53 protein-coding genes and 1 rRNA gene (1 of these 54 only partly in view) are annotated in these 56553 nt (G+C 67.8%); 34 read left to right on the forward strand and 20 right to left on the reverse strand.

The features are described 5' to 3' along the window. Together AC5P78_RS06545 and tyrS are read right to left on the reverse strand one after the other, a co-directional pair. Positions 1-94: ribosomal RNA gene (locus AC5P78_RS06545) — 16S ribosomal RNA — on the reverse strand; the annotation flags it as partial. A 519-nt stretch (positions 95-613) separates the two neighbouring features. Next, positions 614-1825 carry a tyrosine--tRNA ligase gene (tyrS, locus tag AC5P78_RS06550; protein ID WP_005407778.1) on the reverse strand — a complete coding sequence of 404 codons (1212 nt, stop codon included), beginning with the start codon at positions 1823-1825 and terminating at the stop codon, positions 614-616. Between the two features lie 167 nt (positions 1826-1992). Between tyrS and AC5P78_RS06555 the strand changes: the two genes are divergently transcribed. Both AC5P78_RS06555 and AC5P78_RS06560 read left to right on the forward strand, forming a co-directional pair. Beyond that, positions 1993-3465: a M23 family metallopeptidase gene (locus tag AC5P78_RS06555; RefSeq protein WP_005407777.1), complete on the forward strand. Its 1473-nt coding sequence runs from the start codon at positions 1993-1995 to the stop codon at positions 3463-3465. A gap of 65 nt (positions 3466-3530) precedes the next feature. Further along, positions 3531-4658, forward strand: a complete 1128-nt coding sequence (locus AC5P78_RS06560; RefSeq protein ID WP_081284566.1) for an anhydro-N-acetylmuramic acid kinase — start codon at positions 3531-3533, stop codon at positions 4656-4658. A 79-nt stretch (positions 4659-4737) separates the two neighbouring features. Here AC5P78_RS06560 and AC5P78_RS06565 read toward each other — a convergent pair whose 3' ends face one another. From AC5P78_RS06565 to AC5P78_RS06575, 3 genes are all read right to left on the reverse strand, one after another. After that, entirely contained in the window at positions 4738-4968 is a 231-nt protein-coding gene (locus AC5P78_RS06565; RefSeq protein WP_005407775.1) for a hypothetical protein, read from the reverse strand. Positions 4969-5045: 77 nt separating this feature from the next. Beyond that, positions 5046-6419 (reverse strand): AmpG family muropeptide MFS transporter, encoded by a 1374-nt coding sequence (locus tag AC5P78_RS06570; RefSeq protein WP_005412009.1) that lies wholly within the window; start codon positions 6417-6419, stop codon positions 5046-5048. Beyond that, a complete protein-coding gene (locus tag AC5P78_RS06575) occupies positions 6416-7216 on the reverse strand; it encodes an exodeoxyribonuclease III (protein WP_005407773.1) in 801 nt (266 codons plus the stop codon). The genes AC5P78_RS06570 and AC5P78_RS06575 overlap by 4 nt, the downstream gene beginning before the upstream one ends. A 162-nt stretch (positions 7217-7378) precedes the next feature. Between AC5P78_RS06575 and pyrE the strand changes: the two genes are divergently transcribed. The 8 genes from pyrE (at position 7379) to AC5P78_RS06615 (ending at position 16818) form a co-directional block, all read left to right on the forward strand. Continuing rightward, complete coding sequence (pyrE, locus tag AC5P78_RS06580) at positions 7379-8038, forward strand: orotate phosphoribosyltransferase (RefSeq protein WP_005407772.1); 660 nt, start codon at positions 7379-7381, stop codon at positions 8036-8038. Positions 8039-8057: 19 nt separating this feature from the next. Next, entirely contained in the window at positions 8058-8723 is a 666-nt protein-coding gene (locus AC5P78_RS06585; RefSeq protein ID WP_005407771.1) for a hypothetical protein, read from the forward strand. Positions 8724-8897: 174 nt separating this feature from the next. Next, positions 8898-8990 carry a potassium-transporting ATPase subunit F gene (locus AC5P78_RS06590; protein ID WP_005407770.1) on the forward strand — a complete coding sequence of 31 codons (93 nt, stop codon included), beginning with the start codon at positions 8898-8900 and terminating at the stop codon, positions 8988-8990. A 12-nt stretch (positions 8991-9002) separates the two neighbouring features. Beyond that, positions 9003-10712: a potassium-transporting ATPase subunit KdpA gene (gene kdpA, locus AC5P78_RS06595; protein WP_183153727.1), complete on the forward strand. Its 1710-nt coding sequence runs from the start codon at positions 9003-9005 to the stop codon at positions 10710-10712. A gap of 10 nt (positions 10713-10722) precedes the next feature. Next, entirely contained in the window at positions 10723-12780 is a 2058-nt protein-coding gene (gene kdpB, locus AC5P78_RS06600) for a potassium-transporting ATPase subunit KdpB (RefSeq protein ID WP_111151151.1), read from the forward strand. Then, on the forward strand, positions 12777-13427 hold the full coding sequence (gene kdpC, locus AC5P78_RS06605; RefSeq protein ID WP_495217174.1) for a potassium-transporting ATPase subunit KdpC: 651 nt from the start codon (positions 12777-12779) through the stop codon (positions 13425-13427). The genes kdpB and kdpC overlap by 4 nt, the downstream gene beginning before the upstream one ends. A gap of 36 nt (positions 13428-13463) precedes the next feature. Further along, entirely contained in the window at positions 13464-16124 is a 2661-nt protein-coding gene (locus AC5P78_RS06610; protein ID WP_012478919.1) for an ATP-binding protein, read from the forward strand. Beyond that, on the forward strand, positions 16105-16818 hold the full coding sequence (locus AC5P78_RS06615; protein WP_005412001.1) for a response regulator transcription factor: 714 nt from the start codon (positions 16105-16107) through the stop codon (positions 16816-16818). The genes AC5P78_RS06610 and AC5P78_RS06615 overlap by 20 nt, the downstream gene beginning before the upstream one ends. A gap of 316 nt (positions 16819-17134) precedes the next feature. On the opposite strand, the gene AC5P78_RS06620 is transcribed toward AC5P78_RS06615, so the two are convergent. The 3 genes from AC5P78_RS06620 to coaBC are packed head-to-tail and all read right to left on the reverse strand — an operon-like array spanning position 17135 to position 21222. Beyond that, entirely contained in the window at positions 17135-19477 is a 2343-nt protein-coding gene (locus AC5P78_RS06620; RefSeq protein WP_049459890.1) for a phosphomannomutase/phosphoglucomutase, read from the reverse strand. A gap of 12 nt (positions 19478-19489) precedes the next feature. Beyond that, on the reverse strand, positions 19490-19963 hold the full coding sequence (gene dut / locus AC5P78_RS06625; protein ID WP_005407763.1) for a dUTP diphosphatase: 474 nt from the start codon (positions 19961-19963) through the stop codon (positions 19490-19492). After that, positions 19960-21222 carry a bifunctional phosphopantothenoylcysteine decarboxylase/phosphopantothenate--cysteine ligase CoaBC gene (gene coaBC / locus AC5P78_RS06630; RefSeq protein ID WP_043035173.1) on the reverse strand — a complete coding sequence of 421 codons (1263 nt, stop codon included), beginning with the start codon at positions 21220-21222 and terminating at the stop codon, positions 19960-19962. The genes dut and coaBC overlap by 4 nt, the downstream gene beginning before the upstream one ends. Positions 21223-21450: 228 nt before the next feature. Here coaBC and AC5P78_RS06635 point away from each other — a divergent pair, with 228 nt between their 5' ends. The 4 genes from AC5P78_RS06635 (at position 21451) to AC5P78_RS06650 (ending at position 25574) form a co-directional block, all read left to right on the forward strand. Next, positions 21451-22077, forward strand: a complete 627-nt coding sequence (locus tag AC5P78_RS06635; RefSeq protein WP_033834997.1) for a response regulator — start codon at positions 21451-21453, stop codon at positions 22075-22077. A 69-nt stretch (positions 22078-22146) separates the two neighbouring features. Then, positions 22147-22851 (forward strand): RadC family protein, encoded by a 705-nt coding sequence (gene radC / locus AC5P78_RS06640; RefSeq protein WP_005407759.1) that lies wholly within the window; start codon positions 22147-22149, stop codon positions 22849-22851. 113 nt (positions 22852-22964) lie between these two features. Then, positions 22965-24653 carry an arginine--tRNA ligase gene (gene argS, locus AC5P78_RS06645; protein WP_012478915.1) on the forward strand — a complete coding sequence of 563 codons (1689 nt, stop codon included), beginning with the start codon at positions 22965-22967 and terminating at the stop codon, positions 24651-24653. Between the two features lie 21 nt (positions 24654-24674). Next, on the forward strand, positions 24675-25574 hold the full coding sequence (locus AC5P78_RS06650) for an SPOR domain-containing protein (RefSeq protein ID WP_005407757.1): 900 nt from the start codon (positions 24675-24677) through the stop codon (positions 25572-25574). An 89-nt stretch (positions 25575-25663) separates the two neighbouring features. Here the strand turns inward: AC5P78_RS06650 and AC5P78_RS06655 are convergent, their stop codons facing one another. Both AC5P78_RS06655 and AC5P78_RS06660 read right to left on the reverse strand, forming a co-directional pair. Further along, positions 25664-26416: an SDR family NAD(P)-dependent oxidoreductase gene (locus tag AC5P78_RS06655; RefSeq protein WP_414498301.1), complete on the reverse strand. Its 753-nt coding sequence runs from the start codon at positions 26414-26416 to the stop codon at positions 25664-25666. 87 nt (positions 26417-26503) lie between these two features. Continuing rightward, entirely contained in the window at positions 26504-26992 is a 489-nt protein-coding gene (locus AC5P78_RS06660) for a hypothetical protein (RefSeq protein WP_099527562.1), read from the reverse strand. A gap of 83 nt (positions 26993-27075) precedes the next feature. Here AC5P78_RS06660 and AC5P78_RS06665 point away from each other — a divergent pair, with 83 nt between their 5' ends. Next, positions 27076-27543: a YehS family protein gene (locus tag AC5P78_RS06665; protein ID WP_005411992.1), complete on the forward strand. Its 468-nt coding sequence runs from the start codon at positions 27076-27078 to the stop codon at positions 27541-27543. Here AC5P78_RS06665 and AC5P78_RS06670 read toward each other — a convergent pair. After that, positions 27512-28399, reverse strand: a complete 888-nt coding sequence (locus AC5P78_RS06670) for a LysR family transcriptional regulator (RefSeq protein ID WP_005407753.1) — start codon at positions 28397-28399, stop codon at positions 27512-27514. The genes AC5P78_RS06665 and AC5P78_RS06670 overlap by 32 nt on opposite strands. Positions 28400-28541: 142 nt before the next feature. Between AC5P78_RS06670 and AC5P78_RS06675 the strand changes: the two genes are divergently transcribed. After that, positions 28542-29690, forward strand: coding sequence for an MFS transporter (locus AC5P78_RS06675; protein ID WP_329762175.1), 1149 nt, complete (start codon positions 28542-28544; stop codon positions 29688-29690). On the opposite strand, the gene AC5P78_RS06680 is transcribed toward AC5P78_RS06675, so the two are convergent. Beyond that, entirely contained in the window at positions 29687-30385 is a 699-nt protein-coding gene (locus AC5P78_RS06680) for a TorF family putative porin (RefSeq protein ID WP_099473519.1), read from the reverse strand. The genes AC5P78_RS06675 and AC5P78_RS06680 overlap by 4 nt on opposite strands. Positions 30386-30514: 129 nt before the next feature. Between AC5P78_RS06680 and AC5P78_RS06685 the strand changes: the two genes are divergently transcribed. Continuing rightward, on the forward strand, positions 30515-30952 hold the full coding sequence (locus AC5P78_RS06685; protein WP_043035177.1) for a DUF6165 family protein: 438 nt from the start codon (positions 30515-30517) through the stop codon (positions 30950-30952). A 7-nt stretch (positions 30953-30959) separates the two neighbouring features. On the opposite strand, the gene AC5P78_RS06690 is transcribed toward AC5P78_RS06685, so the two are convergent. Both AC5P78_RS06690 and AC5P78_RS06695 read right to left on the reverse strand, forming a co-directional pair. Next, on the reverse strand, positions 30960-31631 hold the full coding sequence (locus tag AC5P78_RS06690) for a response regulator transcription factor (protein WP_024956372.1): 672 nt from the start codon (positions 31629-31631) through the stop codon (positions 30960-30962). A gap of 190 nt (positions 31632-31821) precedes the next feature. Further along, positions 31822-32394 (reverse strand): OmpO family porin, encoded by a 573-nt coding sequence (locus AC5P78_RS06695; RefSeq protein WP_005407747.1) that lies wholly within the window; start codon positions 32392-32394, stop codon positions 31822-31824. 210 nt (positions 32395-32604) lie between these two features. On the opposite strand from AC5P78_RS06695, the gene AC5P78_RS06700 reads away from it, so the two are divergent. Further along, positions 32605-35007 (forward strand): S9 family peptidase, encoded by a 2403-nt coding sequence (locus AC5P78_RS06700; RefSeq protein WP_414498300.1) that lies wholly within the window; start codon positions 32605-32607, stop codon positions 35005-35007. 91 nt (positions 35008-35098) lie between these two features. Then, positions 35099-35458 carry a DUF1428 domain-containing protein gene (locus AC5P78_RS06705; protein WP_005407745.1) on the forward strand — a complete coding sequence of 120 codons (360 nt, stop codon included), beginning with the start codon at positions 35099-35101 and terminating at the stop codon, positions 35456-35458. A gap of 15 nt (positions 35459-35473) precedes the next feature. On the opposite strand, the gene AC5P78_RS06710 is transcribed toward AC5P78_RS06705, so the two are convergent. Together AC5P78_RS06710 and AC5P78_RS06715 are read right to left on the reverse strand one after the other, a co-directional pair. After that, positions 35474-36166 (reverse strand): hypothetical protein, encoded by a 693-nt coding sequence (locus AC5P78_RS06710; RefSeq protein WP_099475415.1) that lies wholly within the window; start codon positions 36164-36166, stop codon positions 35474-35476. A 107-nt stretch (positions 36167-36273) separates the two neighbouring features. Beyond that, complete coding sequence (locus tag AC5P78_RS06715; RefSeq protein WP_109337734.1) at positions 36274-37182, reverse strand: histone; 909 nt, start codon at positions 37180-37182, stop codon at positions 36274-36276. Between the two features lie 491 nt (positions 37183-37673). Here AC5P78_RS06715 and AC5P78_RS06720 point away from each other — a divergent pair, with 491 nt between their 5' ends. The 10 genes from AC5P78_RS06720 (at position 37674) to AC5P78_RS06765 (ending at position 46182) form a co-directional block, all read left to right on the forward strand. Further along, positions 37674-39107 (forward strand): Do family serine endopeptidase, encoded by a 1434-nt coding sequence (locus AC5P78_RS06720; protein WP_012478904.1) that lies wholly within the window; start codon positions 37674-37676, stop codon positions 39105-39107. A gap of 101 nt (positions 39108-39208) precedes the next feature. Beyond that, complete coding sequence (locus AC5P78_RS06725) at positions 39209-39574, forward strand: hypothetical protein (RefSeq protein WP_004153835.1); 366 nt, start codon at positions 39209-39211, stop codon at positions 39572-39574. An 8-nt stretch (positions 39575-39582) separates the two neighbouring features. Beyond that, positions 39583-40053 carry a phage holin family protein gene (locus AC5P78_RS06730; protein ID WP_005407741.1) on the forward strand — a complete coding sequence of 157 codons (471 nt, stop codon included), beginning with the start codon at positions 39583-39585 and terminating at the stop codon, positions 40051-40053. Next, positions 40050-40511 carry a hypothetical protein gene (locus AC5P78_RS06735; protein ID WP_005411983.1) on the forward strand — a complete coding sequence of 154 codons (462 nt, stop codon included), beginning with the start codon at positions 40050-40052 and terminating at the stop codon, positions 40509-40511. Before AC5P78_RS06730 ends, AC5P78_RS06735 begins: the two co-directional genes overlap by 4 nt. A 67-nt stretch (positions 40512-40578) precedes the next feature. Further along, complete coding sequence (locus AC5P78_RS06740) at positions 40579-41688, forward strand: AI-2E family transporter (RefSeq protein WP_005411982.1); 1110 nt, start codon at positions 40579-40581, stop codon at positions 41686-41688. Between the two features lie 241 nt (positions 41689-41929). Next, the gene (locus tag AC5P78_RS06745) at positions 41930-42247 is read left to right on the forward strand and encodes a hypothetical protein (protein WP_223846454.1); all 318 of its coding nucleotides are present in this window, start codon (positions 41930-41932) and stop codon (positions 42245-42247) included. Positions 42248-42321: 74 nt separating this feature from the next. Then, a complete protein-coding gene (locus AC5P78_RS06750; RefSeq protein ID WP_049441851.1) occupies positions 42322-43041 on the forward strand; it encodes an HAD family hydrolase in 720 nt (239 codons plus the stop codon). Between the two features lie 3 nt (positions 43042-43044). Further along, complete coding sequence (locus AC5P78_RS06755; protein ID WP_012478900.1) at positions 43045-44412, forward strand: leucyl aminopeptidase family protein; 1368 nt, start codon at positions 43045-43047, stop codon at positions 44410-44412. Between the two features lie 136 nt (positions 44413-44548). Beyond that, on the forward strand, positions 44549-45652 hold the full coding sequence (locus AC5P78_RS06760) for a catalase family peroxidase (protein WP_060380191.1): 1104 nt from the start codon (positions 44549-44551) through the stop codon (positions 45650-45652). Further along, the gene (locus tag AC5P78_RS06765; protein ID WP_099497938.1) at positions 45649-46182 is read left to right on the forward strand and encodes a cytochrome b; all 534 of its coding nucleotides are present in this window, start codon (positions 45649-45651) and stop codon (positions 46180-46182) included. Before AC5P78_RS06760 ends, AC5P78_RS06765 begins: the two co-directional genes overlap by 4 nt. Before the next feature lie 576 nt (positions 46183-46758). On the opposite strand, the gene AC5P78_RS06770 is transcribed toward AC5P78_RS06765, so the two are convergent. Genes AC5P78_RS06770 through AC5P78_RS06785 form a run of 4 tightly spaced genes read right to left on the reverse strand, consistent with a single transcriptional unit; the run spans position 46759 to position 50254 of the window. Next, positions 46759-47361: a response regulator transcription factor gene (locus tag AC5P78_RS06770; protein WP_005407733.1), complete on the reverse strand. Its 603-nt coding sequence runs from the start codon at positions 47359-47361 to the stop codon at positions 46759-46761. After that, on the reverse strand, positions 47358-48572 hold the full coding sequence (locus AC5P78_RS06775) for a sensor histidine kinase (protein WP_134945478.1): 1215 nt from the start codon (positions 48570-48572) through the stop codon (positions 47358-47360). Before AC5P78_RS06775 ends, AC5P78_RS06770 begins: the two co-directional genes overlap by 4 nt. Before the next feature lie 6 nt (positions 48573-48578). Beyond that, complete coding sequence (locus tag AC5P78_RS06780; RefSeq protein ID WP_060380313.1) at positions 48579-49361, reverse strand: ABC transporter permease; 783 nt, start codon at positions 49359-49361, stop codon at positions 48579-48581. Beyond that, complete coding sequence (locus tag AC5P78_RS06785; RefSeq protein ID WP_060380312.1) at positions 49358-50254, reverse strand: ABC transporter ATP-binding protein; 897 nt, start codon at positions 50252-50254, stop codon at positions 49358-49360. Before AC5P78_RS06785 ends, AC5P78_RS06780 begins: the two co-directional genes overlap by 4 nt. A 202-nt stretch (positions 50255-50456) precedes the next feature. On the opposite strand from AC5P78_RS06785, the gene AC5P78_RS06790 reads away from it, so the two are divergent. The 5 genes from AC5P78_RS06790 to AC5P78_RS06810 all read left to right on the forward strand — a co-directional run. Next, a complete protein-coding gene (locus AC5P78_RS06790; protein ID WP_164173016.1) occupies positions 50457-51710 on the forward strand; it encodes an efflux RND transporter periplasmic adaptor subunit in 1254 nt (417 codons plus the stop codon). Between the two features lie 102 nt (positions 51711-51812). Next, positions 51813-52502: an ABC transporter ATP-binding protein gene (locus AC5P78_RS06795; protein ID WP_004137569.1), complete on the forward strand. Its 690-nt coding sequence runs from the start codon at positions 51813-51815 to the stop codon at positions 52500-52502. Positions 52503-52516: 14 nt separating this feature from the next. Beyond that, positions 52517-53674, forward strand: a complete 1158-nt coding sequence (locus AC5P78_RS06800; RefSeq protein ID WP_005407727.1) for an ABC transporter permease — start codon at positions 52517-52519, stop codon at positions 53672-53674. Positions 53675-53687: 13 nt separating this feature from the next. After that, complete coding sequence (locus AC5P78_RS06805; protein WP_005407726.1) at positions 53688-55010, forward strand: ABC transporter permease; 1323 nt, start codon at positions 53688-53690, stop codon at positions 55008-55010. A 392-nt stretch (positions 55011-55402) separates the two neighbouring features. Next, positions 55403-56553, forward strand: partial view of a TonB-dependent receptor plug domain-containing protein gene (locus AC5P78_RS06810; RefSeq protein WP_005407725.1) — the start only. Its footprint extends 1708 nt past the window's final position; only the first 1151 of its 2859 coding nucleotides appear in the window; it begins with the start codon at positions 55403-55405; the stop codon falls past the right edge of the window.

A 56553-nucleotide genomic window follows, 5' to 3' on the forward strand; every position in this document is an offset into this window, starting at 1 on the left:
CCAGAGAGCAAGCTCTCCTGTGCTGCCGTTCGACTTGCATGTGTTAGGCCTACCGCCAGCGTTCACTCTGAGCCAGGATCAAACTCTTCACTTAAAACTGCATGATCCGAAGATCAAAATTTAAAGCTGCAGATGATTGATGCTGGCAACGTATCGCTTGCTTTAAAACAATTAATAGTTGCTTGATCAAACGTCTGCAAGATGGACAATCATCCTTCCTGCAGGCGCCTTCACAAGATACCTGCGCATACTTTCAAAGATCTTGGGAAGTGGCCTCAGCGCCGTTCCCGTGTGCTGCGAAGTTTCCTTCGTAGCGAGCCGCCCATTATAGCCGGCTTTTCCGCCTCGTCAACACCTTCGTTCGATCATCTCGTTCGGCGGTGGTGGGCGCCCTGTTGTCGCTGAAGCCCCTTGGTGGCGACCCCTGCGACGGGGGAGGAGAAGTATGTCCCTATTCCCATCGTTTGTGAAGGGGGTGTGGCGATTTTTTTCACCGGATGTTGCATCCGTTCATCCGTCGCGCTGCGGGAGGACCGCCCGAAGAGCAGCCAAGCGTGGGCTTGGCTCTACAAGAGCATAAGGAAGGGCCGGCTGCGCCGGCCCTTCCTTTGTCTCAGGCAGCGACCAGGCGTACGCGGGCGAAGGTGCGCTTGCCGACCTGCAGCAGGCCTTCGAAGCCCGGCTGCAGCACCTGCTGGCCGTCCTCGACCACCTCACCGTCCACCTTGACCGCGCGCTCCTTGAGCTTGCGGTTGGCTTCGGAGTTGCTCGGGGTCAGGCCGGCCGCGGTCAGCAGCGCAGCGATACGCAGGCCTTCGACCGGGATCGCCACGTCCTGCAGCGGCAGCTGGGTGATGTCGCCCTGCCCGGTCACCGCCGCTTCCCAGCCGGCGATCGCCTGCTCGGCCGCTGCGGCGTCGTGGAAGCGGGTCGCCAGTTCACGCGCCAGGCGCAGCTTGACCACGCGCGGGTTCAGGCCGCCATTGGCCACCTGCTCGCGCAGCTGCACGGCTTCGGCCTGGCTGATGTCGAAGGACAGCAGCTCGATCCAGCGCCACATCAGGGTGTCGTCCACCTTCATGGTCTTGGTGACGATGTCGATGGCCGGTTCGCTGATGCCAATGTAGTTGCCCAGCGACTTGGACATCTTGTTGACGCCGTCCAGGCCCTCCAGCAGCGGCATGGTCAGCACCACCTGCGGCTTCTGGCCGTGGTGCTCCTGCAGGCCACGGCCCATCAGCAGGTTGAACTTCTGGTCGGTACCGCCCAGCTCCACGTCGGCCTCCAGGGCCACGGAGTCGTAGCCCTGCACCAGCGGGTACAGGAACTCATGGATGGCGATGGACTGCTGGGCGGCGTAGCGCTTGGCGAAGTCGTCGCGCTCGAGCATGCGTGCCACGGTGTGCTGGCCGGCCAGGCGGATCATGTCGGCCGCGCCCATCTTGCCGAACCACTCCGAGTTGAAGCGGACTTCGGTACGGCTGCGGTCCAGCACCTTGAACACCTGCTCCTCATAGGTACGGGCGTTGGCCAGCACGTCCTCGCGGCTGAGCGGCTTGCGGGTGAGGCTCTTGCCGGACGGGTCGCCGATCATGCCGGTGAAGTCGCCGATCAGGAAAATGACCTGGTGGCCGAGGTCCTGGAACTGGCGCATCTTGTTCAGCAGCACCGTGTGGCCCAGGTGCAGGTCGGGCGCGGTGGGGTCGAAGCCGGCCTTGATCCGCAGCGGGCGGCCCTCCTGCAGGCGCGCACGCAGATCCTCGAGCTTGAGGATCTCGTCGGCACCACGGCCGATCTGGGCAAGGGCTTCTTCAATCGAGGACACGTGACTACTCCCGGCAACGCCGATTCTTGTGTGGGGTGTTAAAGCAAAGTTAACCCGATTGGCTTCACAAAAGCCAATGGGCACAAGGGTTTGACGCGGTTTTCTCAGGTGTCTATGGTAACCGGCGATCAGGCCCCCGCTCCCGGGCCACCAGGAAAAAACCGCCGATGCACAATTCCGAACAAGGGCGCGCACGCAAGCAGCGCTTCCAGGAACGCCTCCACGTCCTGCACGACAACGCCCTGCATCGGAAGCTCAGGCAACATCTTCCCGCCGCCTTCAACGAGCGCTGGACCCGGCGCCACTGGATGCATGCCAGCCTGTTCGCGACCATCGGCGCCCTGGTGGCGACGATCGTGCCGGGCTTCTCGCACACCATCGACGCCCCCTTTGCCGACAGCCATACCAGCCTGGCACTGCCGTTGCCGCCGCTGGCCATGGCCCGCCAGCAGCAGGTGCCCGGTGACAGCTGGCAGGTGCTGCGCGTGGAACGCGGCCAGACCCTGAGCGATCTGTTCGACAAGGCCGGTATCCCGGCGACCACCCTGCACCGGGTACTGGACCACCCGGGGGCGCGCGAGGCGCTGACCAAGCTTCGCCCGGGCGCCGAGATCGCCTTCGACATGCCCCTGTCCGGCGACCTGCGCAGCATCCGCTTCGACCGCGATGCCGACAACCGGGTGGAGCTGAGCCTGGCCGGTGACGACATCAAGGAGAAGGTGACCAAGCGCGAGACCTCCACGCGCACGGTGGTCACCAGTGGCGAGATCACCAGCTCGCTGTATGCCGCGGCCCGCCGCGCCGGGCTGTCGCCGTCGGCGATCGCGACGATGACCGACGACATCTTCAAGTACGACATCGACTTCTCGAAGGACCTGCAGCCGGGCGACCGCTTCAGCGTGGTGATGGATGAAACCTGGCGCGAAGGCGAGAAGGTGGACACCAGCAAGATTCTGGCGGCGACTTTCACCACCGGTGGCAAGACCTATTCCGGCTTCCGCTTCGACCGCAACGGCAAGTCCGAGTACTACGACATCAACGGCCGTTCGCTGAAGAAGAGCTTCATCCGCATGCCGATCCCGTTCGCGCGGCTGAGCTCGACCTTCGGTGCGCGCAAGCACCCCGTGCTGGGCAAGATGCGCATGCACAAGGGCGTGGACTACGCCGCGCGCACCGGCACCCCGATCATGGCCGCCGGCGACGCCCGCGTGCAGTTCGCCGGCGTGCAGCGCGGTTACGGCAACGTGGTGATCCTCGACCACGGCCGTGGCCACACCACCCTGTATGGGCACATGTCGCGCTTTGCGAACATCAAGACCGGCCAGCGGGTGGCCCAGGGCACGGTGATCGGTTATGTCGGCTCGACCGGCCTGGCCACCGGCCCGCACCTGCACTACGAATTCCGCGTCAACGGCGAGCACCGCAACCCGCTGACCGTGACCATGCCGCCGCCGGAGCCGCTGAAGGGCGCCGAGCTGGTCGCCTTCCGCGCGCAGACCGCGCCGGCGATGGCCCGCATCCAGGGCATGGAGAAGCTGATCTACGCCGATGCCAGCCCGGCACCGACCAGCCGCGACGAGGCCGCCCCCGAGGTGGCCAGCGCCAAGGACAAGAGCAGCACCGGCCGCAAGCGCGGCTGAGCCCCTGCGTTGACGAAGAAGGACGCGGCAGCACAAGCTTGCCGCGTCCTTTTTTTATGCCCGCCATGAACACGACTGCCGACACTGACGCCCCCCTGTACCTTGGCCTGATGTCGGGCACCAGTGCCGACGGCATCGATGCCGCGCTGGTGCAGTTTCCTGCCGGCGGAGGCTGCCGCTTCGTGCACGGCCTGACCGCCCGCTGGGAGCCGGTGCTGCGTGCACGGCTGGTGGCGCTGGGCGAAGGTGGTCCACTGGATTCGCTGGAGGAGCTGGGCGAGCTGGACGCCCGGATCGCGATCAGCTTCGCCGGGGCCGCCAACCAGCTGCTGGCCGAGGCTGGCGTGGACCGCAGCCAGGTGCTCGCGATCGGCTCGCATGGGCAGACCGTGCGTCACCGGCCGCTGGCCGACCCCGCCTTCACCGTGCAGCTGGGCGACGGCAACCGCATCGCCGAGTTGACCGGGATCACCACGGTCTCCGACTTCCGCCGACGCGACGTGGCGGCCGGGGGCCATGGTGCGCCACTGATGCCGGCCTTCCACCTGGCCATGCTGGGCACGACCGACGAAGACCGCGCCGTGCTCAATCTGGGCGGTATCGCCAACCTGACCCTGATTCCGCGCGAAGGTGCGGTACGTGGCTTCGATACCGGCCCGGCCAATGCGCTGATGGATGCCTGGTGCCAGCGCCACACCGGCCGCACCTTTGATGCCGACGGCGCGTACGCCGCCAGCGGCGCGGTGGACGAGGGCCTGCTGGCGGGCTGGCGCTCGGACCCGTGGTTCGCGCTGCCGCCGCCGAAGAGCACCGGCCGTGAGCAGTTCCACCTGGCCTGGGCCGAGGCGCACATGGCCGAGGGCCAGTACGCGGCGGCCGACGTGCAGGCGACCCTGCTGGAGCTGACCGTGGCAACGGTGGCCGACGCGCTGCTGGCGCAGCAGCCGCAGACCCGCCGCCTGCTGGTCTGTGGCGGCGGGGTACGCAACCGGCAGCTGATGAAGCGCCTCGCGGCCCGGCTGCCGGACGTGCAGGTGGAATCCAGCGCCGTGCACGGGCTGGACCCGGAGTACGTGGAGGCAATGGGCTTCGCATGGCTGGCGCAGCGGATGATGGACGGGCTGGCCGGCAACCTGCCAAGCGTGACCGGAGCTAAGGGCCCGCGGATCCTGGGGGCGATCCACCTGGCGTGAGGTGGCGCCATCCACGCGTGGCGTGGATCTACCGGGCAGCCGGACGTGGGCTCGTCTCTACAGCATTGCGGCGCGGCCGCTAATCGAAGCCCTGCCCTGCGGGCAAGGCCTGCAGGGCGGCAATGGCATCGGACAGGGCATCCACTTCCGGATCGCCGAAGCCGGAGCGGACTTCCAGTTCACTGCTGAACAGACCCTGCTCCAGCAAGGCGGCACAGGTCTGTTCGTGGGTCCAGCCGCGGGCGACCGCGACGCGTTTGATACGTTCCAGCAGCAGCGGGTCCAGGTCCCGCAGCACAACGTCGGCCATGCTCACTTCCCCGTTCGCAAGGCACCGCCCCCTCGGCGCGTCGGGGCGATGATCCCGCAGACCGGGCGGGCAGGCAATCAGGTCGAGCCGGCGGCCTGGCGACGGCGCTGCTGCAGGATCAGCAGGGCGCAGAGGATCACCACCGGGATCGCCACCAGCGCGGTACCGACGAAGAACAGCGCGTAGCCTTCCAGCAGCGTCCGGCCCTGTGCGAGCGTCTGTACCGACCACCCCGAGAGCCCCTTGAGCGCCTTGCCGGGCATCGCGTAGAACGAGCTCAGCAGTGCGTACTGGGTAGCGGTGTATCCAATGCTGGTCAGGCTCGACATGTAGGCGATCAGCGCCGTACCGGCGAAGCCGCTGGCGAAGTTGTCGATTGCCATGGCCACGGCGAAATGGGTTGTGTCCGGGCCGGAATAGGCCAGCCAGGCAAACGCCAGGTTGGAGGCCGGCCCCAGCACAGCGCCTACCATCAGCGCCGCCAGCACCCCCCAGCGGACCGAGACCAGGCCCGCTGCGGCAATACCGACGAAGGTCGCGACCAGCCCGACCGAACCACGCACCGCGCCCACGGTGTCCTCGTCCAGGCCGAGATCGACGTAGAAGGGGTTGGCCATCGGCCCCATGACGAAGTCGGCCATGCGATAGACGCTGATGGCCACCAGGATCAGGATCGCGCCGCTGCGGTGCTCGCGGACGAAGGCGATGAACGGTCCTGCTACGGCGTCGAACAATCCGCGCGGTGTCCACAGCGAGGTCGCCTGCGCCTGCACGGCAGCCACCTCCCTGGCGGGTTCCCTGGCCATGACCACGGCCACCACGCCAAGCGCCATCAGCACGGCCATGATCTCGTACGAGACCTGCCAGCCGACACGGGCCGCGATGATCAGGATCAGCGCATCGGTGACCAGCAATGCAGTGCGGTAGCCCAGTGCCGAGGATGAGGTCAGCAGTCCAAGCTGCTCGCTGTTGTCAGCACTTTCAATGCGCCAGGCATCGATGACGATGTCCTGGGTGGCCGAAGCAAACGCCACGATCACGGCCATCACGCCGAACACGACGATGTGCTGCCAGGCGATACCCAGGAACTGGATCTGGCCCCCCTTGGGCTGGACCAGCGCCATGCCGACCAGGCCCACCACCACAACCAGCTGCGACAGCAGCATCCAGCCACGGCGGCGGCCAAAGCGGCCGAACAGAGGCACGTCGGTCTTGTCGACGATCGGTGCCCACAGGAACTTCATGGTGTAGGCCAGCCCGACCCATGACAGGAAGCCGATCGTACTCAGCTCGATGCCTTCCTTGCGCATCCAGAAGCCGAGCGTGTTGCCCACCAGATAGATCGGCAGGCCGGAACTGAAGCCGAGCAGCAGCATCGCCAGCACCTTGCGCTGGCTCAGGTTGGACAACACCTGCTGCCACGGTCGGCGCGGCTTGGCAGCCTCGGTCACAGGTCGTAGTCCACGGTGAACGGGGCGTGGTCGGAGAAGCGCTCGTCGCGGTAGATCGAGCAGCTTCGCAGGCGGTCACGCAGGCCCGGGGTGATGAACTGGTAGTCGATGCGCCAACCGACGTTGTTGGCACGGGCGGCGCCGCGGTTGCTCCACCAGGTGTAGTCCTCGCCGGTGGGGTTGAGCAGGCGGTAGGCATCGGCCCAGCCGCGGCCGGCGGTGACATCGGTGGCCTGGCCGTGGTCGGCGCAGAGGGCGTTGAGCCAGTCGCGTTCCTCCGGCAGGCAGCCGGAATTCTTCTGGTTGGACTTCCAGTTCTTGATGTCCAGCGCCGAACGCACGATGTTCCAGTCGCCGCACAGCACGTAGTCGCGGCCGCTGCGCGCCCACTCCTCCAGGATCGGCCGCAGCCATTCCATCACTTCGAACTTGAAGCCCTGGCGCAGGTCGCCCGAGCTGCCGGACGGGATATAGAAGGAGACCACGCTGAGGTTGCCGTAGCGTGCCTCGATGTAGCGGCCTTCGTCGTCGAACGGGGCCCAGCCCAGCGACGTGATGACCTGGTCCGGCTCGCGCTTGCTGTAGATCGCCACACCGCTGTAACCCTTCTTGGTAATGGCGTCGCGGTAGAAGCAGTGGTGGCCGTCCGGGCGGAACATCGGGTCGCTCAGCTGGTCTTCCTGGGCCTTGGTTTCCTGGATGCACAGGACATCGGCATCCTGGGCACGGAACCAGTCGAGGAAGCCCTTGGTCGCGGCGGAACGGATGCCATTGGCGTTGAAACTGATGATGCGCATGCGGAAGACCTACGGCGGGAAACCGGGCAAGCATACCGGTTGACTGCAGGGCTGCGCAGTCCGCCGGGTGGGCCCGCCAGCGCCTTCACACGGGGCCGGACGAGCGCGAAACGCCCAGCTGGATTAGGATTTGTGCTCCAAATGAAGATGAATCGAGTTTTGATGAGCGACCACCGCCACCGTTTCCTGCAGTTGGCCCTGACCGCCGACGCCCTTCGCTTCGGCCAGTTCACCCTCAAGTCCGGCCGGCTGAGCCCCTATTTCTTCAACGCCGGGCGCTTCGACTCCGGCTCGCTGCTGTCCCAGCTCGGCGCGTGCTATGCCGATGCCATTGATGCCAGCGGGATCAAGTACGACGTGGTGTTCGGCCCAGCCTACAAGGGCATCCCGCTGGCCACCGCGATGGCCTGCGAGCTGGCCCAGCGCGGCCGCGACCTGCCGCTGTCGTTCAACCGCAAGGAAGCCAAGGACCATGGCGAGGGTGGCCAGCTGATCGGCGCCGACATGCAGGGCAAGCGCGTGCTGATCGTCGACGACGTGATCACCGCGGGTACCGCGATCCGCGAAGCGCTGGGCATCATCCGCGCCGCCGGTGGCACCCCGGCCGGCATCGTGGTGGCGCTGGACCGCCAGGAGATCGCTTCGGAGACCGACCGCCGTTCTGCCGCGCAGTCGGTGGCCGAAGAAGCCGGTATCCCGGTGATCGCCGTGGCATCGCTGGCCGATCTGCTTGATTTCGCCTCCGGCAACCCGGAACTTGTGGGTTACCGGCAGCCGCTGGAAGCCTACCGGGCCCAGTACGGCGTTCGTTCGATCCGCTGACCGACCCAGGGGAAAGGTCATGTCCCGAGTTCCTGCTGTCCTCTTCGCCGGCCTGCTGCTGGTCGTGCCGTTCACCGTACCGGCGCAGTCGCGCGACAGCGGCAAGGCGGAAAAGAAGCTGTACTGCTGGAACGAGGGCAAGGAGCGGATCTGCAGTGATTCGCTGCCGGCCGACGCGGTCAACCATGCCCGCGAGGAATTCAATGCGAGCACGGGCCTGCGCAATGCGCAGGTCCAGCGCGCGTTGACCGACGAGGAGCGTGCCGCTGCCAGCACCGCTGCGCAGCAGCAACAGCTGGACCTGATGGCCGAGCAGACCCGCCAGCGCACCGAGCAGGCCATGTTGTCCACCTACGGCAGCGAGGCCGACCTGCGCCGGGTGTTTGCCGAGCGCCAGGAAGTGCTGGACAACAACCTGAAGACAGCCGAGTACAACGTCACCAGCCTGCGTGAGTCGCTGGTGGCGCTGCTGTCGGCGGCGGGAGACCGCGAGCTGGCCGGCGCCAAGGTGGCCGACAAGCAGGCCGAGGCGATCCGCAAGCGGCATGCGCAGCTGCAGGCGCAGCAGCGCCTGCAGGCCGGGCTGGTGCAGCAGCAGCAGGCGTTGAAGGCCGAGATCGACAGCACCCTGCAGCGCTATCGCGAGCTGAAGGGGCTGGTGCCAGCGGACGCTCCGGCGGGCTGACGGCGCTGCCTCCGCCGGGCATGGCCCGGCGCTACCCCGGGCCTGGTTACGGGTTGGCCCACGGAATTTATGCACTCTTTACGCGTCGGCCCGGTCCAGCGCGTAGTGCGTTTATGGGGGGTAGGACGACGATGGCGGCCTGAGGTGGAGGGGTTCCACCAGGACGCTATTGCAATGTCCCCCTGGCTGTCGTTGTTGTGTGGCGTGCTGGTGCTGGTTGCCGCCGCCTATCTCCTTTATGTCGTGCTGCGGCCCGAGTCGTTCTGAGCGGAGCCGGCCATGACTGAGATGCTTGTGATTATTGCCGCCAGCCTGCTGCTGGCGTGGCCGCTGGGCCTGTACCTGGCGCGCGTGATGCGCGGCACGCCGATGAAGGTCGACGTGCTGTTCCACTGGATCGAGAAGCCGCTGTACAAGGTGCTTGGCGTCGATCCATCGCGCGCCATGTCCTGGCGCGGCTATGTGCTGGCCTTCGTGCTGAGCAACGTGGTGGTCGCGGTGCTGACCCAGGCGGTGTTCATGACCCAGGCCTGGTTGCCGTTGAACCCGGACCAGATCCCGAACATGCGCTGGGACACCGCGCTGCACACGATGATCTCGTTCCTGACCAACACCAACCAGCAGCACTATTCGGGCCAGGCGCAGCTGTCCTACTTCTCGCAGATGACCGGCATCACCGGCCTGCAGGTGGTGACGCCGATGATGGGCCTGGCGCTGGCGGTGGCGACGCTGCGCGCGTTGTTCTCGCGTGCGCCGCAGGCTGCGGCGACCACCAGGGCCGGCGATGACCGCCAGGTGGCGGTGGGCAACTACTACGTGGACGTGGTGCGCCTGTGCGTGCGCTTCCTGCTGCCGCTGTGCCTGGTGTGGACGCTGGTGCTGACCAGTCAGGGCGTGCCGTCGACGATGGCCGGTGGGCCACAGGCCACGCCGATCGATGCCAGCGCTGGCATGGCCGAACAGAAACTGCCGTTGGGACCGGTGGCGGCGATGGTCGCGGCCAAGCAGCTGGGCGCCAACGGCGGCGGCTGGTATGGCCCGAACAGCAGCTTCCCGCTGGAGAACCCGACCCCGCTGTCGAACGCGCTGGAGATCGTCGGCATCCTGCTGGTGCCGATGGCGGTGATCTTCATGATCGGCGCGTTCACCGGCCGGCGCCGCTTCGGCGCCCTGGTGTTCAGCTGCATGCTGGGCATGTCGCTGCTGTCCACCGGCGCGATGATGTGGAGCGAAGGGCATAGCGCCAGCGCCGCCACCCCGCTGCTGATGGAAGGCAAGGAAGTGCGCTTCGGCGCCGATGGCACTGCGCTGTGGGCGGCGGTGACCACCCAGGTCTCCAACGGCTCGGTCAACGGCATGCACGATTCGCTGGCGCCGCTCAGTGGCGGCATCGCGATGGTCAACATGCTGGTCAGCGCGATCTGGGGCGGCATCGGTTGTGGCCTGCAGCAGTTCATCGTGTACCTGCTGCTGGGTGTGTTCCTGGCCGGGTTGATGACCGGGCGCACGCCGGAACTGTTCGGCCGCAAGCTGGAGACGCCACAGGTGCGCCTGCTGGCCCTGCTCGTGCTGCTGCAGCCGATCACCCTGCTGGTGTTCACCGCGATCACCCTGGCCGTGCCCGGCCTGGCGGGCACCTCCAATCCCGGCTTCCATGGCATCAGCCAAGTGTTCTACGAGTATGTCTCGGCCTATGCCAACAACGGTTCGGGCTTCGAAGGGCTGGGAGACGCCACGCTGTGGTGGAACCTGAGCTGCTCGCTGGTGCTGCTGCTGGGCCGCTTCCCGCTGCTGATCATCCCGCTGGTGGTGGCCGCACAGCTGGCTGCCAAGCGCCAGGCGCCGGAGTCTGCCGGCAGCCTGCAGATCGAAACGCCGACCTTCGCCCTGACCCTGGTCTCGGTGATCGTCATCCTGACCGTGCTGCAGTTCATGCCGGCGCTGGTACTCGGCCCGATCGCCGACCACCTGAGCCTGGGACTGCACTGAGGACACCGCAATGAGTACCCATGCAAGTTCAACCCGTAGTTCCCTCGCACCGCGCCCTGCCCTGCTGGATGGCGCAGGCCTGCGCCGCGCACTGGTCGAGGCAGTGCGCAAGCTGTCGCCGATGCATCTGGTGCGCAGCCCGGTGATGGCGGTGGTGATGGCCGGCACGATCGTGGCCGCGATCGTCACCCTGACCGGCAATGCGCCGCTGGGCTTTGGCCTGGCGGTGACCGCGATCCTGCTGGTGACCGTGCTGTTCGGCAATTTCGCCGAAGCCGTGGCCGAAGCACGTGGCCGTGGCCAGGCCGCATCGCTGCGCCGCGCCCGCCAGGACCTGGTGGCGCGCCGCCTGGCCGCACCGCAACCGGGTGCCGCGGAAACCCAGCTGCCAGCCGCCGAGCTGCGCCCGGGCGACCATGTGATCGTCAGTGCCGGTGAGCTGGTACCGGCCGATGGCGAGATCGTGCAGGGCCTGGCTACCATCAACGAAGCAGCGGTGACCGGCGAATCGGCACCGGTGCTGCGCGAGGCCGGTACCGACCGTTCCGGTGTGATCGGCGGAACCAAGGTGCTGTCCGACCAGATCATCGTGCGGGTGACCGCCGAGCCGGGCCACAGCTTCCTGGACCGGATGATCGCGCTGGTGGAAGGCGCCAACCGGCAGAAGACGCCGAACGAGATCGCACTGACCCTGCTGCTGGCGGCGATGACGCTGACCTTCCTGGTGGTGGTGGCGACGCTGCCGGCCATTGGCGCGGCGGTAGGCGTGCAGGTTGACCCGCTGCTGCTGATCGCGCTTCTGGTCTGCCTGATCCCGACCACCATCGGCGGCCTGCTGCCGGCCATCGGCATCGCCGGCATGAACCGCGCGTTGGCCGCCAACGTGCTGGCCAAGTCGGGCAAGGCGGTGGAAGTCGCGGGCGACGTGGACGTGCTGCTGCTGGACAAGACCGGCACCATCACCTACGGCGATCGCCAGGCCAGCCACTTCCATCCGTTGGCCGGTATCGATGCCAGCCAGCTGCGTGAAGCGGCGCTGTTGTCCTCGCTGGCCGACCCGACCCCGGAAGGCAAGTCGATCGTGCGCCTGGCGCGCGAACAGGGCTGCGCCACCGCTGAACCGGACCACGCCGAGTACCTGGCGTTCAGTGCGCAGACCCGCATGTCCGGCGTGGACCTGGAACATGGCCGGCAGATCCGCAAGGGCGCGGCCGATGCGATCCGTGCCCACGTGCAGGCACTGGGTGGGAGTGTGCCGGCTGAACTGGCCGGCCGCGTCGAGCAGGTCGCACGCAACGGTGCCACCCCGCTGGTGGTGGCCGAGGGCCGCCACGTGCTGGGCGTGATCGAACTGTCGGACGTGGTCAAGCACGGCATGCGCGAGAAGTTCGCGCAGCTGCGGGCGATGGGCATCCGCACGGTGATGATCACCGGCGACAACCCGCTGACCGCCGCCGCGATCGCTGCCGAAGCCGGTGTCGACGACTACATCGCCGAGGCGCGACCGGAAGACAAGCTGGCGCGCATCCGCCAGGAGCAGGCCGGTGGCCGCCTGGTGGCGATGGTCGGTGACGGTACCAACGACGCCCCGGCACTGGCCCAGGCCGACATCGGCCTGGCGATGAACTCCGGTACGCAGGCGGCGAAGGAGGCCGGCAACATGGTCGACCTCGATTCGGACCCGGCCAAGCTGCTGGCAGTGGTGGAAGTAGGCAAGCAGCAGCTGATCACCCGCGGCGCGCTGACCACCTTCTCGCTGGCCAACGACGTCTCCAAGTACTTCGCGATCCTGCCGGCGCTGTTCGCCGCGGCCGTTCCGACCATGGCCGCCTTGAACGTGATGCAGCTGTCGAGCCCGCGCAATGCGGTGCTGGCGGCGCTGATCTTCAACGCCCTGGTGATTCCCGCCCTGATCCCGCTCGCCCTGCGTGGCGTGCGCTTCCGCCCGGCCACCGCAACGGCGCTGCTGCGCCGGAACATGCTGGTGTACGGCCTCGGCGGCGTGCTGCTGCCGTTCGCAGCGATCAAGGCGATCGACCTCCTTCTTGTCCTGGTATTCGGCGCATGAACCGTTCTGCTTCCACCTCCACTTCCCTGTCCCGCGAACCGAAGGCCGAGGCCCGGGTGGCCAGCCTGCAGGACGGCGCCAGCTGGCGCCCGGCGATCGGCCTGGGCCTGGCCACCCTGCTGCTGGCGGGTGCGGTCTACGCCGGTATCGCCACCGGTTTCGCCAGCCTGGCCTACCCGACCCAGGCCGAGGGCAGCCTGCTGCGCGATGGCAATGGCCAGGTGCGCGGCTCGGCGTGGCTGTCGCAGCCGTTCACCGGTGATGGCTACTTCCAGGCACGGCCATCGGCGGCCAACTACGACCCGATGGCGGCAGCCGGTTCCAACATGGCGCGCAGCAACCCGGCGCTGGCCGAGCGCGTCGCCGCCAGCACCGCGGCGGTGGCCGCACGCGAAGGCGTTGCCCCGGCGCAGGTTCCTGCGGACCTGGTCACCCAGTCCGCCGGCGGCCTGGATCCTCAGCTGTCACCGGCTGCAGCGCAGCTGCAGGTGGCACGCGTGGCGCGTGCCCGTGGCCTGCCGGTGGAACGCGTGCAGGCACTGGTGCAGGCGCACACCGAAGGTCGCCAGTGGGGCCTGTTCGGCCAGCCGCGGGTGAACGTGGTGACGCTGAACTTCGCGCTGGACCACGCGGCCAAGGCGCCGTGATGCCGGCCTGCACCGGCTGCGCGCACAATGGCACCCATGACTGATGCGCGTACCCGCCAGGCCGATGCCCTGGTCGAAGGCCTGCAACGCGAAGCCGGCGGCAAGCTGACCGTGTTCCTCGGCGCGGCGCCGGGCGTGGGCAAGACCTACGCCATGCTGACCCGCGCGCAGGAACAGCTGCGCCGCGGCGTCGACCTGGTGGTCGGGTTGGTGGAAACCCATGGCCGTGCCGATACCCAGGCGCTGCTGGAGGGGCTGCCACAGCTGCCGCTGAAGGATGTGGCCTACCACGGCCATGCCCTGCAGGAGATGGACCTGGATGCCGTGCTCGCACGGCATCCGGCGTTGGTGCTGGTGGACGAACTGGCCCATCGCAATGCACCCGGCAGCCGCCACGAGCGGCGCTGGCAGGATGTGATGGAGCTGCTGGACGCCGGCATCGACGTCTGGACCACGGTCAACATCCAGCATCTGGAAAGCCTCAATGACGTGGTGATGCGCATCACCGGCGTACGCGTGAGCGAGACCGTGCCGGATGGGGTGCTCGACCGCTTGCACGACATCGTGCTGGTCGACCTGCCGCCGCGCGAGCTGATCGCGCGCCTGCAGCAGGGCAAGGTCTATGTGCCCGAACAGGCCGCGCAGGCGCTGCAGGCGTTCTTCTCGCCGGCCAACCTCACCGCACTGCGCGAGCTGGCCATGCAGGAGGCCGCCGACCGCGTCGACAGCAGCCTGCGTGAAGCGCGCGCCGCGCGCGGCGAGAGCAACCTGCCACTGCGTCGTGGCGTGCTGGTGGCCATTGATGGCGGCGGTCAGAGCGAATACCTGGTGCGGGTGGCGCGGCGCATCGCCGAACGCCGCGATGCGCCGTGGACGGTGGTGACCGTGCAGGGCCGACGCCAGGACGAGGCGACCCGGCGCGAGATCGATGCGGCCTTCGCATTGGCACGGCGCCTCGGCGGCGACGCCGAACTGCTGCATGGATCGAGCATCGCCGATGCCCTGCTCGACCATGCCGCGCACAACGGCGTGTCGACCCTGGTGCTCGGCCGGACCCGCGAACGTCCACTGGCGCGGATGTTCAACCGCACCCTGACCCAGCAGCTGATCCAGCGCGGCGCGCATTACGAGATCACCATCATCAGCACCCCGCAGGCACGTGCGCGTTCGCGCCGCGAGGGCCTGCTGCCGCCGATGCGCGGCATCAGCTACGAACCGGTGCAGGCGCTGATCGCCACCGCGCTGGCCTGTGCGGTGGCATGGCTGGCCGAACGCTGGGTCGGCATGGCCGACCTGTCGATGGTGTTCATCGTGGCGGTGGTGCTGGTGGCCGCACGCACGCGCGCCAGCGTGGCGGTGATGGCGGCGATCCTGTGCTTCCTCGCCTACAACTTCCTGTTCATCGCGCCGCGCTTCACCTTCGCCATCGGCGCGCGCCAGGGCGTGATCACCGTGTTCCTGTTCCTGGCCGCCGCGCTGGTGGCCGGACGCCTGGCCTCGCGCCTGCGCATGCAGGTGATCGCGCTGCGTGCGGCGAATCGACATGCGCGTGCGCGCCAGCAGCTGGGACGGCAGCTGGCCAGCGCGGCCGGCAACGGCGAGGTGGCGCAGGCGGGTCGGCATGCACTGGAACAGGCCATGGACGTTCCAGCGTGGCTACGGATCGGCGCCGATACCGCAACCGGTGGCCGCAGCCAGCCGGGCGATACCGACTTGGCCGCCGCCGATTGGGCACTGCGCCACGGCCAGCCGAGCGGGCGCTTCACCGACACCCTGGCCGGTGCGCAATGGTGGTTCCTGCCGCTGCTGGATGGCGAAGACCGCGCCATCGGCGTGGCGGGCCTTTACCTGCCCGGCGCACAGGCGCGCCTGCTGCCCGAGCAGCGGCAGCTGGCCGAGGCGATGGTCGACGACATCGCCCAGGCCGCGCTGCGCACGCGGCTGGTGGCCGAACTGGAGCAGGCCCACGTCAGCAACGAGACCGAGCGGCTGCGCTCGGCCCTGCTCTCTTCGGTGTCACACGACCTGCGCTCGCCGCTGGCGGCGATGATCGGTTCGGCCGACAGCCTGGCCAGCTACGGTGCGGCGATGGATACGGCTGATCGCCGTGCCCTGCTGGACACCATCCTGGTCGAAGGCGAGCGGCTGGACCGCTACATCCAGAACCTGCTGGACATGACCCGGCTCGGCCACGAAGGGTTGAAGATCAACCGCGACTGGATCGGCGTGGACGAGCTGATCGGCTCGGCGGCGCGGCGCCTGCAGCGCTACCAGCCCAAGGTGCGGCTGGAGCTGGATATTCCGGCCACGCTCGCGCCAATCTGGGTACACCCGGCGCTGGTTGAACAGGCGGTGTTCAACGTGATGGAAAACGCGGCCAAGTTCTCGCCACCCGATGCCGCCGTGCAGGTGCAGGCGCGCGAACTGGACGGACAGCTGCGCATCGATGTGATCGATGCCGGCCCCGGCATTCCCGATGACGAGCGCGCGCGCATCTTCGACATGTTCTACAGCGTCGAGCGCGGCGACCGTGGCCGCCACGGCACCGGCCTGGGCCTGACCATCTGCCAGGGCATGGTCGGTGCGCATGGCGGCAGCGTGCAGGCGCTGCCCGGACGCGACGGTCGCGGTACCCTGATCCGCATCACCCTGCCCCTGCTCAAGCCAGCCTCCCACGATGAGCCCGACTCCGATTGACGCCAGCGCGCCGGCCCCGCGCGTGCTGGTGATCGATGATGAAACCCAGATCCGCCGGTTCCTGGACATCAGCCTGCGCGCGCAGGGCTACCAGGTGCGGCAGGCGGCCACCGGCCAGGAAGGCCTGCAGCTGGCGGCCAGCGAGGACATGGACCTGGTGATCCTGGACATCGGCCTGCCGGACATGGAAGGCCATGAGGTGCTGGAGCAACTGCGGCAGTGGAGCCAGGTGCCGGTGATCATGCTGACCGTGCGTGCGGGTGAAGCCGAAAAGGTGCGCGCACTGGATACTGGCGCCAATGACTACGTGACCAAGCCGTTCGGCACCCAGGAGCTGATGGCGCGGGTGCGGGCGCTGCTGCGCACGCGCAGCGTGCCCAGCGACGGCACGCCACCGGTGTTCGACGATGGCCATCTGCATGTGGATCTCGTACGCCGCGAAGTGGCGCTGGATGGCGAGCCGGTAGCGCTGACCCGCAAGGAGTACGCGCTGCTGTCGCTGCTGCTGCGCAATGCCGGGCGGGTGGTGACCCAGCCGCAGATCCTCCAGGAAATCTGGGGCCCGACCCACCAGCACGACACCCATTACCTGCGCATCCTGGTCGGCAAGCTACGGCACAAGCTGGGCGATTCAGCGCTGGATTCGCGCTACCTGTTCACCGAGCCGGGCGTGGGCTTGCGTTTCAAGGGGTAATAGATCCACGCCATGCGTGGATGGACATCATCGAAGCCGGAAGAGCATCCACGCATGGCGTGGATCTACCGTGTCGACCAAGGTCGACACCCACCAGCAGCGGTCCATGCCGTTCCGACAGATCGCGGAAATCTGTCGAAGGCGGGGTGGGTCCGGTTGCGGGGGCGTGAGCCGCATGGATGCGGCGACCGAGCTTACATGGACGTACTTGCAGCGTCCCCCGTAACCGGACCCACCCCGCATCCCTCGGATAGCCGGCCTTTGACGTTGACGTTGACGTTGATTCGGCGGGTGCCGGGCGCAGCCCGGCCTCACCTCAGAACCCCAGCGGGGTGTCGCCCAGCACCGGCTGCAGCTGGCTGCGGAACAACGCCTGGATGCGTTCCAGTGCCGCCTCGTCGTTGCCCTCGAAGCGCAGCACCAGCACCGGCGTGGTATTGGAAGCACGCACCAGCCCCCAGCCATCGGGGAAGTCCACGCGCAGGCCGTCGATGGTCGACAGGCGGCCGCCCACATAGGGGTTGTCCGGCGACTGTGCCGCCGCCACCAGCATCGCCACCAGCGCATGCGGCGTGCCTTCGGCCACCGGCACCTTCAGTTCCGGCGTGGCCACCATCTCCGGCAGCTCGGCCAGCACCTCGTCCGGGGCTTCCTCGCGCTGCGCCAGGATCTCCAGCAGTCGCGCGGCGGCATACAGGCCATCGTCGAAACCGAACCAGCGCTCCTTGAAGAAGAAGTGGCCGCTCATCTCGCCGGCCAGCTCGGCATCGGTCTCGCGCATCTTCGCCTTCATCAGCGAGTGCCCGGTCTTCCACATCAACGGGCTGCCACCATTGCGCAGCACGTGATCGGACAGCTTGCCGGTGCACTTCACGTCGTAGATCACCATCGCGCCGGGGTTGCGCATCAGCACGTCGGCGGCGAACAGCATCAGCAGGCGGTCGGCATAGATGATCCTGCCTTCGCCGGTGACCACGCCCAACCGGTCTCCGTCGCCATCGAAGGCGACGCCGAGGTCGGCGCCGAAGCGCTTGACCGTCTGCACCAGGTCTTCCAGGTTGGCCGGCTCGCTCGGGTCGGGATGATGGTTGGGGAAGGTACCGTCGACATCGCAGTACAGCGGGATGACTTCGGCGCCGATGGCTTCCAGCAGCTGTGGTGCAAGCGCACCGGCGACGCCGTTGCCGGCATCGGCCACGACCTTCAACGGGCGGTCCAGCTGCACGTCGTCGGCGATGCGCTGGATGTAGTCGGCACTGACATCGCGCTGCTGGTAATCGCCCGGCTCGGCCGCCTGCGCCAGGCGCCCCTCGACGATGCGCTGGTAGAGATCGGTGATGGCATCGCCTGACAGCGTCTCGCCGCCGATGACCACCTTGAAGCCGTTGTACTCGGGCGGGTTATGACTGCCGGTGACCGCCACGCAGGTGCCGGTACGCAGGTGGAAGGCAGCGTAATAGACGACCGGCGTCGGTGCCAGGCCGATGTCGATCACCGCGCAACCGGTGCGACGCAGGCCCTCGGCCAATCCCGCAGCCAGTTCCGGGCCGGACAGGCGGCCATCACGGCCGATCACCACCTCGCGCAGGCCCTGTTCCAGCGCCACGGTACCGATGGCCTGGCCGATCAGCGCGGCGGTCTTCGGCGTCAGTTCGCTGCCGACCACGCCACGGATGTCGTAGGCGCGGAAGATGCCGGCGGCCAGTTCCCCGGCAGGGACCGGTGGCGGCGGCGGCGCAGTGTCCGCGGCGCTGGCGGCGGCCACCGGTGGCGGCGCCATCTGCAGGCTCTCGCTCAGGGTCGGGCCATGATCCGCTTCCGCCACGGCCGCACGGCGCGGCAACGGCAGCGACTTCGGCAGCCGGCCGCGACCCACCACCAGCAGCACGGCGATGAACGCCAGCAGCAGCGCGACGATGGCACTGGCCAGCGAACCCAGGCCCAGAGGACCGGCTTCGACATTCGGTACGGCGGCCACCAGCCGCAACGGCGTGCCCGGAACCGGGCGCGCCAGCGCTTCGGCGCTCTCGGCCAGGCCGGCGTCGCCCTGGGCAACGAGGTCATGCGTGCCTTGGCGCAGGCCGAGGAAGCCGGTGGACGGGGCGCTCACCTGGTCCAGCGGCGAGGTCAGCCGCAGCAATGGCTGGCGCACGTAGAGCACTGCCGGGCCAAGGCTGCCCAGCTGCACCGGAGCCGCCAGACCCAGGCGATTGCCACCTGCATCGCGCACCACGCGCAGGCCAGGCTTGCCCTCGGCCAGCGCTTGTTCCAGCAGGGCCAGGCGTGCGTAGCCGAAGGTGGCCGGGTCGGCATAGGCCGTGGCCAGATCGGCGGTCAGCACGTCAGCCTGCTCCACGCCGGTCCAGCTCTCGCGCACGGCCAGCGCCGCTGCCGCGGCGTCGCCGGCCTGCAGTGCCTGCTGCACGCGTTCGTTCTTCAACTGCTGCTGCAGCTGCTTCAGCTGGCCGGCTGCGGCCTCCTGCAAGCCCTGCACGGCCTGGTCACGCGCTTCTTCCAGCGCCTGGCCGTTGGCCTCCTGCCGCCATTGCTGCACCGCGCTCCATCCGAACCAGCCGGCCAGCAGGACCAGCAGCACCCCCAGTAGTGGCGCACTGCGTCCCAACGACCGTTCCCGCTGCCCTTCCCCGATGCCGCTCATCAATGTCCCCCGTCAACGCACCCCGGTATGGCCGAATCCACCCGTTCCCCGCACGCTGTCGGTGAAAGTATCCACCACCTGCAGGCTGACGCGGGCAATCGGCACGACCACCAGCTGCGCGATGCGATCGCCCGGCTCGATGGTGAAGGCCTCGCGGCCACGGTTCCAGACGCTGATCAGCAACGGACCCTGGTAATCGGCGTCGATCAGGCCGGTGCCGTTGCCGAGCACGATGCCGTGGCGATGGCCCAGCCCGGAACGCGGCAGGATCACCGCGCACAGGTGCGGATCAGCGATATGGATGGCCAGGCCGCTGGGCACCAGCGCGGTGTCGCCCGGCTGCAGGGTCAGCGCGGTATCCAGCGCCGCGCGCAGGTCCATGCCGGCGCTGGCTTCGGTGGCGTAGGCCGGCAGCGGCCAGCTGTCGCCGAAACGCGGATCAAGCAGCTTGACCTGCAGCGGTTGGGAAGTGGAAGCCTGGGTCATGCCTGGAGTCTCCGCGCGATCAGCGCCAGCAGTTGTTCGGCCAGCTCGCGCTTGGAGGTGGCCGGAAATACCTGTTCACCGTCCTGCCAGAAGGCCGTGGCGGCGTTGTTGTCACTCTCGAATCCACCACCGCTGATGCCGACCTGGTTGGCGATCACCAGGTCCAGGCGCTTGTCGACCAGCTTGCCACGCGCATATTTCTCCACGTCGTGGGTCTCGGCGGCGAAGCCGACCACCAGCTTCAGCGACTGCGTCTGTGCAGCGACTTCGGCGAGGATGTCCGGCGTGCGCACCAGCTCGATCACCAGCGACTGGCTGTCGGCAGTCTTCTTCAGCTTCTGCGGCGCGACCTGGCGTGGCGTGTAGTCGGACACCGCGGCGGCACCGATATAGATGTCGGCCGGCAACGACTTCAGCACGGCATCGCGCATCTGCGCGGCCGAGCGCACGTCCACGCGCTGCACGCCGGCTGGCGTCGGCAGCTGTACCGGACCGCTGACCAGCACCACCTGGGCACCCATCGTCGCGGCGGCCGCGGCCAGGGCAAAGCCCATCTTGCCGCTGCTGCGGTTGCCGACGTAGCGCACCGGATCGATGTCTTCATAGGTCGGGCCGGCGCTGATCAGCAGCCGAAGGCCCTGCAGCACGCGGGTTTCCGGTGCGACAACCGCCGCTGCAGCACTGCCATTGGCAGCCAGCGCGGCAACGATGTCGCCCGGTTCGGCCAGACGGCCGGGACCGGATTCGCCTTCGGCCAGCGGACCGTCGACCGGGCCGATCACCTGCGCGCCGCGCTGGCGCAGCAGGGCGATGTTGGCCTGGGTGGCCGGATGCAGCCACATGCGGTGGTTCATCGCCGGGCAGATCGTCAGCGGCGCGGTACTGGCCAGGCACAGGGTGCTGACCAGATCATCGGCGTGGCCCTGGGCCAGCCGGGCCAGCAGATCGGCGGTACCCGGGGCGACCACGATGCGGTCGGCCCAGCGGGCCAGCTCGATGTGGCCCATGGCCTGTTCGGCGGCGCTGTCCCACAGCGTGGTGCGGGTGGGCTGCCCGGACAGGGCCTGGAAACTGAGCGGAGTGACGAACTGCTGTGCTCCGGCGGTCATCGCCACCTGCACCTGGGCACCGGCGTCGCGCAGGCGCCGCACCAGTTCCAGGGCCTTGTAGGCCGCGATCCCGCCTCCGACGCACAACAGCAGTTTCTGACCTTCCAGCGCGCGGGCCGGCGCGGGGGAAGCGTTGGGGGAGTCAGCCACCTGGAATTCCTGTGCAAACGAGGGCGCTAGCTTACCCGATGGTCGGTAATGTCCCGGTGCAGGGCGCACATAGCGGGCGGCTATCAGCAGATGGAGTCCGTCTCCGTTGACCCGGGATTCACCCGGTACCAGTTTCGGACCTTTCCTATACCTCTACGGGTCTGCGCTTTTGCAGAATCAGGCATTGGCTGCCGCCCGCCGTGGCCTGTCCGACCTTCGAGGAGCCGCGTGCATCCGCGCATCATCATCGCCGACGACCATCCCGTGGTCCTGCATGGCATCCGTATCGTGCTGCAGACCTACCTGATGGACATCGTCGGCAGTGCGCGCGACGGCGCCCAGCTGCTGGAGCTGGTGGATCACCACGACTGCGATGCGGTGCTGACCGACCTGTCGATGCCGGGTGCCGGTCCGGACGGTCCGGAGCTGATCGACGCGCTGCGCATGCGCCGCCCTGGCCTGCCGGTGGTGGTGCTGACCGGCGCCCGCCATCCCGGCCTGCTGGACAGCCTGCTGCGGGAGGGTATCAGTGGCCTGGTCGACAAGTGCGCCGATTTCGCCGAACTGCCCCACGCGCTGAACGCCGCGCTGGCCGGGCAGGTATTCGTCTCCCAACAGCTGCGCCACCACCTGCAGGCGCGCGACCTGCTGTTTCCACGTCAGCCGGCGCCGTTGTCGGCACGCGAACAGGAAGTGCTGGAGCTGCTGGCAGCCGGCCTCAGCGTGAACGAAGTCGCCGAGCGCTGCGGGCGCAGCCCGAAGACCATCAGCCGGCAGAAGGCCGAAGCCAAGCGCAAGCTGGGCCTGCAGAACAACCAGGAACTGTTCGACTACCTGCAGACCCGGCGCGGCTGAGGCAACCTCCGACCCCAGTCCGCGGCATGCCCCGATGGGAGCCACCGCAAGGTCTGGCGATGATGGGCCATGCCCATCCATGACTGGCCCGAACAGGAACGCCCCCGCGAGAAGCTGATCGCGCGCGGGCCCACGGCACTTTCCGACGCCGAGCTGCTGGCCCTGTTTCTCGGCTCCGGGTTCGGTGGCCGCGATGCCGTGCAGACCGCGCGCGACCTGCTGCAGGCGCACGGCCCGTTGCGGGTACTGCTCGACCGCCCCGCCGCCGAGCTCGCCCGCCTGCCCGGGCTCGGCCCGGCACGCAGTTGCACGCTTGCTGCCGGGCTGGAACTGGCCCATCGCTACCTGGCGGCCGAGCTGGAGCACGGCGAGGCGGTTGGCAACAATCCGGCGGCGGTCGGCCGCTACCTGCAGCACCGGCTGCGTGGCCAGGCCCGCGAGGTCTTCATGGCCCTGTTCCTGGACAACCGCCACCGCCTGATCGCCTGTGAAGAGCTGTTCCACGGCACCATCAACGCCGCACCGGTCTACCCCCGCGAAGTGGTGCGGCGCGCCCTGCTGCACAACGCGGCGGCGGTGATCCTCAGCCACAACCACCCTTCCGGCGACCCGGAACCCTCCAGCGCCGATACCCGCATCACCGACGAACTGCAGCAGGCGCTGGCGATGGTGGACGTGCGCCTGCTGGACCACTTCGTGGTCGGCGAGGGCCGTCCCGTTTCATTTGCTGAACGGGGCCTGCTATCCCCGCCCCAGCCGCGGCTGTTCGGCTGAGCGCGGCCGTTCAGGCGCCATCGGCCGCCCCCACAGGCATGTTCTGGTCAGCGTGGGCGCGGGTATCTGCGCTAAAATGGGCGATTCCGCCGCTCATTCTCACAGCAGGCCTCGTGAAAAATCTCCTCCGCGCCCTGATCAGCCAAGGCATCGAAGCCTTGCGCGCCAATGGCACCCTGCCCGCCGACTCCCTGCCGCCGGACTTCGTGGTCGAGCGCCCGAAGACCCGCGACCACGGCGACTTCGCTACCAACGCCGCGATGCTGCTGGCCAAGGCCGCGCGCAGCAATCCGCGCGCACTGGCGCAGGCGCTGGTCGAGGCGCTGCCGCGCAGCGAGGACGTGAGCAAGGTCGAGATCGCCGGCCCCGGCTTCATCAACTTCCACCTGGCCCCGGCCGCGTACCAGCGCGAAGCCGCGTCGGTCATCAAGGAAGCCCACGACTACGGCCGCAACCTGTCCGGCAATGGCCGCACGGTGGGCGTGGAGTACGTGTCGGCCAACCCGACCGGCCCGCTGCATGTCGGCCATGGCCGCGCGGCGGCGATCGGCGACTGCGTGGCGCGCGTGCTCGATGCCAACGGCTGGAACGCCAAGCGTGAGTTCTACTACAACGACGCCGGCGTGCAGATCGAGAACCTGGCGCTGTCCACCCAGGCACGGATCAAGGGCATCGCGCCGGACCAGGACGGCTGGCCGGAAGGTGGCTACCGCGGTGAGTACATCGCCGACGTCGCACGCGCCTACATGGCCGGCGCCAGCGTCGACCTGGAAGGCAGCACCGTGGTCGGCGCCAAGGACCCGGACGACATGCAGGCGATCCGCCGCTTCGCCGTGGCCTACCTGCGCAACGAGCAGAACCTGGACCTGGCCGCGTTCGGCGTCGACTTCGACATCTATTTCCTGGAAAGCTCGCTGTACGCCGACGGCAAGGTAGCCGAAGCGGTGGCCAAGCTGCAGGCGTCGGGTCATACCTATGAAGAAGGTGGCGCGCTGTGGCTGCGCAGCACCGACTTCGGTGACGACAAGGACCGCGTGATGCGCAAGTCCGACGGCACCTTCACCTACTTCGTGCCCGACGTGGCCTACCACCTGTCCAAGTGGCAGCGCGGCTACGAGCGCGCGATCACCGAGCTGGGCGCCGACCACCACGGCTCGCTGGCCCGCGTGCGCGCCGGCCTGCAGGCGATGGAAGTGGGCATCCCGCAGGGCTGGCCGGAATACGTGCTGCACCAGATGGTCACCGTCATGCGTGGCGGCGAGGAAGTGAAGCTGTCCAAGCGTGCCGGCAGCTACTTCACCCTGCGCGACCTGATCGAGGAAGCCGGCCGCGATGCCACCCGCTGGTTCCTGATCGCGCGCAAGCCCGATTCGCAGCTGACCTTCGACATCGACCTGGCCCGCCAGCAGAGCAACGACAACCCGGTGTTCTACGTGCAGTACGCGCATGCCCGCGTCTGCAGCCTGCTGCGCCAGGCGCAGGAGAAGGGCCTGGTGTACGAGCAGGGCAACGGCCTGGCCAACCTCGGCCGCCTGGCCGACGATGCCTCGCTGCTGCTGATGAACGAGATCTCGCGCTATCCGGAAGTGGTGGAAGCGGCCGGCGTGGCGCTGGAACCGCATCTGGTGGCGCAGTACCTGCGTGAATTGGCGCATGCGTTCCACACGTGGTATCACGGGACGCCGGTACTGGTGGAAGATGCCGCCGATCGCAACGCCAAACTGACCCTGGCCTGTGCGGCGCGCCAGGTACTGGCCAATGGCCTCGAACTCCTGGGCGTCAGCGCCCCGGAAAAAATGTAAGCATCAGGAGACGCAGTACACATGGCAGCACGACGCGGCAAAAGCCAGGCACGACGCAACAGCGGCAGCCAGGGCACCCCCGGATGGGTGTGGCTGGTGGCCGGTGTAGCGATCGCGGCCGTGGTGTTCCTGGCGGCGCCGAACCTGTTCAAGGGCGAGGGCGATGGCTTCCTGCGCGCCGGTCCGCAGCCGAACCCGAACGCGCAGCCGGCGCCGGTCGCCGATGCCGACAGCGATGTCGGTACCCAGCCGGCCGCGCAGCCGGCTGCGCCGAAGCCGGCCGAACCGGAAAAGCCGGCCGCCACCCAGTACGACTTCTACACCCTGCTGCCGGGCAAGGAAGTCGAGATGTCCGACGCCGAACTGGCCGCCAGCGCGCGTGCCGAAGACCAGCGCCGGGCCAAGGCCGAAGCGCAGCGCGCGCAGGCGGCACTGGAAGGCAAGCCGGTTCCGCCGGCGACCACGACCGCACCGGCACCGGCGGCCACCGCCAGCGTGTCCAGCACCGCGCAGGTGACCGCCACCAGCCGTCCGCTGCCGGCACCGCTGAGTGAACGTCCGGCTGCGGCAACGCCGCCGGCCAGCACGGCCTCGACCAGCACCGCCGCCGCCACGCCGGCAGCGCGCGCGGAAACCGCAACGGCAACGGCGGGTACCCCGGCCACAGCCGCTCCGGCGGCCGCCGACAACGCCCGCTATATCCTGCAGGCAGGCGCCTTCGGCGCCTCCGGCGATGCCGAAGCAACCAAGGCCAAGCTGGCGATGATGGGACTTGCGGCACGCGTGGAGTCAGCACAGATCAACGGCAAGACCGTGTACCGCGTGCGCATGGGGCCGTATGGCAGTGCCGGTGAACTGTCCGAAGCCAAGCAGAAGCTGGATGGCACCGGCCTGCAGGCGATGGCGATCAAGGCCCAGTAAGCCTGCCGCTGTGAATGAAAAGGCCGGGCATTGCCCGGCTTTTTCTTGTTTCTGCAGAGTCGAGCCATGCTCGACTCTGCAAACGGCGGTCAGCCTTCGCGGGCGACCTGGAAACCGGCGAAGGACTGGCTGACCGGCATCAGTTCCAGGCGATTGATGTTCAGGTGCGGCGGCAGGCTGGCCACCCAGAAGATCTGTTCGGCGATGTCTTCGGCGGTCATCGGGTTGGCGCCGTTGTAGAGCTTGTCCGACGCCGCCTGGTCGCCGTGGGTACGCACCACGGTGAACTCGGTTTCAGCCATGCCTGGCTCGATCGTGGTCACGCGCACGCCGGTGCCGTGCAGGTCCGAACGCAGGCCCAGCGAGAACTGGCTGACGAAAGCCTTGGTGCCACCGTAGGCGTTGCCACCCGGGTACGGGTAGACGCCGGCCACCGACGAGATGTTGATGATCGCGCCCTTGCGCTCCACCAGCTGCGACAGCAGGCGGTGGGTCAGGGTCACCAGCGCGGTGATGTTGGTGTCGATCATCGTGGTCCAGTCCGACAACTTGGCGCTCTGTGCCGGCGCGGTGCCCTGCGCCAGGCCGGCGTTGTTGACCAGCAGATCGATCTCGCCAAAGGCGGGCGGCAGTGCCAGCAGCGCCGCTTCCATCGCAACCGGATCGCGGATGTCGAAGGCGGCGGCATGCACCACGTCCTTGCCGTAGCGATCGACCAGCGGCTGCAGGCGTTCGCCGCGGCGGCCCGTGGCGATCACTTTCCAGCCGGCCTGGGCGAAGCGGTGGACGGCGGCGGCGCCGAAGCCGGACGTGGCGCCGGTAATCAGGACAGTGCGGGTCATCAGGCAACTCCAGGGGGAAAAACCGGACGCCCATTCTGGCATTCCCGGCCCGTCCTGAGTTGCCCGCCGTCCTGCCGTCCCCCCGGCTCAACGCACGCGAAACACTCTGGCCTTGGGCAGGTCTTCGTCGACCTGCAGGAACCAGCGTCCGGCAATTCCTGGAACAACGGCGATCTGCGGCGACTGCAGCACCTTGCGCAGCTTCATCTGCCCCTTCATCACCTGCCATTGCTGGCCGTTATCAAGGGTGAACAGCGTGCCGGGCTGCCAGCCTGCGACCTCTCCGACCACGCGTGCATTGACCGGTCCTTCTTCCAGGCCCAGATGCATTGCTGCCGGTGCCGGCACATTGGCAGGCAGCGGCGCAGCGGCGGGGGCCACCGCTGCCGTCGGCCCGGTGGCCGCGCGCTCTGCCTCGCGCAGTACCCGGTTCAGCGCCTGCAACTGCGCTGGACTGAGCCCGACCTCGGCCAGTTGGGATGCACTCAGGCGCCGCTCGACGGGTACGAAGCGGTCCTGGGAGAAGGCAGCGAAGCTGCTGGCGAGCAGCAGTGCGGAAAACAGATACCGGCGCATGCAAGGGTCTCAGCGAACGAGTGCCCACGATGCTGCAGTTCGATGACAGTCCGGTGACAGGCCAGGGGCCGGTACAATGGGCCATGATCAACAACGATGTCCTGCGCAGCGTGCGCTATTCCCTGGACCTGGGCGACCACCACGTGGTGACCCTGTGCCAGATGGCCGACCCGGCCTTCGCCGTGGATCCCGAACAGGTGAAGGCCTGGCTGCGCCGCGAGGACGAAGCCGGTTTCGAAGCGATGAGCGACAGCGCGCTGGCGCACTTCCTCGATGGCCTGATCGTGCACCTGCGCGGTCGCGACGAGAGCCAGCCGCAGCGCGCGGTGGAAACCCGCATCGACAACAACCTGGTGCTGAAGAAGCTGCGCGTGGCGTTCCAGCTGCGCGACGTCGATCTGATGGAGATCTTCGCCAGCGCCGGTTTCAACGTCTCCAAGTCGGAAGTCGGTGCGCTGTTCCGCCAGCCCGGGCACACCAACTACCGGCGTTGCCTGGACCAGATGCTGCGCAACTTCCTCAAGGGCCTGAGCCTGCGCCTGCGCGGCTGAGCACGGCCTCGACGAACGCCCGCGCCGCCGGTGTCGGCAGCCGCTGCCAGACCAGGTGCACGCGGCGGGTCGGGGTTGGCTGCAGCGGAATCCGCACCACGCCCTGGAAGCCTTCGGCGATCAGCGCCGGCACGATGCCAACCGCCAGACCATGGCGGACGAAGCGCTCCACCAGTTCCATCAGGTTGACCTCGAAACGCACCGTGTGCGGCAGGCCAGCGGCGACGAAAGCATCGTCGGTCTGCCGCCGTGCACCGGTGCCGCGCGGGAAGTCGACCAGCGCCTCGTCCTGCAATTCGGTCAATGGCAGCCGCTTGCGCCTAGCCAGCCGATGCGAGGGGGCCAGCACCGCCACCAGGTCTTCTTCCTGCAGCATCTGGTGGCAGACCCCGTCCAGGCCGGCCGAGGGCGCCAACCCCACCAGTGCAACATCCAGGTCACGCGACTGCACCTGCGCGATCAGGTCCTCGCTCTTGTCCACCCGCAACTGGAATTCCACCTGCGGGTGCGCCTGCTGGAACGCGGCCAGCATCGCCACCACATCGATATCGGTCAGCGAGGAGATCTGCCCGATCGCCAGCAGCCCGCGCACCTCGCCACTGACCGCGGCCACATCGGCGCGCAGGTGGCGCAGGCTGACCAGCACCTGGCGTGCGTGCACCAGCAGCGCCTCACCCGCTGCCGTCGCCCGCACCTGCCGCGGCAGGCGCTCGAACAGCGGCGTGCCCAGTTCCTGCTCCAGGTAGGCAATCTGATGGCTCAACGCGGACTGCACCACATGGCAGCGTTCGGCGGCACGGGTGAAATTGCCCTCCTCGGCCAGGGCAACGGCAAACTCGAGCTGCTTGAGATTCATCCAACTATCTCGTTTCCAGATGGCATGGATGATGATGATTCATTTCCATCATGGCCGCAGCAGGTGGACACTGTGCCCCCGCTTCCTGGAACACCGCGTGAGCCCGTCCCTCCCCCCCTTGCACCGCTGGCAGGTGCTGCTGATGTCGGTGGCTACCGGCGTGGCCGTGGCCAGCAACTACTATGCGCAGCCACTGCTGCACACCATCGCCGACGCCTTCGGCGTACCGTTCGGCCAGGTCGGCATGGTCGTTACCGCCGCGCAGCTGAGCTATGCCGCCGGCTTGATCCTGCTGGTGCCGCTGGGTGACCTGTTCGAACGCCGCCGCCTGATCGTGGTGATGAGCCTGCTGTCGGCCGGCGGACTGGTGATCAGTGCCTGCGCACCGTCACTGACCTGGTTGCTGGTGGGCACCGCCATCACCGGCCTGTTCTCCGTGGTCGCCCAGGTGCTGGTGCCGTTCGCCGCTACGCTGGCCGCGCCGGAACATCGCGGTCGCGTGGTCGGCACGCTGATGAGTGGCCTGCTGCTGGGCATTCTGCTGGCGCGCACCGTGGCCGGCCTGCTTTCCAGCCTGGGCGACTGGCGCCTGGTGTATGCGATCGCCGCTGCCACCCTGGTGCTGACCGCACTGGCATTGCAGCGCGGTCTGCCGCGATTCCACCACAGCGCCGGCTTGGGCTATTTCGCATTGCTGCGCTCGATCGGCGTGCTGTTCGTGCAGGAACCGGTGCTGCGCCAGCGTACGCTGCTGGGCGCCTGCAGCTTCGCCATGTTCGCGATCTTCTGGACCCCGCTCGCGTTCCTGCTGGCACAGCCGCCGTATGCCTACAGCGACGCCACCATCGGCCTGTTCGGGCTGGTCGGCGCGGCCGGCACGCTGGCGGCCGGCCTGGCTGGCCGCATGTCCGACCGTGGCCAGACCGGGCGTGCCACCGCCATTGCACTGCTGCTGTTGTTGCTGTCGTGGCTGCCGTTGGGGCTGTCCGCACACTCGCTGCTGGCGCTGCTGGTGGGCGTGGTGGTGCTGGACCTGGCCGCGCAGCTGTTGCACGTCAGCAACCAGAACCTGATCTACGCACTGCAACCGGCGGCACGCAACCGCCTCAATGCCGGCTACATGACCGGCTATTTCATCGGCGGTTCGCTGGGTTCGCTGCTGTCTGCGCAGGTCTACCAGCGCTTCGGCTGGACCGGCGTCTGCGTGGCCGGCGCTGCCGTGGCTGCGCTGGCCCTGCTGCTGTGGCTGCCCGGCGCGCTGCGCGCGCGCCAGGCGTCGCTGCCCGACTAGAAGCTGCCCTGCAGCGCCAGCTCCCATCGCCCACCGGCGTTGCCGGGGAACAGGCGCTTGGCTGCGTTGTCCGTGTCATGCACGGTGGCGCGCAGTTCCCATGCCGGGGTCAGCGAGGCGATGGCACTGAGCTGCCCATGCAGGTAGTCCGGGCCCTGGGCGGTGGCCAGCCAGTACTGGCCCACCGCTGCTTCCAGGCGGAGGCGTTCGTGCAACGGCACACGCACACCCAGCTGGGCATAGGTACCGCGATGGCCACCGGCCAACGCATCGTTGGAATGGGCGACCTGCAGCCAGGCGCGCTGCTTCCAGGTCACCGTGGTGTTGAGCTCGGTCCAGTCCAGCGCGCGGCCGGTGCCCGGGTACACGTAACGGGTCAGGTTGGCATCCAGGCTCCAGTCCGGTGCCAGCGCGCCGGACCAGCCCGCCACCAGGTCGAACTCGCTGCGCGCGCCATTGTCCGGCTTGAACGAAACGTTGGACCCCCACACGCTGGCGTACCAGCCCGCTGGGATCGAGACCTTCGCGCCGGCCTGCACCGCCGGGTCGCCGTCGCTCTGCGAGCTGCCGCGCCATACGTAGTCACTGGTCAACGCCGCACTGCCACTGACCTGCACCTGTGCCTGCGCGCTGCTGATCCCGACCAGCCCTGCCAGGGCGGCCACCAGCGCCGCCATCATCCCCTTGCTGTTCACTGCACTGTGTTCCTCGTCGAAGGCGGTCACGCCGCCGGGAACGCAGTGTCGAGGCGAGGGCCGTAACGGATCGAGGGTGCTGCCGGGCCCGTGGCGCAAATTCGGCGTAAATCCCGTGGACTGCGGCCAATGCCAGCAGCGCGGTATCATGGCGCCCTGTTTCCAGGAACCAACCGCGTGGACGCCATCCTGACTCCGGTATCGATCGGCGAGCTGATCGACAAGATCACCATTCTCGAGATCAAGGCCGAGCGCATCGACGATGCCGCCAAGCTGGCCAACGTCCGCACCGAGCTGGACGGCCTGCTGCCGTTGCTGCAGCAGCTGCTGCACGCACAACCGGCACTGGCCGCGCTGAAGCAGCAGCTGAAGGTGATCAACGAGCGCATGTGGGACATCCAGGACCAGCTGCGCGACAAGGAAGCGGCCCAGGTGTTCGACGATGCCTTCATCCAGCTGGCACGCGGTGTCTATGGCACCAATGGCGAGCGCGTGCAGGTGAAGAACGAGATCAACCGCGTGGCCGGTTCGGCCCTGGTCGAAGAAAAGCAGTACCAGGGCGAGTAACCCCGCCTCAATCAGCGTCGATCAGATGGCGGAAGCGGAACAGCTCGCCATCGTTGCGGATGCCCAGCTTGCGGTATGCCGCTCGTTTCTGCGTGCTGATGGTGCTGGCCGCACGCCCGCTGCGGCGTGCCATCTCGCCGGTGCTGCAGCCACGCAGCACCCACTGCAGGACAGCGCGCTCGCGCGTACTCAACCGTGGTGAACGCATGGACTGCTGGCGCTGCCGGCGGGACTGGTTCAACTGTGCACGCAGCTCCGGCGGCACGAAGCGCCCGCCGCGGGCGACCACGCTCACTGCGCGCAGCAGCATCTGCGGCGCGCAGGCCTTGGACAGGAATCCGCGCGCACCGGCCTGCAGGGCCAAGGACACGACACCCGCGTTGCAGTGTGCGGACAGCACCAGGATCGGCACTGCCGGCCAATGTCGTGACACGTGCCGCAGCAGTTCCAGGCCTTCCCCGCTGTCACCGATCGGCAAGGCGTCAACCAGCAGCAGATCGATCGCAGCTGCCTGCTGCTGCAGGCGCTGCAGCAGATCACCGCTGCGGCCATAGCTTCCATCGACCTGCAGGCCCGCCTGCCGGGCCAGCAGTTCCTGCACGCCATGCCGCAACAGTGGATGCGGATCCAGCAGCAACAAGCGGCAGGGAGAATCGCGGGGCGAGGGAAACGGGGGCATCGTTGCATTCCTGCAGGACAGGCCACTCACCCTAGGGCGCAGCCGACGCCTGCGGAATCCAATTCGTTGCAATGCCGCCCGTCCACCTCAACACGGTCAGGTAGCGTTTGCCCAGCCGGAAACGCAACAGGCCCGGCATGGGCCGGGCCTGTCGAGGCATCTTCAGCGCGCAGGCGCGCCGAGGAAGCAATTACCAGCTGAAGCGCGGGCCGACGGTGTATTCCTTGTCGCCGTGGCGGTTCATCTTCAGCTCGCCGTTCAGGCCCCAGTTCTGGTTCAGCTTGACCTGACCACCCAGGCGACCGTACCACTGGCCGTCGATATCGACGCCGTGCTTCTTGGCGTAGTCTTCGTAGCCGACCATGCCGTAGACCTCGGCGTGGGCACCGAAGGCGGTGCGGATACCGGCTTCAGCGCTGTAGCCGTTGAAGTCCAGGCCGTGCTTGCGATCGAACTTCTGGTAGGCAACGCGGGCAACGAAGTCGGTCGACGGAGCGATTTCGACGTTGTAGCCGGCACCGACCTTCCACTGGTCAACCTTGATGTTGGTGTGGTCGACTTCCTGACGGCTGTATTCACCGAACGCGTGGAAGTTCGGCAGGAAGCCGTAGGAACCCTTGACGCCCCAGCCGTCAGCCTTGATGCCATCGACGTCGGTCTTGGCGTAGTCGGCTTCAGCGTAGTTGTACGACAGGTTCTCAGCAGCCGAAGCGGTGAACGGCAGGGCAGCGGCCAGGGCCAGAGCAATCAGCGAATTCTTCATGGGGGTACACCTTTACTTTCTTATGGTGTGCAGCAGCGCCAGGGCGCCATCGCATCGGGAATGTAAATTCTCCGTTATTCGCCACAACGCTCCCTGAAAACAGTGGTCTTCGCATTGCTGAATTTTTGGGCTTGATTCAGGCTCCGTCTGGCATACGCGCGCGGCGCGCGTGCATCTGTAATCCTTCGACGATTGCAACAGGAGGTTGCCTTGCTCGTTTCCGATCCGCTGCGGACGTGTGTCCGCGCCGCTGTCTTTGCCTGCATTGCCCTCTTGTCGCCACACACTGCACGTGCGCTGCAGGCGACCGACTACCAGCGCGCCGAACGCGTGCATGACAGTCATCTGCGCGGTGCGCTGCGCAATGCTTCGGTCCTGCCCCACTGGCTGGCCGATGGACGATTCTGGTATGAGCGCGAAGACACTCAGGGCCGGCGCCAGGCGGTACTGGTCGATCCCGTCCAGGCGACACGCCAGACCCTGTTCGAACCCACTGCGCTGGACGCTGCGGTTGCACCGCTCGGTGCCAGCGGGCCACGCCTGCGCCTGGCCAGCGTGCAGCAGGCGGACGATGGCCTGCGCCTGCGGTTCAGCGGAGAAGTGCCCGTCGATTGCCAATGGCCGCGCTGGCAATGCGCACGTTCGCCGGATGCGCGGCCGCCGGCCGATGCACTGCCTTCGCCCGTAGGCGATGCGTGGCTGCAGGTGCGCGACAACAACCTGTGGCTGCAGTCGCCTGGCACGGCGCCACGGGCACTGACCCACGGCGGAGAAGCCGGTAATGGCTATGGCGTGCTGCCGGACTTCGCCCTGCGCGGTATTCCACGCCGTCAGGGCCGGATGGCGGTGCGGCCGTTCGCGGTTGGCTGGTCTGCGGACGGGCGCTACGTGGCCGGCATCCGCTACGACGAACGCGCGCTGCAGGACTACCCCTATCTGGAAAGCAGCCCGACCCACAGCGCGCGGCCGCGCGTGCATACCGTGAAGCTGGGGGTGCTGGGCGATGCACAGCAGGTGCGCGACACCCTGTTTGTGGTGGATACCCGCAGCGGCAGGCAGCATGACATCGCGCTGCCCGAGGGCTGGAACACGCTCAGTGAGGCCGGCATCCTGGGTTGGGACGGCGATCGGTTGTATGCCGTGATCGCGCACTTCGGCACACCGCGCAGGCTGCGCCTGGTGGAGATCGATGCCAGCAGCGGTGCATTGCGCACGGTTCTGGAAGAAGCCAGCGACACTCGCCTGCAGCTCAACGTGTATTCCTACAACCGGCCAGCGGTGGCCATCCTGCCCGGGCAGGACACCGCCGTGTGGTTCTCGCAGCGCGATGGTTGGGGCCATCTGTACCGGGTGCGCCTGTCCGATGGCAAAGTGCTGCGCCAGCTCACCCGCGGCCACTGGGCGGTGCGCGACCTGCTGGGTGTGGACGCTGTCGGTGGCTGGGCGTACTTCAGCGCCGGTGGCGTCGACGCGGGCGATCCTTACGTGCGCGGCCTGTACCGGATATCGCTGCAGGGAGGGCCGATCCAGCGCCTGGCCGCCGATGGCAACGACCACATGGCCGATGCCGGTACCGGCGCGTTGTTCGGTGGGCGCGCACCCCAGGCGCTGTCGCCCAGTGGTGGCTATCTGGTGGATACCGTTTCCCGTCTCGACCAGCCACCACGCACCGTGCTGCGGGCCAGCGATGACGGTCGCGAGCTGCTGGTGCTGGAAGCGGCGGACAACCGGGCAGTGCTTGCTGCGGGGTGGCGCCCACCGCAGCGCGAACGTCTGCTGGCCGCCGACGGGCGCACGCCGATCTTCGCCACCGTCTACCTGCCCCGCGACTATCGCGATGACGGCAGCTTCCCGGTGATCGATGCGATGTACGGCGGCGCCTTCATCAGCAATGCCCCGGTGACCTACGCCGAAGCGGTGTCCGCGCTGAATCCGGTGTCACGCGCCAGCCTGGCCGAGCTTGGCTTCGTGGTGGCCAGCATCGATGCGCGCGGCACCGGCGGCCGCGACAAGGCCTTCCATGACAGCAGCTTCCTGCACGGCGCCGATGTGCAGCTGGATGACCATGTGGCCGCGCTGCGCCAGCTGGGCGAACGCTACCCGGGCATCGACCTGCAGCGGGTCGGCATCTACGGGCATTCGTTCGGCGGTTACAGCGCGGCGCGGGCATTGCTGCGCTACCCGGCGTTCTACAAGGTGGGCGTGGCCTCGGCCGGCAGTCACAATTTCCAGGGCATGTACGGCGGCGCCCTGCACGGCATGGACCGGCTGTTCGGTGGCGTGCTGCCAGCCACGGCCATGACCGATGGCGTGCCGGCGCCCTTTGCCGGGCTCGACAACGCAGCGCTGGCCGGCAACCTGCGCGGGCATCTGATGCTGGTCTATGGCGAGCTGGACGAAAACGCACCGCCGGCGCTGACCCTGCAGCTGGCCGCCGCCCTGAACAAGGCCCAGCGCAGCTACGACCTGCTGTACCTGGCCCGGCAGGACCACGAGCTGTTCCGCAACGACGCCACCTACACGCACCGCATGTGGGACTACTTCGTACGCCACCTGGCCGGCCAGCAGCCACCGGATACGGTGCTGGCACCGCTGCCCGGTGGCCCGGGCTGAACGGGCGCCCAGAGGATGTCGATCCCCGACGCTCTGGTTCGTCGTGTACTTGAAGGCCGTGCATGCGGCACGGTCCATCCGGAGGCAGGCAATGAGCTACATCGATGGTTTCGTCCTGGCGGTGCCCACCGCCAACAAAGAGAAGTTCCTCGCCCATGCACGCACAGGGGATCCCGTTTTCATCGAGTACGGCGCGCTGCGCGTGGTCGAGTGCTGGGGTGACGACGTACCGCACGGCAAGACCACCGACTTTTTCGGCGCGGTGAAAGCCACGCCGGACGAGACGGTGGTGTTTTCCTGGATCGAATGGCCGGACAAGCCGACCCGCGACGCCGGCATGAAGAAGATGATGGAAGACCCAAGGTTTGATCCGGCGACGAATCCGATGCCGTTCGACGGCGCGCGGATGATCTACGGTGGCTTCGTGCCGATCTACGAACTGACCCGCTGAACCGGGCGGACGTGCTCAGCGCGCGTCCGTTTCATCGCTGGCGGAGGCATGGCCGGCGCCCAGTGCGGCGCCGGCGCCGAGGCCCACACCGCCCATGCCGGCCCCCATTCCGCCACCGCCGCCTCCGCCGCCTCCACCCGCACGACCGCCCTTGGCGTCGCCGTCGTTGCGGCCCTTGCCACTGGCACTGCCCGGCCGGGTCGGCCCCTGCGGCGGTATCTGCAGGTCGGCCGGAATCGGCGCCAGGTCCAGCGCTTCGCGCACGAAGTCGCGCAGCGAGACCACCAGTTCGTGGGTATGCACCGGTCGCCCCTGTGCAAGATCGTTGGCAGCGCGCGCAGCCAGCCGCACCTGTTCGTCGGTGCCCAGCAGCAGGATGTCCGACAGCGCCGCTTCAACGGCATCGCGGATGCGGCGCGCGCGATCCGAGCGGGGTTCGGCGATGCCTTCGGCATCTTCGCGCTGGCGCAGGTCGCGGCGATGGCTGGGATCCACGCCCAGTTCGCCGGTGAACGAACCGCCCAGGGTCTTGTAGGCCGCCATCAGCGTGCGCAGCCGTTCGTTGATCTGACGGTTCTCGCGCTCGCGGCGCTGCTGCAGGGTCTGCATCACCAGCAGGCGGATGCCCACGCCCAGCAGGGTGATCAGGACCAGGCCGGCCAAGGTGGACAGCACGCCCTGCCAGGAACTGAAGTCGATACCGCGCATGCCCGGGCCTCCAGCGGAAAGAACCTGCATCTTGCCCCGGACAGTGTCCCGGAAACGCGAAAGGCCCCACCACCCGGTGGGTGGCAGGGCCTTCGGTCACGGCGCGATTACTTGCGCTTGGCGGCCTTGCGCACGGCCTTCTTGGCCGGAGCCTTCTTGGCGGCGACCTTCTTCAGCGGGGCAGCCTTCTTGGCAACCGTCTTGCGGGTGGCGGCAACCTTCTTGCCAGCTGCCTTCTTGGCAACGGCGGTCTTCTTGCCGACAACCTTCCTGGCAGCAGCGGTCTTCTTGCCGACGGCCTTCTTGGCGACGGCAGCCTTCTTGCCGACAACCTTCTTGGCGGCGGCGGTCTTCTTGGCAACGGTCTTCTTGGCGACGGCGGCCTTCTTGCCGACAACCTTCTTCGCAGCCACGGCCTTCTTGCCAGCGACCTTCTTGGCGGCGACGGTCTTCTTGGCCACAGCCTTCTTGGCGGTGGCGACCTTCTTGCCGACCACCTTCTTGCCGACCACCTTCTTGGCGGCCGCGGTCTTCTTGGCAACGGTCTTCTTGGCGACGGCGGCCTTCTTGGTGGCAGCCTTCTTCACGGTGGCGACCTTCTTGCCGGCAGCCTTGGTGGCGGCCTTGGTGATCTTCTTGGCAGCGGCGGCCTTCTTGGTCACAGCCTTGCCTGCAGCGGCCTTCTTCTTGGCCACTTCCTTCTTCAGGGCAGCGGCTTCGGCCTTGGCGTTCTTCTTGGCCGCTTCCAGCTTCTTCTTGGCGTTGGCAACAGTCTTGCCGACCGACTTGGCAGCCTTTTCGGCCTTCTTGGCAACGGTCTTCTCGACCTTGGCCACGGCCTTCTTGGCCTTGGCAACGCGGGTACCGGCAGCCTTGGTGGCGCGCTTGACGGTCTTCTTGACCGACTTCACTGCGTCTTCGGCAGCGTGGGCGATGGTCTCGCCAACGTTGGTGGCGGTTTCTTTGACGTTCTCGACAGCGTCGGTCACGACCGACACACCATTACCGTTGCTCATGTTGCCCTCCTGGGGGCCTTAAGTATCAAAACGGGGCGATGCTATACCGACATTGACGATCGTGGAACGGGGCATGCGCCACCAATCGCATCTGCTGCGACGGCGATGGTGTAGTCGACCATCCCTGCAGGCACACCGTGTTTACAGGAAACCCCTTTTTTTCAGTGCTGCGCCGCATGATCCGCGTCGTGACAGGCATTGGTTGTGTGCACCCGCCCGGATGCCGCGGAAGGCATGCAATATGGCGCGTCGCGGCACCGGGATGCGCAGAACTGCGCAAGTATCGTCCTGTATCCGCGCGACCTGCGGCTGACGTCCGCACACTGCCGGGCGCCGCCTCCGCTGTCGTCGCCGGCCCAGCGCCGGTCGTCGCGATCCGCGTTCCCGGCGCGCGGTTTTCATGGCGCATTTATCCAGATCGCGACACACTCATTCAGCTTGTTTTACCGTAGAGCCGAACCGCCCCCATTCCCGCCAGCGAACCGACTCCCATGCGACCGCTACCTACCCTGCTCACGCTCGCAATCGCCGCCGCCTTCGGTGGCTTCGTTGCCACCGGCATCAATGCCCACCTGGACAACCGTGCCGATGCCGCTCCGCTTCCAGCGGTGGTGCCGACCATGGCGGCACTGCCAGCCGCAGTGGCCGGGCAGCAGGTTCCGTCACTGGCACCGATGCTGGAGAAGGCGATGCCGGCCGTGGTCAGCGTCAACACCAAGCAGGTGGTGCGCGTACGCAATCCCTTCTTCAACGACCCGTTCTTCCGCCGCCTGTTCCCGGACATCCCGCAGGAACGCATCAACGAATCGCTGGGCTCGGGCGTGATCATCGACGCCAGGGAGGGCCTGGTGCTGACCAACCACCATGTCATCGACAACGCCGATGATGTACAGGTGACACTGGCCGACGGGCGCACGGTCAAGGCCGAATTCCTCGGCTCGGACCGCGATACCGATATCGCGCTGATCCGCATTCCGGCGCAGAACCTGACCGACATCAAGCTCGGCAACAGCGACCAGTTGCGGGTGGGCGACTTCGTGGTGGCCATCGGCAATCCGTTCGGCTTCAGCCAGACGGTCACTTCGGGCATCGTCTCGGCGGTGGGCCGCAGCGGCATCCGCGGGCTGGGCTACCAGAACTTCATCCAGACCGACGCGTCGATCAACCCGGGCAACTCGGGTGGCGCGCTGGTCGACCTGCAGGGCCAGCTGGTCGGCATCAACACTGCCAGCTTCAACCCGCAGGGCAGCATGGCCGGCAACATCGGCCTGGGCCTGGCGATTCCCTCGAACCTGGCGCGCAGCGTGGTCGACCAGCTGGTCAAGCACGGCGTGGTGGTGCGCGGCACGCTGGGCGTGGAAAGCCAGAACCTGACCGCGCAGATCGCGCAGGGCCTGGGCCTGGGCGAAACCCGCGGTGCGCTGATCACCCGCGTGCTGGCCGGTTCGGCGGCCGCCGCCGCCGGCCTGAAGCCGGGCGACGTGGTGGTGTCGGCCAATGGCCAGCGCGTGGACAGCGCCGAAGCCCTGCACAACGTGGAAGGCCTGGCGGCGGTCGGCAGCCCGATGACGCTGGACGTACGCCGCGAAGGCAAGCCGCTGCAGATCAAGGCGACGCTGAAGGAACAGGCACGCGCGGTCACCGGCGACAGCCTGGACCCGCGCCTGGGCGGGGCCACCTTCGTCGACCTGCCCGAGTCGCTGCGCCAGTCAGGCGCCAGCGGCGTGCTGGTCAGCGAGGTCAAGCGCGGCAGCCGCGCCGCCAGCAACGGCCTGCAGCAGGGCGACATCATCACCGATGCCACCGTCGGTGAATTCGCCGACCTGGCCAGCTGGCGCGCCAACTTCCAGCAGCGCCCGCCGACGCTGGTGCTGCGTGTGCTGCGCAACAATGGCCAGCAGCAGGGCCAGCTCGTGATGCGCTGATCGCCCTGCCGTAACACCCCCTATACCCCGGCAATGCTATTGCTGTCAGTCCAGGTCGGCACCGCCGACTTCCGTTCCCCCATCGCAACAGGAGTGATTCGATGAGCCCCACCAATACCGAGAACCTGAAGGAACACCTGGGTGAAGCCGGTTCCCACCTGAAGCAGGCCGCTACGGCCGCCGGCGGTGCGATCAAGGGTGCAACCGGTGCAGCGACCGACGAGCTTCGCATCGGCAAGGCCAACGTCAAGGCTGAATTGTCCGACAGTGCACTGTCCGGCCTGGCCGCCGCCGAGTTCGGCGGTGCCGCCGCCAAGGAACAGGTCGATGCGCTGATGGACAAGGGCAAGGACCTGATCGACAGCGCCGCCGAACTGATCCGCGAACGTCCGCTGGCCTCGTTCGGCGTCGCCTTCGCAGCCGGCTGGATCATCGCCAAGCTGGCCCGCGGCAGCAGCGACAAGTAAGCCGCAGCGTGAGCGAAGACAACACGCAAGCGCCTGATCCGGCGGCCACCCCGCCGCTGGATGAGAGCATCCGCCAGGTCGGCGCGGCCGGTCGTGCCGCTGCCGATTCGGCCAAGCACACGCTGCGTTCACTGCGCCGGCTGGCCTCGGCCGACTTCGCGCTGGCGCGCAGCGCATTCGGTCGTGCGCTGGCCTGGGCCGGCGTGGCGATCGTGTTTGGTGCCTCGGCGTGGCTGCTGATGGCCGCCACCCTCATCGCGCTGCTGCAGAGCTGGGGCCTGAGTTGGCTGCAGGCCCTGCTGATCACGTCGCTGCTGAGCCTGGCCGTCACCGGCTATGCGATCTGGCGGGTGTCCTACTTCTTCCACCACACCGGCATGCACGCCACCCGGCGTCAGCTGTCACGCCTGGGCCTGTTTGACGAACCCAGCGAAGACGACCCTGATGCCGGCGTGCAGCTGCCCGAGGGCAAGCCATGAAGTTCGGCGCGCTGCAGCGGCGGGTAAAGCGCTGCGAACAGGTGGTGACGGTGCGCCTGGGCGAGACCCAGGACCACTGGTCCACCCTCGGCCAGGTGTGGCGACAGGGCTGGTCGCCGTTGCGCATCGTGGTGGTCGGCCTTGCCGGTGGCTTCATCGCCGGCAAGCTGGAGGTACCGGGCAAGGTCAACGGTGCCCGCTGGCTGCAGATGGTCGGTTCGGTCTCGAACCTGTTCGCCAGTGCGCAGGCGGCGTTCGCCACGGCGATGGCGGCGCAGGCCGCGGCCACCGCCGACGATGCGGCCGAAGAAGCCGACGATGCCAGCGAGCAGGCACAGGCAGCGGCCTCCGCTGCCGGAGCACGGCCGGCACCGGCACCACGCTCCGTGCCGGAGCCAGAACCGGACCTGCGCGGACCGCGTCCGGCCGAAGCGGCCACCGAGCTGTCCGAACGTTGATCCATGGAATCCGCCGCGCCGATCGCGGCCAGCGGATAATGCGCTCCCCTTTCCGGTTGATGCGTCGATGAGCGAGTCCCTCCTGTCCCCGCCACCGGCCGGCCCCGACGAGCCGGAGGCAGCGCTGCCACCACCGTCGCGCCCGCGCGGGCCGATGTCGCTGGTGGTGCTGGCGACCCTGGCGGTGGGCTACACGCTGTGGGCCGCGCAGGACATCATCCTGCCGGTGCTGCTGGCGATGTTCTTCGCCCTGGTCGGCAACCCGATCCTGCGCCTGCTGCAGAAGCTGTGGATTCCGCGCGCGCTGGGCGCACTGTTGATCCTCGGCGCCGGCCTGGGCGTGACCGGTTCGCTCGCCGTGCAGCTGATCGGCCCGGCGATGGAATGGGCGCAGGAAGCCCCACAGCAGCTGCGCAAGGTCGCCCGCCAGGTGCAGGACCTGACCAAGCCGGTGCAGCAGGCCAACCAGGCGGCGGAAAACTTCGCCCGTGTGGCCGGTGGTGACAGCAACCACAAGGTGCAGGTGATCCGTACCCAGCTGGACGACCCGTACCGCATGCTGACCCGTGCACCGCGGCTGGCTGCCTCGGTGTTGGCCGTGGTGCTGCTGACGCTGTTCTTCATGATCTACGGGCAGAGCCTGCAGCGCGCGGCGATCGCCCTGTTCCCCAACCGCCAGCAGCAGCGCTTCACTACGGACATCCTGCGTTCGATCGAACGCGAGGTCTCGCGTTACGTGCTGACCATCAGCGTGATCAACACTCTGGTCGGGCTGGTGTTCGCCGGCGTGCTGATGCTGCTCGGTATCGGCCTGCAGGAAGCGCTGCTGTGGGGCACGGTGGCCGCGCTGCTGAATTTTGCGCCGTATGTGGGTCCGTTGATCGGCGTGGCGCTGATGCTGTTGATGGGCTTCGTCGAGTTCCGCGACCCGCTGCAGGCCCTGCTGCCAGCGGCCGCCTACCTGGGCCTGCACACACTGGAAGGGCAGATGGTGACCCCGATCGTGCTGGGCCGTCGGATGAAGCTGTCGCCGCTGGTGCTGATCCTGGCGCTGATGGTGTTCGGCTGGGCCTGGGGCATGATCGGGCTGCTGCTGGCGGTGCCGCTGCTGGTGTGCATCAAGCTGGTGCTGGCACGCCTGGACGGCATGCAGGGCTGGGCACGCCTGCTGGAGTGACGGCATCAACAACGGATGGACGCAGGTGGCGGAACCAGAAACAGGGACGAAGTGGCAGACTATGGCGCCCTACCCGGATGGATCCGCTCGGATGAACTCTCTCGCCACGCGTTGCCTTGCCTTGGCCTGCATTGCCGCTCCCGCGTTCGCCGCGACACCGCCGACTGCCGATCAGGCGCGCACCCAGCTTACTGAGGCGGTTACCTGCAAGCGGCACCTCACGCCCATACAGTTCGACGCCATGGCCCGGATGCTGACACCGGCCCCGGCAAGGGTGCAGGACGGCGAATCCAGCGGCGAGTTCCGGCTGACCACGCCCTTGATGGTGCTGGGCCAGCCCGTGAACCGGCTGCAGTCCTATGACGGCGACAGCGGCGAGGATGGCATCGACAGTTTCACCGCGTACTTCAGCTCGGCCAGTGTGGAACAGGTCGCGGCACTGGCGAAGATGTCCGACCCGGTAGCAGGCACCTACACGAAGGAAGTTGGGCGGCACAACCTGGACGTGCAGCAGTTCGACGGCCAGACCACCATCGCCTGCTCGTACAACCTGCGCTGACCCGGCCCAGCCACAGTGCCCACCCGCCCGCCGCGTCGCATGAAAGCCCGTGCTGGCAGGGGTAGAATGGCGGGGTGAATTTCCCCGTCCAAGCCATCACCCTCGACCTTGACGACACGCTGTGGCCGTTCGCTCCGATCGGCGCCCGCATCGAACAGGTCCTGCACGCCTGGATGTGCGAACACAGCCCCGCTACCGCCGCGATGTATCCGGTGGAGGCGATGCGCGAACTGCGCGAGCGGCTGTACCACGCCCATCCGCACCTCCACCACGACCTGAGTGCGCTGCGCCGGCTGACCCTGCACGAAGCACTGCACACCAGCGGTGCCAGCCTCGATCTGCTGGAGCCAGCGTATGAAGTGTTCTACGCCGCGCGCAACCAGGTGGAGTGCTATCCCGATGCGATCGACGCGCTGGCGCGCATTGCCGCACGGGTACCGGTGGCGGCGCTGAGCAACGGCAACGCCGACCTGGAGCGGATCGGCCTGGCCCATCATTTCGCCTTCCAGCTGGGTTCGCGCGAACACGGCGCGGCCAAGCCCGAAGCCAGCATCTTCCATGCCGCGTGCACCCGCCTGGGTGTGGCACCGGCACAGGTGCTGCACGTCGGCGACCATGCCGACATGGACGTGGCCGGGGCGATTGCCGCCGGCCTGCGCGGCTGCTGGATCAACCGCGACGCAGCCACCTGGACCCATCCGCAGCTGCAGCCGGACCTGCAGTTCGACACCCTTACCGGCCTGGCCGACTGGTTGGATGCCAACCTCGACGCCGCCGCACCCCGGAGTACCTGACGCATGAGCGAGATCACTGGTTTCACCGCCGACACCGCTGCGGCGCTGCCGTTGTACGTGCTGGACCGCGAGCAGTTCGCCGCCTGGAAGGACAGCCAGCCGGCTGCCACGCAGGCGTGGCTGGCATCGCAGGGCTTCAACGCCGGCGCCCACAGCGTGGCACTGCTGCCGGGCGCCGATGGCCTGGCCGGTGCCGTGATGGGCGTGGGTGATCGTGCCGATGCCTACAGCTATGCGCATGCGCCGCACGCGCTGCCGGAAGGCAGCGTCTGGCAGCTGGCCAATGAACTGCCGGCCGCCGAACTGGCGCTGCTGCAGCTGGGCTGGGGCCTGGGCAGCTACCGCTTTGACCGCTATCGCAAGCGCAACCGCGCACCGGCGCAGCTGGTGGCCTCGCCGACCGGCGAAGTGGCCGACCTGATCGCCGCCAGCCTGCGCGTGCGCGACTGGGTCAACACCCCGACCGAAGACATGGGCCCGCAGCAGCTGGAAGACGCCGCGCGCGCGCTGGCCCATGCACATGGTGCGCAGGTCGAGGCGATTACCGGCGACGAACTGCTGAAGCAGAATTTCCCGGCCATCCACGCCGTGGGCCGCGCTTCGCATCGTGCGCCGCGCCTGGTAGTGCTGCGCTGGGGCAGGGAAACCGACCCGGCACTGGTGCTGGTCGGCAAGGGCGTGTGCTTCGATACCGGCGGGCTGGACATCAAGCCGGCCGACGGCATGCGCAACATGAAGAAGGACATGGGCGGCGCCGCGCACGCACTGGCCCTGGCCGGCCTGGTGATGGCGCGCGGGCTGCCGGTGCGCCTGACCCTGCTGGTGCCGGCAGTGGAAAACGCGATCGGCCCCGATGCGTTCCGTCCGGGCGAGGTCATCGCCACCCGCAAGGGCCTGAGCGTGGAGATCGACAACACCGACGCCGAGGGCCGCGTGATCCTGTGCGACGCATTGACCTTCGCCGGTGAGCAGAAACCGGACCTGGTGCTGGACTTCGCCACCCTCACCGGTGCCGCGCGCATCGCCCTGGGCCCGGACCTGCCGGCGCTGTTCAGCAACGACGACACGGTGGCCCAGCAGTGGCTGCAGGCCGGTGACGCGACCCGCGACCCGGTCTGGCGCATGCCGCTGTGGCGCCCCTACCTGCGCTACCTGAGCAGCGGCATCGCCGACCTGGCCAACGCCGGTTCGCGCATGGCCGGCTCGGTTACCGCCGCGCTGTACCTGGAACGCTTCCTGGAAGACGGCCAGCGCTGGGCGCATCTGGACGTGTATGCCTGGAACGACGGCGAGCGCCCGGGCCGTCCGGCCGGTGGCGAAGCGCTGGCGCTGCGCTCGGCGTGGGCGATGCTGAAGCAGCGCTACAGCTGATCGGGTGGGTGCCGACCGTTGGTCGGCACGCCGTCCCCGGAAAATCTGACGAAAAATTGAATTTCGGCCCCGGCCGGGTTCTGCGAGGATGTGTGGGTCGACCACCCACACGCTCCGTGAAGGCAGGACTCCGACCATGTCGCTCTTCCGCTACACCCGCGCTGGCAAGACGCCGGGCGCGCCACGCAAGCATTCACCCCTGCTCTGGATCGCACTGATCGCACTCATCCTGGGTGCGGTCGCGCTGGCCTTCGCCTGGCTGGCCGGCTGGATTGGCGGCCGCCTGACCGCGCAGCGCTTCACCGACACCATCGAAGCCACCGGCCCGGCACATCCCGGGTTCCGCCGGGCGCACAGCAAGGGCATCTGCGTGAGCGGTTGGTTCGAACCCAGTGCACAGGCCCCTACCCTGTCCAGTGCACGGGTTTTCTCGCAGCGCCGCGTGCCGGTGATGGGCCGCCTGTCGATCGGCGGCGGTGATCCCTACGGCGCCGACAACACCGCGCGCGTACGCAGCCTGGCGGTGCAGCTGGTCAGCGATGACGGCCAGGAATGGCGGATGGCAATGAACAGCTTCCCGTTCTTCGCGGTGCCCGATGCCGAGGCGTTCTACGAGCAGACGCGCGCCTCCATTCCCGACCCGACCACCGGCAAGCCCGACCCGCAGAAGATGGCCGCGGTGCTGGCGAAATACCCCAGCGCACAGGCGTTCCAGCAGTGGGCCAAGACCGCGCCGTGGACCAGCAGCTGGGCTGACACCACCTTCAACAGCGTCAACAGCTTCTGGTTCACCAACGCGCAGGGCCAGAAGCGCGCGGTGCGCTGGCGCTGGCAGCCGCAGGCGCCGGTGGTGGAGATGGATGCGGAAACGCGGAAGCAGGCCAGCGTCGATTTCCTCAGCCAGGAACTGCAACAGCGCATGGCCAGCGGCCCGGTGCGCTGGAACCTGGTCGTCACCACCGCCGAGCCCGGTGATGCCATTGATGATCCGTCGGTGCCGTGGCCCGAGTCGCGTGATCAGGTGGTGGCCGGCGTACTCAGCCTGGACCGCATGCAGTCGCAGGAAAAAGGCGCGTGCGGCCAGATCAACTTCGATCCGCTGATCCTGCCCAGTGGCGTGCGCGGCAGTGATGATCCGATCCTGGCCGCACGCTCTGCGGTGTACTCGCAGTCATTCAACCGCCGTGAGCGCGAGCGCGCCAGCGGCAACGTCGAGCAACCGAAGGAGGCCGCGCGATGAGCACCCATAACGGCCACTTCAACCTGCTGGCGCGGGTGCTGCACTGGACCATGGCGCTGATGATCATCGCCATGCTGTTCATCGGCGTGACCATGGTCGCCTCGCTGCACCTGCGGCCGATGCTGATCGACCTGCACCGACCACTGGGCATCGCGATCCTGCTGCTGGTGCTGCTGCGCCTGTACAACCGCCTGCGCCACCGCCCGCCGCCACTGCCGGCCGACCTGCCGGTGTGGCAGGTGATGGCGGCCAAGGCCTCGCACTGGATGCTGTATGCGCTGATGCTGGCGATGCCGTTGATCGGCTGGGCGATGCTGTCGGCCGGCGGTTACCCGATCGTGCTGTTGGGCCTGCACCTGCCGCCGATCGTGCCGCACACCCCGGCGTTGTATGCCGCGCTGCGCAATGCGCACAGCTTGTTGGCGTATGTGTTGTTCGCCACGGTGCTGATGCACGTGGGTGCGGCGTTGTTCCACCTGTGGGTGCGGCGCGATGGCGTGTTCCAGGCGATGGCGCGCGGGAAGGATTGAGCGGATTCGCCGGGTGTTCCCGGCGGATTGTTTCCGCGACTGCGGAGGGGTGTCACTTTCTTTGCGCGCAAAGAAAGTAACCAAAGAAACGCTCCGCCGGCCGCGAGCCGGCGTGCTTCGCACGCCGGTGCCCTGCGCTCCTCGGCCCGTCGAGGGACGGCGCGGGAACTCGCTGCGCTCAGACACCCGCACCTCTTCGCCCTCGCCGGACCTCCGGTGCTCGGCTCGCTTGAAGGCGGACTGGAAGGTCAAGATCAAGAGCAACAGCATCCACGCATGGCGTGGATCTACTGGGTGCAGCTGTGGCTTTTGACGTTGGGTCCGCCTTCTAGCGAGCCGAGCATCGCAGGGGAATCAGGGGCGTAGAGGCGCCGGTGTTTGAGCGAAGCGAGTTCGGCGCCGTCCCCTGATTCCCCGAGAAGCGCAGGGAACCGTCGCGTAGCGACGGCTCGCGCTCTGGCGGCGTGTTTCTTTGGTTACTTTCTTTGCACGAGCAAAGAAAGTGACACCTCTCCGCAGGCGCGGTAACAATCCGCCGGGCAGCGCCCGGCGCTACCAGTGCGTCGGCGCACGCCCCTACAACCATCCCTTCTGCCGCGCCAGCCGGTACGCCTCGATCCGGTTGGCCACGCCCAGCTTGCCGATGCACTCGGACAGGTAATTGCGCACCGTGCCATGCGACAACCCCAGCTGCTCGGCAATCTCGCTGGCGGTACGGCCCTCGCCCGCCAGCCGCAGCACGCGGCGTTCGCGGTCGGTCAGCGGGTCGGCCTGCGACCACGCATCCAGTGCCAGCTGTGGGTCGATCGCGCGGATGCCCTGTTTCACCTTGCGCAGGGCATCGGCCAGGTTCTCGGCCGGTGCGTCCTTCAGCAGGTAGCCCAGCACGCCCGCTTCCAGCGCGCGGCGCAGGAAGCCGGCACGGGCGAAGGTGGTCACGATCACGACCTTGATCGGCAACTCGTGGCGGGCGATGCGCTGGGCCAGTTCCAGCCCGGACAGGCCGGGCATTTCGATGTCAGTGACCAGGATGTCCGGCTGCAGCTGCTGCAGCATGCGCCACGCCGCCTCGCCGTCAGCAGCGCTGCCCAGCACCTCGATGTCCGGCTCCAGGCCCAGCAGCGCCGACAATGCACCGCGCACCATCGCCTGGTCTTCGGCCAGCAGGATGCGGATCATGCGGCACCATCCTGCGCCAATGACGCTGGCGACAGCGGCGTGGTCGCGGCCACCAGTGGCACGCGCACGGTCACTACCGTGCCTTCTCCGCGCGGCGACTGCAGTGACAACTGGCCGCCCAGCGCCATCGCCCGTTCGCGCATGCCACACAATCCGTTGCCCTCGGCCTGTACGCCACCGCGGCCGTCATCGCGTATCTGCATCACCAACTGTCGTTCCTCAAGCATGAAATCCACCTGCACCCGGGTCGCCTGCGCGTGGCGCACGATGTTGGTCGCAGCCTCGCGCAGCACCAGCGCCAGCCCACGTTCCACGTCGACCGGCATCGGCGGCGGCGGTGTGTACTGCAGGTGTACCTGCTGGCATTCCAGCAGCAGGCGCGCCGAGGCCAGCTCGCCAGCCAGGTCGCTGGCGCGGATGCCGGTCACCGCACTGCGCACCTGGGCCAGCGCCTCGCGGGCGATCGCCTCGGCTTCGCCGATCTCCTGCCGCGCGCGCGCGCCATCACGGTCGTACAGCTTGCGCGCCAGCTCCAGCTTCAGCGTGATCAGAGACAGCGTGTGGCCCAGCAGGTCATGCAGATCGCGGCCGATACGCTCGCGCTCGGCGGTGGTGGCCAGCCGCCGCACCTCGTCCTGGGACAGTTGCAGGGCAACGTCCCGTTGATGGCTCAAGGCCTCCACGTTCACCACCAGGCCGACGATGAACGACACGGCCGGCATCCACACCATGGCTTGCCACGGATAACCGACGTAGAGCGCAGCGCCGCAGAACAACAGGTTCAGGCCGGTGAGCTGCAACAGGTACACCCACCAGCCGCCACGGCTGCTCATGCGGATCATCACGCAACCGAACACGAAGTAGCTCAGTCCCGACGGATACCACGGCAGCAGCACCAGGGCCATCAGGATCATGCCCAGCGCATAGCGCCATGCGTGATGCCGTGGCGCCAGCATCACCTTCGCATAGAGCAGCAGGAACAGCGGATAGCTGGCCACGGTCAGCAGCAGCCAGCGCACCGTGAAGCCATTGCTGAGCACCGGGGTGAGGAAGATCCAGACCGACCACAGCAGGTGGATCGCACCGCTCCAGGGCGACTTGCCACGCCGCAGCAGGTCGGCCACCGCCGAGTCCGGCGCGGGGCGCAGCAGGGACGCAAGCCAGCTCGACGACACGGAAGAATCCAGGCGGGAATGATCGCTGCCGATCATGCCAGTTCAGCCGATCCGGCGCAGGCGGCGGCGCGCCAGCAGCAGCGCCACCACCGTGACCGCCAGCAGCACCAGCAGGTGGCCAGCCATGCTGCCCACCGACGGCAGCCCGACCACCGGCAGCGCCAGCTGCGCCAGATGCCAGGTCGGCCACAGTGGGGCCATCGTCGAGAAAAGCTTCGGCAGCGCCGACAGCGGCAGCCACAGGCCCGACAGCAGGGCCAGCGGCAGGTAGACCAGGTTGACCATCGCCGGTGCCGCGCTGGCACTGACATGACTGCCGATCAGCAGGCCGATCGCGCCCAGCGGCAGCGCTGCCAGGCCCGCCACCGCCAGCAGCTGCAGCACCTGCAGGGCGTGCAGCTGCACACCACCCAGCACAGATGCCACGCCGATCAACAACGAGGCCACCAGCAGCGCGAACATCACCGCCATCGCCAGCCGTGCCAGCAACGGTGCCGCCGGCGGCATCGGCAGCGCGCGCTTGAGGGTCAGCAGGCCGCCTTCGCGGTCCAGCGCCAGCTGCACGCCGAAGCCGAACAGCGCCGGGGCCATCGCGCCGAACACGCAGTAGGTGGCCAGCAGGTACAGCGGCGCGTGACCGCGCCCGAGCAGCACGCCGAACAACAGATAGAACAACACCGGGAACAGCAGCGAGGGCACCGCGAAGGCCGGCGTGCGCCAGGCGCGGCGCAGTTCGGCCACCAGTTCAGCGCGGTACGGACGCAGGGCCTGGCGCCAGGCAGATGGCGGCGCGGGTGTGATGCCGGTACGGGTCATCGTGTTCATGCGGCCTCCCGGGTCATGTCGAGGAAGGCGTCAGCCAGCGCTGCGCCCTGTACTTCCAGCTCACGCAGCTGCGCATCGGCGGCCAGCAGGCGCGCCACCACCGGCTCGGCCGGGCTCGCCAGCAGCTGCAGATGCTCGCCGTCACGCTGCACGTGCTGCACGCCCGGCCATTGCTGTACATCTTCAACAGTCAGCACGCTGCGGCAACGGATGCGGCGCGGCCGGTCGGCCAGGCGCAGCTCGATCAACGGTGCATCGGCCAGCACCCGGCCCTGCTCCAGCACCACCACCTGCTGCGCCAGCGCTTCGGCCTCCTCCAGATAGTGGGTGGTCAGCAGCACGCCGCAGCCTTCGGCCACCAGCTGCCGGATCGCCTGCCACATCGCCTGCCGCGCCTGGATGTCCAGGCCGGTGGTGGGCTCGTCCAGGAACAGCACGCGCGGGCGGCCACACAGTGCGATGGCGAACTGCACCGCGCGCTGCTGGCCACCGGACAGCTGACCGTAGCGGCGGCGTGCCAGCGCCTGCAGGCCTGCGCGCTGCAGCACCTCCTGCAACGGCATCGGGTCCGGATAGCAGGCGCTGGCCTGCGCCACCAGTTCGTCCACCTGCAGCATCGGTGGCAGGCTGGTGCTCTGCAGCATCACACCCAGGCCGAGGCGGCTGCTGAGCTGCTGCGGGTCACCGCCGAGCAGCTCGACCTGGCCGGCATCGGCGCGGCGCAGGCCCAACAGCACGCTGATCGCGGTACTCTTGCCGGCACCGTTGCGGCCCAGCAATGCCAGCACCTGGCCAGCGCGGACCTGCAGGTCGATGCCATGCAGGGCGGTATGGTCGCGGTAGCGCACCTGCACCTGCTGCAGGCGGGCCAGCGACGGGGCGATCGGATTCATGGGCGGTACCGGTAGCGGGGACGTTGCCATCCTGTGCCGCCGTGGTCACATTTCGCAGTTGCCGCCGTCAGTGTCATCGGATGACAGCTGTCACTGCCGTCATCGCTGTGCCTGCCTTCATGCTGTGCCGCACGCTCCACCGCCGGAACCGCCGCCGTCCGCTCTTCCGGCCACACCCGCCCGAACGCCTGTGATGGAACGAATGAACGCTTCTGCCGAGCTGTTGAAGGAACTCCGTATCGACCGCAAGTCGCCGCCGCCCGCCTCCGGTGGGGGCAGCAATGGCGGTGGCCGTCGTTGGCTGTGGATCGCGATCATCGTGGTCGTGCTGCTGATCGCCGCTGCCGTGGCCTTCCTGTTCGGCCGCGCGCCGGCTGTGGAAGTGGACACCGCGCCCGCGGTGGCCATCCAGCAGGGCAACGCCAGCAGTTCAGTGCTCGATGCCAGCGGGTATGTGGTGGCCCGGCGCATGGCCACGGTCTCGGCCAAGATCACCGGCAAGGTGCGCGAGGTGATGATCGAGGAGGGCATGCGCGTGGAGCAGGGCCAGATCATGGCCACGCTGGACCCGATCGATGCCGACGCCCAACGCAGCCTGTATGCCTCGCAGTTGCAGGCCGCGCGCAGCCAGGTGGCCGGGCTGGAGGCACAGCAGAAGCAGGCCGCCGCCGAAGCCAGCCGCCTGCAGGCGCTGGTCGGCCAGCAACTGGTGTCACGTTCGCAGTACGACCAGGCCGTGGCCCAGCGTGACAGCCTGCGTGCGCAGCTGGAAACGGCCCAGCGCAACGTCAAGGTCGCCAACGACCAGCTGGCCATTGCCGATCTGGGCGTGGACAACAACATCGTGCGCGCGCCGTTCTCCGGCGTGGTCACCGCCAAGGCCGCGCAGCCGGGCGAAATCGTTTCGCCGCTGTCGGCGGGCGGTGGTTTCACCCGTACCGGCATCGGCACCATCGTCGACATGGACTCGCTGGAGATCGAAGTCGAGGTCGGCGAGGCCTTCATCGGCCGCGTGCAACCGAAGATGCCGGTGGAAGCCACGCTCAATGCCTATCCGGAGTGGAAGATTCCGGGCGAGGTCATCGCCATCATCCCCACTGCCGACCGCGGCAAGGCCACGGTGAAGGTGCGCGTGGCGCTGAAGGTGAAGGACCCGCGCATCGTGCCGGAGATGGGCGTGCGGGTCAGCTTCCTGGAGCAGGCGCAGCCGCAGGCGGCCGCCAAACCGCAGGGCGTGCGCGTGCCGGCTGGCGCGGTGGTCCAGCGCGAGGGCGCCTCGGTGGCCTTCGTACTGGGCGACCAGAGCCGCGTGCAGCAGCGCACGGTCGAGGCCGGCCAGGCGATGGGCAAGGACCGCCAGATCCTCAAGGGCGTCAGCGCGGGTGAGTCGGTGGTGGTGAACCCGCCGGACACCCTGCGCGATGGCGCCAAGGTGCAACAGAAACAAGCGCAGTAACGGCCTGGCGCCCATGGGCGCCGCCGGCAACACCGCTCGACGCACGCCTGCGGCCACCGCAGGTGCGCTTCCCCGTTTCCCGCCTTCCGTGGAGAACCACCCATGTCGACCCTGGTTTCACTGCGCAACATCACCAAGACCTACCAGCGTGGCCCCGAGAAAGTGCAGGTGCTGCACGGCATCGACCTGGACATCGCCAGCGGCGACTTCGTCGCGCTGATGGGCCCGTCCGGCTCGGGCAAGACCACCCTGCTCAACCTGATCGGCGGCCTGGACAACCCCAGCGGCGGCGAGATCAGCATCGAAGGCGAGCGCATCGACCAGATGAGCGGCGGCCAGCTGTCGACCTGGCGCAGCCACCACGTCGGCTTCGTGTTCCAGTTCTACAACCTGATGCCGATGCTGACCGCGCAGAAGAACGTGGAGCTGCCGCTGCTGCTGACCCATCTCAATGCCGCGCAGCGCCGCCGCAATGCCGAGATCGCGCTGACCCTGGTCGGCCTGGCCGACCGCCGCAGCCATCGCCCCAATGAACTGTCCGGCGGCCAGCAGCAGCGCGTGGCGATCGCGCGGGCGATCGTCTCCGACCCGACCTTCCTGATCTGCGACGAACCCACCGGCGACCTCGACCGCCAGTCCGCCGAGGAGATCCTCGGCCTGCTGCAGCAGCTCAACCGCGAACACGGCAAGACCATCATCATGGTCACCCATGACCCGAAGGCCGCCGAGTACGCCACGCACACGGTGCACCTGGACAAGGGCGAGCTGGCCGACGCGCCGCTGGCCCACTGACGGAGGCCACGGCGATGAAATACTTCTCGTTGGTGTGGGCGCAGCTGTTCCGCAGCCGCACGCGCACCTTGTTGACCCTGCTGTCGGTGGTGGCCGCGTTCCTGCTGTTCGGCATGCTCGACTCGGTGCGCGTGGCGTTCTCGTCCGGCGGCAGCGTGGAAGGCGCCAACCGCCTGGTGGTGGCCTCGCGGCTGTCGATCACCCAGTCGCTGCCGATCCGCCTGGAAACCCAGATCCGCCAGGTGGCCGGCGTGCGCGACGTGGCCTACGGCATGTGGTTCGGCGGCATCTACCAGGATCCAAAGAACTTCTTCCCGAACTTCTCGGTGTCGCCCAACTACTTCGATGTCTACCGCGAGCTGCAGATCGATCCGGCACAGCTGGAGGACTGGAAGCAGACCCGCACCGGCGCCATCGTCGGCGAATCGCTGGCCAAGCAGTTCGGCTGGAAGATCGGCGACACCATCCCGTTGCAGGCCACGATCTTCCCGCGCGGCGGCAGCAACGACTGGCCGCTGGAACTGAAGGGCATCTACCGTTCCAAGGACCGAGCGCTGGCGGCCAACGAAGAACGCCAGTTGATGATGAACTGGAAGTACTTCGATGAATCCAACGACTACATCAAGAACCAGGTGAGCTGGTACACGGTGACGCTGGACAACCCGGATCATTCCTCGCGGGTAGCGCAGGCCATTGATGCAATCTCGGCCAACTCCGACCACGAGACCAAGACCCAGACCGAGTCGGCGTTCCAGCAGGCCTTCGTCAAGCAGTTCGCCGACATCGGCATGATCGTCACTTCAATCATGGGCGCGGTGTTCTTCACCCTGCTGCTGTTGACCGGCAACACCATGGCGCAGGCCGTGCGCGAGCGCGTGCCGGAGCTGGCCACGCTGAAGACGCTGGGCTTCAAGGACAGCACCGTGCTGACCCTGGTGATGGTGGAGTCGGTGCTGCTGATCGGCCTGGGCGGCCTGATCGGCATGGGCCTGGCCGCACTGATCCTGCCGGCGATCGGCCCGAAGAGCATGGGCATGCTGCCGCCACACGTACCGACGCCGACCTGGCTGATGGGGCTGGGCCTGATCGTGGTGATCGGCATCATCGTCGGGTTGTTGCCGGCGCTGCGTGCCAAGCGCCTGAAGATCGTCGACGCACTGGCCGGCCGCTGAGGAGGACACCGACATGTTCAAGAGCAAACTCAAGAAATGGCTGGGCAACGGCCTGACGGTGCTGCTGCTGGTGATCGGCCTGGTGCTGTGGATCAGCCTGCCGTGGTTTGGCGTGCTGGCCGTGGCCGTGCTGGTGGCACTTTGGCTGCTGCTGACCCGTGGCGGACGGTTGGCGCTGGCCGCCACCCGCATCGGCGTGGCCAGCCTGCCGCAGCGCTGGGGCGCGTCCTCGGTGATCGTGGTCGGCATCGCCGGCGTGGTCGGCGTGCTGGTGGCGATGCTGGCGATGGGCGAAGGCTTCCAGGCCACGCTCAACAACACCGGCGACGACACCACCGCCATCGTGCTGCGCGGCGGCTCGCAGGCCGAGACCAACTCGGTGATCACCCGCGAGCAGGTGCCGACGTTGTCCACCCTGCCCGGCATCAGCCGCGATGGCGAAGGCCGGCCGCTGCTGTCGCCGGAGCTGTCGCAGGTGGTCAACCTGGTGTCGAAGTCCGACGGCACCGACGTCAACGCGCAGTTCCGCGGCGTTGGTCCGCAGGCCTGGGCCGTGCATGACAAGGTCAAGATCATCGAAGGCCGCAAGTTCGCAGCCGGCCTGCGCGAGATCGTGGTCGGCCAGGGTGCCAAGGGCCAGTTCCGCGACATGGACGTGGGCAGGACGCTGACCCTGGGCAATCAGACCTGGACCGTGGTCGGCGTGTTCGCCACCGGCGATGCGCACGATTCGGAGCTGTGGACCGACGCCGATACGCTGGCCACCACCTACCAGCGCAGCGCCTGGCAGTCGATCAGCGTGCGTACCGATGGCAAGGCCGGCTTCGAGCAGTTCAAGGCAGCGGTCGCCGCCGACCCGCGCCTGAAACTGGACGTGGAAACCACCCGTGTCTACTACAGCAAGCAGGGCGGCGGGCTGACCAAGCTGATCGACATCCTCGGCAAGGTGATCGGCACGATCATGGCGGTGGGTGCAGTGTTCGGCGCACTCAACACCATGTATGCGGCCGTGGCCACCCGTGCGCGCGAGATCGCCACCATGCGCGCGATCGGCTTCCGCGGCCTGCCGGTGGTGACGGCGGTGATGCTGGAGACCATGCTGCTGGCGTTGCTGGGTGGCCTTCTGGGGTGTGCGGTGGCGTGGCTGCTGTTCAATGGCTACAGCGTGTCCACCATCGGCAGCAACTTCAGCGCGGTGGTGTTCAAGTTCCATGTGTCGCCGGAACTGCTGTGGACCGGACTGAAATGGGCGCTGGGCATCGGCCTGGTCGGCGGCCTGTTCCCGGCGCTGCGCGCGGCCCGTTTGCCGATCACCACGGCGTTGCGAGAAACCTGAGCATCACGCAGCGGTGGACTGCGCATCACGCAGGGGACGGAGCGAAGGCTCCGTCCCTTTTATTTTGCGCGTCGTCCACGCTTGGTGGTGAGCCAGGACGTCCAGTAGATCCACGCCATGCGTGGATGGATGCCGGCGCACGCGCACGCCTACAGATTGCGGGAAATACGCCGCTATCGATGCCTCTGCCCATCGAAAGCGCAACGCGCGTGACGTTGCGCACATCCCATCTGTGGATTGTTGGTTGCGATTCATTTTCGCGCACATCCGCGGCGCAGAGGCAAACAGTTACGAATGGAAACATTCTAGAATCGCCCCCCCACGTTGGTTTGCAGCACCCCACGCGTCCATAGAACGGGCGCTTGTTTTTCCTGAAACACGAGATTTCACGGATGTCCCTGAAAACCAATCCGCTGCGCAACGCGATCGTCATCGCGCTGGCCGCCAGCTGCACCACCCCCGCCTTCGCACAGAGCGCCGGCGATACCCCGACCAACCTCGATCGCATCGAAATCACCGGCTCGCGCATCCGCCAGGCCAGTGTCGAGACCGCACAGCCGGTCGTCGCGCTCAGCCGCGCCGAGATCGAGAAGAAGGGTTACATCAACGTCGCCGACATCCTGCAGGACGTCACCGCCGCCGGCGCACCGAGCCTGAGCCGCTCGTCGTCGCTGAGTTCTTCGCGCGACTTCGGCGGCACGTACGTCAGCCTGCGCAACCTCGGCCCGGAGCGCAGCCTGGTGCTGATCGACGGCCGCCGCATGGGCGTCAGCGCCGGTGGCTACTCCGACCTGGCTTCGATTCCCTCGGCGATTGTCGAGCGCGTGGAAGTGCTCACCGATGGCGCGTCCGCGCTGTACGGCTCGGACGCCATCGCCGGTGTGGTCAACATCATCACCCGCAAGAACTTCGACGGTGGCGAAGCCAGCGTCTACGTCGGCCAGTATGGTGAAGGTGACGGCCAGAAGCGCTCCTACAGCGCCACCTTCGGCAAGACCTTCGACCGCGGCTGGTTCAGCGTCGGCGCCGAGCGCACCAAGGAAGACGAGATTCTCGGCAGCGAGCGCGAGTTCAGCCGTTACCCGGGTGGCCCGCGCCATCCCGACGACGTCAAGGCACTGAACCAGACCACGCAGTGGGGCAGCGTCACCGTCGACGGCAAGTCGCTGACCGTGGGCCCGGGCGGCGACCCGAGCCAGAAGGGCAACTTCCACACGCCCAATCCGGCCGATGGTGCCAACACCAAGACCAACATGAGCCTGCTGAGCGGCCTGGAGCGCACTTCGGTGTTCGCCAACGGTGGCTTCTCGATCACCGATGACCTGCGCATCGTGGCCGACGCGCTGTACAGCAAGCGCGAGTCGACCAAGCACCTGGCCGGCTACCCCTACTCGGTGTCCACCGCACAGGCGCGCAACGGTTCCCGTGCTGCCCTGTCCAAGGACAGCGCGTTCAACCACTGGGGCCAGGACGTGCTGTTCTCGCACCGCACCGAAGAAATGCCGCGTGCGACCGAGAACAACCTGGACACCAAGCGCGCCAG

The sequence above is a fragment of the Stenotrophomonas sp. YJH_SMC_133 genome, assembly GCF_059370655.1.

Excerpts from the sequence above, each read along its gene's own strand:
- AC5P78_RS06555 (WP_005407777.1), top strand. The coding sequence starts at position 1,993 with ATGCACAATTCCGAACAAGGGCGCGCACGCAAGCAGCGCTTCCAGGAA.
- AC5P78_RS06560 (WP_081284566.1), top strand. The coding sequence starts at position 3,531 with ATGAACACGACTGCCGACACTGACGCCCCCCTGTACCTTGGCCTGATG.
- AC5P78_RS06565 (WP_005407775.1), bottom strand. The coding sequence starts at position 4,968 with ATGGCCGACGTTGTGCTGCGGGACCTGGACCCGCTGCTGCTGGAACGT.
- AC5P78_RS06575 (WP_005407773.1), bottom strand. The coding sequence starts at position 7,216 with ATGCGCATCATCAGTTTCAACGCCAATGGCATCCGTTCCGCCGCGACC.
- pyrE (WP_005407772.1), top strand. The coding sequence starts at position 7,379 with ATGAGCGACCACCGCCACCGTTTCCTGCAGTTGGCCCTGACCGCCGAC.
- AC5P78_RS06585 (WP_005407771.1), top strand. The coding sequence starts at position 8,058 with ATGTCCCGAGTTCCTGCTGTCCTCTTCGCCGGCCTGCTGCTGGTCGTG.
- AC5P78_RS06590 (WP_005407770.1), top strand. The coding sequence starts at position 8,898 with ATGTCCCCCTGGCTGTCGTTGTTGTGTGGCGTGCTGGTGCTGGTTGCC.
- kdpA (WP_183153727.1), top strand. The coding sequence starts at position 9,003 with ATGACTGAGATGCTTGTGATTATTGCCGCCAGCCTGCTGCTGGCGTGG.
- kdpB (WP_111151151.1), top strand. The coding sequence starts at position 10,723 with ATGAGTACCCATGCAAGTTCAACCCGTAGTTCCCTCGCACCGCGCCCT.
- kdpC (WP_495217174.1), top strand. The coding sequence starts at position 12,777 with ATGAACCGTTCTGCTTCCACCTCCACTTCCCTGTCCCGCGAACCGAAG.
- AC5P78_RS06610 (WP_012478919.1), top strand. The coding sequence starts at position 13,464 with ATGACTGATGCGCGTACCCGCCAGGCCGATGCCCTGGTCGAAGGCCTG.
- AC5P78_RS06615 (WP_005412001.1), top strand. The coding sequence starts at position 16,105 with ATGAGCCCGACTCCGATTGACGCCAGCGCGCCGGCCCCGCGCGTGCTG.
- AC5P78_RS06620 (WP_049459890.1), bottom strand. The coding sequence starts at position 19,477 with ATGAGCGGCATCGGGGAAGGGCAGCGGGAACGGTCGTTGGGACGCAGT.
- dut (WP_005407763.1), bottom strand. The coding sequence starts at position 19,963 with ATGACCCAGGCTTCCACTTCCCAACCGCTGCAGGTCAAGCTGCTTGAT.
- radC (WP_005407759.1), top strand. The coding sequence starts at position 22,147 with ATGCCCATCCATGACTGGCCCGAACAGGAACGCCCCCGCGAGAAGCTG.
- AC5P78_RS06650 (WP_005407757.1), top strand. The coding sequence starts at position 24,675 with ATGGCAGCACGACGCGGCAAAAGCCAGGCACGACGCAACAGCGGCAGC.
- AC5P78_RS06655 (WP_414498301.1), bottom strand. The coding sequence starts at position 26,416 with ATGACCCGCACTGTCCTGATTACCGGCGCCACGTCCGGCTTCGGCGCC.
- AC5P78_RS06660 (WP_099527562.1), bottom strand. The coding sequence starts at position 26,992 with ATGCGCCGGTATCTGTTTTCCGCACTGCTGCTCGCCAGCAGCTTCGCT.
- AC5P78_RS06665 (WP_005411992.1), top strand. The coding sequence starts at position 27,076 with ATGATCAACAACGATGTCCTGCGCAGCGTGCGCTATTCCCTGGACCTG.
- AC5P78_RS06670 (WP_005407753.1), bottom strand. The coding sequence starts at position 28,399 with ATGAATCTCAAGCAGCTCGAGTTTGCCGTTGCCCTGGCCGAGGAGGGC.
- AC5P78_RS06675 (WP_329762175.1), top strand. The coding sequence starts at position 28,542 with ATGTCGGTGGCTACCGGCGTGGCCGTGGCCAGCAACTACTATGCGCAG.
- AC5P78_RS06685 (WP_043035177.1), top strand. The coding sequence starts at position 30,515 with ATGCCAGCAGCGCGGTATCATGGCGCCCTGTTTCCAGGAACCAACCGC.
- AC5P78_RS06690 (WP_024956372.1), bottom strand. The coding sequence starts at position 31,631 with ATGCCCCCGTTTCCCTCGCCCCGCGATTCTCCCTGCCGCTTGTTGCTG.
- AC5P78_RS06695 (WP_005407747.1), bottom strand. The coding sequence starts at position 32,394 with ATGAAGAATTCGCTGATTGCTCTGGCCCTGGCCGCTGCCCTGCCGTTC.
- AC5P78_RS06705 (WP_005407745.1), top strand. The coding sequence starts at position 35,099 with ATGAGCTACATCGATGGTTTCGTCCTGGCGGTGCCCACCGCCAACAAA.
- AC5P78_RS06710 (WP_099475415.1), bottom strand. The coding sequence starts at position 36,166 with ATGCGCGGTATCGACTTCAGTTCCTGGCAGGGCGTGCTGTCCACCTTG.
- AC5P78_RS06715 (WP_109337734.1), bottom strand. The coding sequence starts at position 37,182 with ATGAGCAACGGTAATGGTGTGTCGGTCGTGACCGACGCTGTCGAGAAC.
- AC5P78_RS06720 (WP_012478904.1), top strand. The coding sequence starts at position 37,674 with ATGCGACCGCTACCTACCCTGCTCACGCTCGCAATCGCCGCCGCCTTC.
- AC5P78_RS06725 (WP_004153835.1), top strand. The coding sequence starts at position 39,209 with ATGAGCCCCACCAATACCGAGAACCTGAAGGAACACCTGGGTGAAGCC.
- AC5P78_RS06735 (WP_005411983.1), top strand. The coding sequence starts at position 40,050 with ATGAAGTTCGGCGCGCTGCAGCGGCGGGTAAAGCGCTGCGAACAGGTG.
- AC5P78_RS06740 (WP_005411982.1), top strand. The coding sequence starts at position 40,579 with ATGAGCGAGTCCCTCCTGTCCCCGCCACCGGCCGGCCCCGACGAGCCG.
- AC5P78_RS06745 (WP_223846454.1), top strand. The coding sequence starts at position 41,930 with ATGGCCCGGATGCTGACACCGGCCCCGGCAAGGGTGCAGGACGGCGAA.
- AC5P78_RS06755 (WP_012478900.1), top strand. The coding sequence starts at position 43,045 with ATGAGCGAGATCACTGGTTTCACCGCCGACACCGCTGCGGCGCTGCCG.
- AC5P78_RS06760 (WP_060380191.1), top strand. The coding sequence starts at position 44,549 with ATGTCGCTCTTCCGCTACACCCGCGCTGGCAAGACGCCGGGCGCGCCA.
- AC5P78_RS06765 (WP_099497938.1), top strand. The coding sequence starts at position 45,649 with ATGAGCACCCATAACGGCCACTTCAACCTGCTGGCGCGGGTGCTGCAC.
- AC5P78_RS06770 (WP_005407733.1), bottom strand. The coding sequence starts at position 47,361 with ATGATCCGCATCCTGCTGGCCGAAGACCAGGCGATGGTGCGCGGTGCA.
- AC5P78_RS06775 (WP_134945478.1), bottom strand. The coding sequence starts at position 48,572 with ATGATCGGCAGCGATCATTCCCGCCTGGATTCTTCCGTGTCGTCGAGC.
- AC5P78_RS06780 (WP_060380313.1), bottom strand. The coding sequence starts at position 49,361 with ATGAACACGATGACCCGTACCGGCATCACACCCGCGCCGCCATCTGCC.
- AC5P78_RS06785 (WP_060380312.1), bottom strand. The coding sequence starts at position 50,254 with ATGAATCCGATCGCCCCGTCGCTGGCCCGCCTGCAGCAGGTGCAGGTG.
- AC5P78_RS06790 (WP_164173016.1), top strand. The coding sequence starts at position 50,457 with ATGAACGCTTCTGCCGAGCTGTTGAAGGAACTCCGTATCGACCGCAAG.
- AC5P78_RS06795 (WP_004137569.1), top strand. The coding sequence starts at position 51,813 with ATGTCGACCCTGGTTTCACTGCGCAACATCACCAAGACCTACCAGCGT.
- AC5P78_RS06800 (WP_005407727.1), top strand. The coding sequence starts at position 52,517 with ATGAAATACTTCTCGTTGGTGTGGGCGCAGCTGTTCCGCAGCCGCACG.
- AC5P78_RS06805 (WP_005407726.1), top strand. The coding sequence starts at position 53,688 with ATGTTCAAGAGCAAACTCAAGAAATGGCTGGGCAACGGCCTGACGGTG.